This window comes from Arthrobacter globiformis NBRC 12137 (assembly GCF_000238915.1).
Classification (GTDB): domain Bacteria; phylum Actinomycetota; class Actinomycetes; order Actinomycetales; family Micrococcaceae; genus Arthrobacter; species Arthrobacter globiformis.
On the sequence record NZ_BAEG01000092.1, the window covers coordinates 57041 to 101416 of the forward strand.

Below are 44376 nucleotides of genomic sequence, written 5' to 3' on the forward strand. Positions count from 1 at the left end.
CGCCGTGACGAGCGCCCAGGGGCAGGAACTGATCGCGCTCGCGGAGCGGCTGGGGCGGGTGCTGACGGTGTTCCAGAACAGGCGCTGGGACGGGGACTACCTCACGGTCAAAGCCTTGCTGGAGGGCGGCGTGCTGGGCGAGGTGACGCGGTTCGAGTCACGCTTTGAACGGTGGTCGCCCGAAGTTTCCAAGGCCTGGAAGGCGGAGGCCACGGCGGCCGACGGCGGCGGCGTCCTGTTCGACCTCGGCACCCACCTCCTGGACCAGGCGCTCCAGCTTTTCGGGCCGGGCACGGTGGTCCATGCCGAGCTCCAGGCCCGGCGCCCGGGAGAAAAGACGGATGACGATTGCTTCGTGGTCCTGCGGCACGGGAACGGCGTGGTCAGCCACCACTGGATGAACATGCTCTGCGCGCAGCAGGGACCGCGCTACCGGGTCCTCGGCACCGGCGGCGGCTACACCAAGCACGGCGTGGACCCGCAGGAGCCGTACATCGTGGCCGGCGGGAGCCCGCTGGACGCAGAGTACGGTGTGGAGGCCGCCGAATGGGCCGGGCAGCTGGGCCGCGACGGGCACCTGGACCGGCTGCCCACCGAGCGCGGAAACTACCCGGAGTTCTACCGGATCCTCGCCGCAAAGATTTCCGACGGCGGCTCCGCCTCAGCCCTGTCCGTCCCGGTAGATCCTGCCGGCCCCGTGGAAGTCCTCAAGCTGATAGAGCAGGCCCGGGAACTGGCTGGTTAAGCACGTAACCGCTGGGTGAGCTTGTCGAAACCTCGGTTTCGACAAGCTCACCCAGCGGCGGTCACTCGGCTGCTAAGCGGAGACCAGCTCGTGCCAGTCCGCTACCAGGGGCAGGTTGTGCGCCTCGGAGACGGAGAGGTGTGCCACGTGGCCTCCGGCGATGTTCAGGCCGGCGGCGAGTGCCGGGTCCTTCTCGAAGGCGGCCTTCACGCCGAGGTTTGCCAGGGCCACGCCGTAGCGGAGCGTGACATTGGTCAGCGCGTAGGTGGAGGTGTTCGGGACGGCGCCGGGCATGTTGGCGACGCAGTAGAAGATCGTGTTGTGGACCTTGTACGTGGGTTCCTGGTGCGTGGTGGGGCGGGTGTCCTCGAAGCAGCCGCCCTGGTCCACGGCGATGTCCACCAGTACCGAGCCGGGCTTCATGCGGGCGACGAGCTCGTTGGTCACCAGCTTGGGTGCCTTGGCGCCGGGGATCAGGACCGAGCCGATCACGAGGTCCGCGTCCACCACGGACTTCTCGATCTCGTACTTGTTGGATGCCACGGTCTTGAGCCGGCCCTGGTACTGGGCGTCGAGTTCGCGCAGCCGGTTGATGTTGATGTCCAGGATGGTGACGTCGGCGCCGAGTCCCAGCGCCATGGCGGCTGCATTGGTGCCTGCGACGCCTGCACCCAGGACCACGACCTTGGCGGGGCGGACGCCGGGAACGCCGCCGAGGAGCACACCCTTGCCGCCGGCGGGCGCCATCAGGGAAGTCGCGCCGACCTGGACGGACAGCCGGCCGGCCACCTCGGACATGGGGGCGAGCAGGGGCAGGGTGCGGCCTTCCTGAACGGTTTCGTAGGCGATGGCGGTGACGCCGGAGTTGATGAGGGCCCGGGTCAGCTCGGGCTCGGCGGCCAGGTGCAGGTAGGTGAAGAGGATCAGGCCCTTGCGGAAACGGTGGTACTCGGCCTTGATGGGTTCCTTGACCTTCATCACCATGTCCGCGCGGGACCAGACCTCGTCCGCGTCGGCGACGATTTCGGCGCCCGCGATCGCGTATTCCTCGTCGGTGATGCCGGAGCCCAGGCCCGCGCCGCGCTCCACCAGGACCGTGTGGCCGTGGGTGCGGAATTCGTGAACGCCGGCAGCCGTGATGGCGACGCGGAATTCGTTGTTCTTGATCTCTTTGGGGACACCGATGATCATTTTTTGGGCTCCAGATCCGATGGCTTTCAAGGCCGGAATGTGTGGGGAAGTTGTGATTCCAGAATAGATCCGGCTGTGAGGCGCGCTACAGGAATCCGCTGCCCTGCCCGGGGCTAAACCGCGTGTTTCCGCGGATTTTCAGTCCGTCAGCTCGACTAATGTCGACCGCTGGGGCGTCAGGTGTCGCCTGATGTCCGTTCGCCCGGGACCCCCTGCGGGACGTAGTCTGTCACCATGCAGCAGGATGTGGAACAGCTCGTCGAGCGGGTGGCCCTGAAGCTGGGCCGCGGGCTTTCCCTGGAGGACCTCGACGGGCTTTTGCTGGCCTACAGCTCCAACCAGTCGCATGCGGACCGGGTCCGGGTTAACTTCCTGCTCAGCAAACGGGTGCCGCTAGACGTCAAGAACTGGCAGCTCTCGCACGGCATCGCCACCGCCGTACGGCCCGTGGTGGTGCCAGCCAACGAGGAGCTGGGGATGCTTGGGCGCGTCTGCGTCCCGCTGCTGGTCCGTGGGTTCCGGGTAGGTTACCTGTGGGTGCAGCTGGACGTGGAAGACCAAAGCGCGACGGCGATCCTCGCCGAACTGCCCGGCGTCCGGGACGATCTGGACGTGCTGTCCGGGCTCCTGCTGGACTCCAACACCGCGGAATCCGAGTTCAGGCGCAGCCGCGAACGGGAGTTCCTGGCAGCCTGCGCCGGGGAGGCCAATGCGGTGGCTGCCGTGGCGGGCTGGAAGGAAGTGCAGGACCGCGGGCCCTGGCAGCTGGTCACCGTCCTTGACGCCGACGGCTGGATGGCCGGTCCGGATCCGATCGCCTCGACGCTCATCCACCGCGCTGCGGCGTTGCAGGCCACCATCGGCGTGGACGCTGTCCTGTTCAGCGCCGGCGCGGAAACCCATTCGGTGGTCCTTTTCCGGGAGTCCACGGGGCGCGCCAGCCAGGCGCAGGTTCTGGTGCACTACCAGTTGGAGCTTGCCAAGCGTTCCGGCAGGTCCGTGGAGCGGATCATCCTTGGAACCAGTGAGGGATTCAGCCGCATCAAAGACCTAAGCGAGGCGTACCGGCAGTCCAAGGTTGCCGCCCTGGCAGCGGCGGTTGATCCGCGGCTCGGCGAGCTTGTGGATTGCCGGGCCACGGGCGTCTACCAGCTCCTGGCATCGGCCGGCGGCGGGGCCGGCGTCTGGAGCGATGCAAGTTCGGTGAATTTCCGGGCCCTTGAGGACCATGACCGGAACGGGGAACTGCTGCCCGTGTTGGAACTGCTCTACGACAATGACGGTTCCGTCCAGGATGTTGCCGAAAAACTGCATCTGCACCGCAGCAGCATCTACAACCGGCTGGGCCGCATCCGTCAGCTGCTGGGCGTCGATCCGCTCAAGGGGATGGTGCGGCTGGAGCTGCACGCCGCCCTGAAGGCACGGCGCTGGGCATCAAGGCCAAGAATCTAAGGAGCAGCTTATGCGGCGTTGCCTTCGCCGCTGGGCAACTGCTCAGCGCTCCGCTCGGCGGCCCGTTCGGTGGTCCGCTCCGCGGTCAGATCGACGGTCCGTTCCAGCGCGACGCCGTCGGGAAGAGGCTGCGGAAGTCCCTGGAGCCGGGTGCGGAACTTGGCGACGCGGCTCTGGACCCACAGGGAGACTGCCACGAAGACCACGCAGCTGGAGGTAAAAACGGCGGTGTTGTTCAGGCCCATGACGATTCCCAGGGCAGCCGCCAGACCCATTGCGGCGATGCCCGCCACGATGTGCAACCCCCTGAATCTCACCACGAATAAAGAGTAACCCCGTGCGCCAGCCGGAAACCCTGGTTCCGGGGGATCGTTGCTTGATCCTTATCACCGCGTCATTTTTGCGTGCACAGCGGCGATTTACGGCCCATGGAACGAGGCAAGGAGCCTAGTCCCGGAGGGTGACCAGCTTCCAGGGCAGGCGCGCGGGGTTGTCGGGCGAAACGTCCACTGAGATGTCGGCCCGGGCCATGTCCTCTTCCAGGAACAATGTTCCGGTGGCGATGCGTGCGTTGTTGGACGCGATAACGCGGCCGTTGGGACCCACGAGCACCACCACGGGCTCGCGGAGCTGAAGGGCGCGGAGGAAGATGCCCTCAAGGTTCGCGAGGGTCAGGTCGCATCCCAGGATCTGAATTCCCTGCGCGGTGGGCGCCGGAACGCACAGCGTGATGATGTTGACGTTGATGCCGCCGAAATCAACGTAGGGTCCGACGGCCACGGGCTGTCCGCTGGCGGTCGGGATGGTGAACCAGTCGCGGGTTGTGTAGTCGTAGTAGTTCAGCGAGTCCGGGTTGAGGTCATGGGTGACGAAACGGGGTTCGCCTGTCCGCTGCGTCCGCCACCACTCCAGCCAGTGGGTTGCTTCCCTGAGGCTCCCGGGAGCGTAGGCGATGCCGGCGCCGACGATGATGTCCGAGTGCTGCTTGATGAAATTCGCCAGTTCCTGCTTCAGGTACAGGAATTCGCTGCGGCGGGGGACGCCTGATGCCGCTGCCGCCGCGGCCGTGACGGTGTCCGCAATCTTCTCCAGGTCGACGAAAACGCGGCTGATGCTCGAGGAGAGTGCGGTGGCTGTCCGCTCGAGGGCTTCTTCTACGGTCTCCACGTCACGCACCTTCTTCGGGCCGCATCGTCAATCTGAGATGCTGCTCTATCAAGTATTCGGTCTCGTTGCGGCTGTGGCGCTCTGCCGCGCTGGCGGCCACGTCAGCGTCCCGCGCCCTGATCGCATCAACGATGGCGGCGTGTTCCTCCACGGACTTGCCGTCGATGCCGCCCTGGCCGGAGTGCCCCCACCACAGGGTCATGAGTTCGGCTTCAAGCTGAAGGGCCGCCGAGGTCAGCCTGCTGGACTGCGCTGCGATGCTGACGGCAACGTGGAACCGGCTGTCCATGCGGCGGCGCTCCCGGTCATCGGCCGCGTCCCGGTGGCGCCTCGCCAGATCTTCGAGGTGCTCCACATTCTTGGGATCCGCCCGGCCGGCGGCAAGCCGCGCGGACATTGAGGCGATGGCGGCCCCCAGGTCGCCGAGGTCCCTGAGGGCCTCGGTGCTCGTTTCCCGAAGCTTGGCCTGCAACTGTGAATCCGTGAATTCGATCTGCCGGCGAATCACACTGCCGCCGCTGCGTCCCCGGCTGGTTTCGATCAGGCCCTTCGTCCGCAGGGCGGCCAGGGACTGCCGGAGGGTGATCGGGGAGATGCCCAGTTCCCCGGCAAGTACGGACTCCGTGGGCAGCCTGTCACCTTCGGTGAGGATGCCCATCAGAATGGCGGTTTCGATCTGGTAGGAGACCTGGTCGGCCCGGCCCAGCCCCTCTGGCTCGCTTCCGCGGAGGAGCAGCAGCAGGTCAAGCGCGGAAGTGGAAATTGCCGCACTTTCCATTCCCAGGCCTCCTGCAGTCCGTGGCTCCGATGTCACCGGCGTCGATGCCCGGGCTTCGGGCGTCAGCGCTTTTTCGATTACCTTCAATCTTTGCACATTTACTTTTTTCGGCCACTGCCGCGCCGTGCGGGGCGCTACTCTCCGGATTCGCCGGCGGAGGTCCCGCCGTCGGCGGCTTCCCCGGCAGCCTCGGCTGCCGCCCGCTTCTTTTTCTGTCCCTCCAGCCAGCCCATGATGGCGGCCAGCCTGATGCGGCGGTGCGTGCCGCGGTATTCCACGGGTATCTCGCCACGGTCTGTCATGTTCCGCAGGTAGGTGTGGGAGATGCCGGCCAGCTCGGCAGCCTGCGAGGTGGTCAGCATTTCCTCCACGCTGCTCACGGTCACCGCTTCGCCGCGGCTGAACCTTGCCAGGAGGTCGACGACGGTGTCCCTCGCCTGCGGCGGGAGGCGGTGGACGGTGCCGTCCACGAAAACTGTGATGTCAGTGCCGCCGTCGAGCGCGCGCTGCAGCGCCAGCGCGTCTTCGGGCGGAAGGGCGGGCGCCACCCTGGGTGCAATCAGAGCCATGGCAGAAGCCTAGCCGTTGCGGAACGGTGCGTTGTGTATGCTCGGCGGATGAGACTTGCCGGCGGAGCAGCAGTGACGGCGAACGGCCTGACCGGCCGCGTGTACTCGTCCAACGCGCCCTCGGCGGCGGGCGAGCCGGCCTATGTGCTGCTCCACGGCATTGGCGTCTCGCACCGCTACCTCGCCCGGCTGCACGTCGAGCTTGCCCAGGGCGCGGATGGGCAGGGCCAGCAGGCGGAGGGCGCTGACCAGGGTGCCGCCGTCTACTCCTTCGACCTGCCGGGGTTCGGGGGCACGCCCCGGCCCGGGCGTCAGGTGACCGTCGGCGAATATGCGGCCTTCGTCGCGGCGGTCCTGGCGGAGCGTGGAGTCGAATCCTGCATCGCGGTGGGCCACTCCATGGGAGCACAGTTTGCGGTGGAGTTCTCGCTCCAGGCGCCCGGGCTGGTGATCCGGACAGTGCTAATGGGCCCGGTGGTGGATTCGGCGCGCAGGAGTGCCGCCTGGCATGTGCTGGCGCTGACGCGGGATGCCCTGTTCAGCGAGCCGCCATCCACCAACGCCGTGGTTTTCACCGATTACTTCCGGGCGGGGATGCGGTGGTATCTGACCGAACTGCCCGTGATGATGCAGTACCCGCTGGACGTGCGGATTCGCGGTTTAGGGCAGCCGGTGCTCGTGCTCCGCGGCGGAAGGGACCCGATCGCCCGCCGGCCGTGGTGCGAGCACGTGTCCGCGCAGGCACCTGACGGTGCGTTTGCCGAGATGCCCGGACACGGTCACGTTGTTCAGGAGACCGCTGCCGGGGATGTTGCCCGGCTCATCCGGCGCTGGGCCGGCACCGCAGCCGAGGGCTCTGCGGCGGCAGGCGGATCCACCGCCTGAAACCCGAACAGCGGGCAGGCACCAACCCAAGGACCAGGCAGGCGCCCGGAACTCCGTGCGCCTGCCTGCTTCAGACGGTTGCCAGCTGCCGGTGCCTCCTGCCTGCTTCCGGGCCGGCAGGCTTACAGCCCGAGCTCCTCCAGGACGGGCAGCTTCTCCCGGACCCAGGCCCGGGCTTCCACGGCGCTCGGCGCGGACAGGGCCAGCTTGGCCAGCTCCTGGGCCTCCGCCAGCGTGACGGTCTTCAGTACGGCGGCCACAGCGGCCAGCGACCGGGCGGTCATGGACAGGGTGGTGACGCCCAGGCCGGTCAGCACGACGGCGAGGGCCGGGTCCGCAGCGGCCTCGCCGCAGACGCCCACCGGCTTGTTGTGTCCCTCGGCCCTGGAGCCCTCAACCGTCAGGCCGACGAGGCGCAGCACCGCGGGCTGCCACGGCGTGTTCAGCCCTGCGAGCGGACCCAGCTGGCGGTCGGCGGCCATGGCGTACTGGGTGAGGTCGTTGGTTCCCAGGCTGGCGAACCCCACCTCGCGCAGGATGGTGTCGGCCGTGAGGGCGGCGGACGGAACCTCCACCATCACGCCCGGCGTCTTGATGCCGGCCTCGGCGCACATGGTGGCGAAACGGGCAGCCTCCTCCGCCGTCGAAATCATCGGAGCCATGACCCAAACGTCAGCCTCCGACTCCTTTTCGGCCTTCGCGATCGCCTCCAGCTGCCGGTCCAGGACGCCGGGAGTCGTGAAGTCGGTGCGGTAGCCACGAACACCCAGCGCCGGGTTGGGTTCGGTGGAGTCGGTGAGGAACGGGAGCGGTTTGTCCGCGCCGGCATCGAGGGTGCGCAGCACCACCTTTTTGCCGGGGAAGGCGTCGAACACGCCCTTGTACGCGGCGGCCTGTTCCTCGACGGTGGGCTCGGTGTCTCGCTCCAGGAAGCAGAACTCCGTGCGGAACAGGCCCACGCCTTGGGCGCCGAGCTTGGCCGCCGCCTGGGCATCCTTGGCCCCGCCCACGTTGGCGAGGAGGGGCACCAGGTGGCCGTCCGCCGTCGAACCCGTACCGCTGAACTCGGCCAGGAGGGACGCCGTGGCGGCCCAGGCCTCGGCGGCTGCGCGCAGTGAGTCGTCCGGGTTGGCCGTGATGGAACCGGCGGCGCCGTCGACGTAAACCTCGGTGCCGTCCGGGAGTTCGTCCACCCCGACGGCGGCCACGACGGCGGGCAGGCCGAGTGAGCGGGCGATGATCGCCGTGTGGGACTGCGGACCGCCGCCGGCGGTCACGAGTGCAAGGACCTTGTTGGGGTCGAGGGTGGCGGTGTCGGCCGGGGCCAGGTCCTCGGCCACCAGGATGAACGGTTCGTTCGACGTCGGGATGCCCGGGGCGGGCACGCCGCGGAGCTCGGCCACGATGCGGGCGCGGACGTCCAGGACGTCGGTGGCGCGCTCCGCCATGTAGCCGCCGAGGTTGTGCAGCATTTCCGAAACCGAGGAGCCGGATTCCCAGATGGCCCGCTGCGGCGAGGAACCGCGCGCGATCAGCTTCGCGGCGCCCTTGATCAGCATGGTGTCCTTGGCCATCAGGGCCGTGGCTTCCAGGACGGCCTTGCCATCACCGGTGGCATGGTCAGCGCGCGCCTTCAGCTCATCATGGACGGCGCCCGCCGCAGCCTTCAGTGCTGCCGTGGCCTCTTCGGGCGTGGTCCCCGCAGCCAGCTGCTCGCCCGCCGGAGGTTCACTGATGGGCTTGGGCATCTGGCGGATCGTGCCGATGATGCGGCCGGGGCTGACGCCTACTCCTGGGAAGTTCTGCACTGAAGGTCCTCGTTCTCTGCCGGTAGCCAGGCCCGCCGGTATCTGCCCGGGCGGAAGCCCGGAAGGTCGGAACAGCTACGTCCGATGATGCGGTTGCGGTGCCTGAAAAAAATTGTATGTGATTCAGTTCATATAGCGTTGCTATAGGTGCTAGGGTAGCGGTTATGAGTTTCGATGGCCAGCTTCCGCCCAAGATGAGGCTGTTGCGTGCGGCAGCCGAATTGCTGGCCAAATCCGCGGGGGCAGCTGTTTCCACCCGCCAGATCACGCAGCTGGCGGGCGTTACAGCGCCCACCCTCTATCACCACTTCGGTGACAAGGAGGGCCTGTTTGACGCAGTTGTCGCCGCGGGCTTCGAAGAATATGTGGCGGGCGAACGCGATTTCGCCCCGTCCGGCCAGCCGCTGGTGGACATCCGGCGGATGTGGGACAACCACGTGCAGTTCGGGCTAAAACAGCCGGAGCTTTATCTGGTCATGTTCGGTAACATCCGCCCCGAGAGCCGCCCCGCCATCGTTGCCGATGCGGAGGGCCTCCTGGAGGAAATGCTGAACAAAGCCGCTGCGGCGGGGCAGCTGAGCGTCCAGCCACGGGAAGCAGCCAGGAGCATCCTGGCTGCCAACGTGGGCGTCACGCTCATGCTGATCGCGGAACCGGTTGCGGAGCGGAACCTTGAGCTCTCCACCATGACCCGGGACGCCATGATTTTTGCCGTGTCCAGGGACCAGGGGCCGGATGCAGCAGCCGAGGACTCCGGGAAGTCATCGGTAGTCGTGGCTGCCATCGCGCTGAACGCGGCGTTGCAGGCATCGCACTCGGACCAGCTCACCAGTTCGGAACTCAAGCTCTTCCTCGAATGGCTCCACCGGATCTCCACCAGTTCCACCGGCTAGACGAAACTATCGGACCATCCTGCGGTGCAGCAGGGACCACGTTAGGAAATCACATGGCAACAGAGACAGTTGCAAAACCCAAAACCAGTGCGCGGGTGCACGTCCAGAAGTTCGGGACATTCCTGTCCGGCATGATCATGCCCAACATCGGGGCGTTCATCGCCTGGGGCATCATCACCGCGCTCTTCATCGAAAAGGGCTGGATCCCCGTACCGCAGCTTGGCGGCTTTGGCACCAACGCCGCGGGTGCCCCGAACACGGGCCTCGTAGGTCCCATGATCACCTATCTGCTGCCCCTGCTGATTGCCTACACCGGCGGCCGGATGGTTTATGACGTCCGCGGCGGCGTCGTGGGCGCCATCGGCACCATGGGCGTGATCGTCGGTGCCGGTATCCCGATGTTCATCGGCGCCATGATCATGGGCCCGCTGGGCGGCTGGACCATGAAGAAGCTCGACTCGATCTGGGACGGCAAGATCCGGCCCGGCTTCGAGATGCTGGTCAACAACTTCTCCGCCGGCATCTGGGGTGCCCTGCTGGCGATGCTCGGCTTCTACGGCATTTCCCCGCTCGTGACGGCCTTCAGCACGGCTGCCGGCAACGTGGTCCAGTTCCTGGTGAACAACGGACTGCTGCCCCTGACCAGCATCTTCATCGAACCGGCCAAGGTACTTTTCCTCAACAACGCCATCAACCACGGCGTACTGACGCCGCTGGGCATCCAGCAGTCGCTGGAACAGGGCAAGTCCATCCTGTTCCTGCTCGAGGCCAACCCGGGCCCGGGGCTCGGGCTTCTGCTCGCCTACATGTTCTTCGGGCGCGGCGCGGCCAAGGCCTCAGCCCCCGGCGCCGCCCTCATCCACTTCTTCGGCGGCATCCACGAAATCTACTTCCCCTACGTCCTGATGCGCCCGATGCTCATCCTCGCCACGATCGCCGGCGGCATGACGGGCATCGCCACCCTGGCCATCACCAACTCCGGGCTTGTTGCGCCGGCGGCCCCAGGGTCCATCATCGCGGTGATCGCCCAGACCTCCCGGGACAGCTACTTCGGTGTGATTCTGTCCGTCCTCCTTGCTGCGACGGTGTCCTTCCTCGTCGCCTCGCTGATCCTGCGCACCACGCACCACAGCGACGAAGGCGACCTCAACGCGGCCACGTCGAAGATGGAAGCCATGAAGGGCAAGAAGAGCTCCGTCGCCTCCACCCTCACCGGCGCAGGCGCCGGTGGCGGCGTGGGCGTTCTGACCGGCCCCATCAGCAACATCGTGTTCGCGTGCGACGCCGGCATGGGCTCCAGCGCCATGGGCGCCTCGGTGCTGCGCAACAAGATCAAGGCGGCGGGCTTCCCGGACGTCAAGGTCACCAACGCATCCATCGCCAACCTCAGCGACACCTATGACGTGGTGGTCACCCACCAGGACCTCACTGAACGGGCCAAGCCGTCAACGGCCAGCGCCGTGCACGTCTCCGTGGACAACTTTATGAACAGCCCACGCTACGACGAGATCGTGGAAATGGTCCAGCGCAGCAACGCCGAAGGAACGGCGGCGCCCGCCGCCGGGGCTGCAACAGCGGCAGCGCCGGCTGCCGCCACCACCTCCGGAACCGCCGCTGCCCCCGAAGCCGCCGCAGCGCCGTCGGACATCCTGGTGCCGGAGAGCGTGGTCCTGAACGGCTCCGCGGCCACCCGGGATGCCGCCATCGACGAGGCGGGCCAGCTGCTGCTGGCGCGCGGGGCAGTCGACAACGACTACATCCTCGCGATGCATGAACGCGAGGAGTCCGTCTCCACGTACATGGGCAGCTTCCTGGCCATCCCGCACGGCACCAACGCCGCGAAGGACCACATCAAGAAGTCGGCCGTCTCCGTGGTCCGCTACCCCGACGGTATCGACTGGAACGGCAAGCAGGTCAAGTTCGTGGTGGGGGTGGCCGGCGTCAACAACGAGCACCTGCACATCCTGTCCTCGATCGCCAAGGTCTTCACGAACAAGGCGCAGGTGGCGCAGCTTGAGGCGGCGACATCCGTGGACGAAGTCCTGGAACTGTTCGGAAAGGTCAACGCATAGTGAAGGCTGTACATTTTGGGGCCGGGAACATCGGCCGGGGGTTCGTCGGCCTGCTGCTGCACGAGGCCGGGTATGAGGTGGTGTTCGCCGACGTCGCGGACACCCTGATTGCCCAGCTCGCCGCGGCGGACAGCTACAGCGTGCACGAGGTGGGGGAGAACCCCGCTGTGCGCACGGTGGACAACTTTCGGGCGGTGAACTCCGGCACCCAGGAGGCGCAGCTGATCGAGGAAATCGCGACGGCGGACATCGTCACCACCGCGGTGGGTCCGCACATCCTGAAGTTCGTGGCCCCCGCGATTGCCAAGGGAATTGCCTCCCGGGCAGCGGGGCTGCCGCCGCTGCAGGTGATGGCCTGCGAGAACGCCATCAACGCCACGGACATCCTGCGCGAGTCGATCGTCTCGTCCTGGGACGAGGCCGCCGGGTCGCTGGCGGATGCGGCCGTGTTCGCGAACACGGCCGTGGACCGCATCGTGCCCAACCAGGAACCGGGCCAGGGCCTGGACGTGACGGTGGAGACGTTCTATGAGTGGGTTATCGACCGCACGCCGTTCGGCGGTGCCGCCCCGGTGATTCCGGGCGCCACCTTCGTGGACGAGCTCGGCCCCTACATCGAGCGCAAGCTGTTCACGGTGAACACGGGGCACGCGTCCGCGGCGTATTTCGGTTTCGAAGCCGGGCTGGAGAAGATCTCGGATGCCATGGCTGACGAGGACGTTGCCGCCGACGTGCGGGCCGTGCTCGACGAGACCAAGCAGCTGCTCGTGTCCAAGCACGGCTTCAGCTACGACGAGCAGGAGGCCTACGTCCAGAAGATCCTGGCGCGCTTCACCAACCCGCACCTGCCGGATACCGTGCACCGCGTGGGTCGCGCGCCGCTGCGCAAGCTCAGCCGGCATGAGCGCTTCATCGGCCCGGCAGCGGAACTGGCCGAACGCGGGATTGTCCCCGAGGCGCTGCTCGGGGCGATCGCGGCAGCCCTGCGGTTCAACGACCCCGCCGACGCCGAGGCCGTGGAGCTGGGCCAGATCCTGGCGGACTCCGAGCCCGCCGCCGCCACGGAGCGAATCACCGGACTGGCGCAGGACCACCCGCTCTTCGCCGCGGTCTGCGGCCTCGTCGAGGAGCGCAAGGCGGAGGACGTCGCCGCCCCGGCCTAGCCAACCCACAGCCGCGGCCCTGCTGCCCTGCTGCGGGAGGGACCGCGGCCTGACGGAACGTCTGCACCGCGGAGCCGGAAACAGCGGAACTGAATACAGCGCAACGCACGACGCCGGAACTCAACCGAGTTCCGGCGTCGCCCATTTAACGGGCCCCTCAGACGCGTCCTGAAGGGTTGGTTGGCGGGGCGGGGGTTAGTGGCTAGCTCGCCTGGAGGCTCGCGGCGGCAGCTTGGACCGCCTCGCGCAGCGGCGTGGTGGGGCGGCCGAGCAGGGCACTGAGGTCCCCACTGGTGACCAGGAGATCGCCCCGCGCTATGCCGAGGTCGCTGTCCGCCAGGATTGCCGCGTAGGGTTCCGGCAGCCCGGCTTCCACCAGGACCTGGGTGTACTTCTCCGCCGGAAGATCCGTATAAGTCACGGGCTTTCCGGACGCCGCGCTGACTTCCCCGGCCAGCTCACTGAGGGTGAAGGCGTCGTCGCCGCCCAGTTCGTAGACCTTGCCGCCCTGGTCATCACGGAGCAGCACGGCCGCCGCCGCCGCGGCGTAGTCGGCCCGGGCGGCGGCACTTACCCGGCCCTCACCGGCACTGCCGAAAACCGCGCCGTGCTGGACCTGAACCGGGAGCTGGCCGGTGTAGTTCTCCAGGTACCAGCCGTTGCGGAGCAGGACGAACGGGACGCCGGAGTCCCGGAGGATCTCTTCAGTGGCGATGTGCTCGGCAGCCAGCTGCATGGCGGTGGTGTCCGCGTTTGCCACGCTGGTGTAGGCAATCAGGCCGACGCCGGCGTCGCGGGCCGCTTCGATCGCATTCCGGTGCTGCTCGACGCGCTGGCCCACCTCGCTGCCTGAAACCAGCAGGACCTTGTGGGCCCCGGCGAACGCCTGCCGCAGTGACTCGGGCTGGCTGTAGTCGATGGTGCGGACCTGGACGCCGCGCTGGCCGAGGTCAGCGATCCTGTCCACGGTCCGGCCGGCGGCCACAATCTGATCGGCGGGCAGGCCGCTGTCGAGCAGTGCTTCGACGACGAGGCGGCCGAGCTGGCCGGTGGCTCCGGTGATGGCGATGGTCATTGATGGTCCTTTCTGAGGTGACTGTCAATGGTGCCAACCCGGCCCGGTCCCCATTACTTCCCAAAAGATAGTACGCACTTTCAGGTAAGGTACTGTCATGAAGGTAAGTACCTCAGCCAAGGTCCCCGCGTTTCCCTTCGCCGATGGGATTTTTCCCGCGGGTTGCCCCAGCCGGACCGTGCTGGACCACGTCACCAGCAAGTGGGGTGTGCTGCTCCTCGTTGCGCTGTCCGAGGGGCCCCAGCGCTGGAGCGAACTCCGCCGCCGTGCCGAAGGCATCAGCGAGAAGATGCTCGCCCAGACACTGAAGACCCTCGAAGCCGACGGGTTTGTCAGCCGCGACGCCCAGCCGGTCATTCCGCCACGCGTGGACTACAGCCTGACCGGCCGCGGGGAGGAACTGAGCGCCCTGCTGCTGCCCCTGGTCGCCTGGGTGGCCGAGCACGCCGAGGCGATCGTGAGCCGCCCGGCGAGCTAGGCCGCATCCCTAGGCGGTGCGGGCCACGGTGTATTCAAAGGTGCCGGACCCGACGTCGTGCGGTTCATGGCCCGGCAGCTCAACGCGTGCTGTGGCACCGGTGGGGACTTCGACCGTCACGCTGTAGCCGCCGTCGTTGCTTTGCCATTCAATCGACGCCCGGCCATAGGGCGTTTCGTGGCTGGCGGCAGCTGACGTCAGCCCTCCTCCCGGCTGTGGGCGGAACAGGATCCGGCGGTAGCCGGGCTCCAGCGGTGCGAGGCCTGCCACCGTGCGGTGCATCCAGTCCGCCACGGCACCCAGCGCGTAGTGGTTGAAGGAGGTCATCTCGCCGGGGTTGACGGTGCCGTCCGGGAGCATGGAATCCCACCGCTCCCAGATGGTGGTGCCGCCCTGGCTTACGGCATACAGCCACGACGGGCATTCCTTCTCCAGCAGCAGGTCGTAGGCGGCGTCCAGCCCTCCGGAGAACGTGAGCGCGTCGGTGATCACGGGTGTGCCGGCAAACCCGGTGGCGATGCGGTTGCCTGCCGCCCGGACCAGGCCGGCCAGCCGCTGCCCGGCCGCCCGCTGCAGCTCGTCGTCGGGAAACAGCCCGAAGACGATGGCCAGGGCGTAGGCCGTCTGGGCGTCGCTCGCCATCCGGCCGTCGGAGCCGATGTACTCGTTGGCGAAGGCCTCGGCCACGGCACGCGAAAGCTCAAGGTAGCGCAGTTCGTCGTCGGCCTTGCCCAGGACCCCGGCAGCCTTGGCAAGGTGCAGGGCCGACCACGCGAAGTATGCCGTGGCCACGATGTGCGGATCCGTCATCGCCTCGGTGGGATCCTCCGGCGGGGCGCTCGGGTCCAGCCAGTCGCCGAGCTGGAAGCTGGTGTTCCACAGATGCTTGTCCCCGGCCAGGCTGTCAAGGAGGTCCACCCATGCCTTGGCGCTCGGGTACTGGTCGGCGAGGATTTTCGGGTCGTTGAACCGCTCGTACAGGCTCCAGGGAGTGAGGACGGCGACGTCCCCCCACACCGCACCAGGGCGGATTGGGGTCCAGTAATTGCCGCCCGGAATTACGGGAACGTACCAGGGGACGGTGCCGTCGGGCAGCTGCTCGGCCGCCACGTCCTTCAGCCAGGAGGACAGCATGCCGCTGCAGTCATAGAGGAAGGCCGCGGTGGGCGTGAAGACCTGGATGTCGCCGGTCCATCCCAGCCGTTCGTCCCGCTGCGGGCAGTCGGTGGGGATGTCCACGAAGTTGCCCTTCATGCTCCACAGCACGTTTTCGTGGAGCCGGTTCAGCTCCGGGTCCGAGCTCTCAAACCAGCCGGTCCGCTCCATGTCCGTGTGATACACCCTGGCCACGATGTTCTCCGCCGCGTTCCCGCCGGTCCAGCCGCTGACCTCGGCGTAGCGGAAACCGTGCAGCGTGAATCGCGGCTCCCAGGTCTCTTCCTCCGCACCGGCCAAGGTGTACCGGTCGGTGGCGTCGGCAAGGCGCAGCGGGCGGGTGTAGATCTCGCCGTCCTGGAGGACCTCGGCGTGCCGCAGCGTCACTGTTGCGCCGGCCTCGCCGCGCACGGTGATGCGGAGCCGGCCCACCAGGTTCTGGCCGAAGTCCAGCACCAGGTTCCCCGACGGGGATTCGGTGACGCTCACCGGCCGGATTTCGCCGGTGCATCGGACCGGGGGCCCCTCCGGGGCCACGAGCGTCGCGGGATCGCGGGGAACGACGACGACGGGGTGCCAGTGCGCGTCGTCAAACCCCGGGCGGCTCCATCCGTCCGGCAGCTCGCGGGCATCGTACGTTTCGCCCTCGTACAGGCCGGTGAACCGGATGGGGCCAAAGGAGGCCTTCCACTCAGTGTCCGTGCCCAGCACGGTGGTGGTGCCGTCGTCGTGCGTCACATGAAGCTGGGCAAGGACGGCTACTTTGTCCCCGTACAGATTGCGGTAACCGCCGTTGAAGCCGATCCGGCCCCGGTACCAGCCGTCGGCGAGCCATGCACCCAGGGCATTGTCGCCCTGGCGGAGGTGGTCCGTCACATCGTAGGTGTAGTAGCGCAGCCGCTGCCCGTAGACGGTCCAGCCCGGTGAGAAGGCATCCGTGCCAACCCGCGCGCCGTTGATCTCCATTTCATACAGTCCGTGGGCAGTGGCGTAGAGCCGCGCGGAAACCACCGGACGGTGCAGCGCGAAGGACCTGCGCAGCAGCGGCGGCCGGCGGTCCGAATCCGGGTCCTCAGGCCAGGCCGGGGCCACCGGCTTGGCAGTCCAGTCCTGGGGATCCAGCAGTCCGGGCTCGACGGCGGAGGCCGGGCTCCAGTCACTGGGTTCGCCGTCGTCCTCGCCCCAGACGCGCACGCTCACCTCGGCGCGCTCGCCGGATCCCAGCGGAGCTGCAGGCCAGGGAAGCAGCACCGACTCCGCAGAGGCGAGCCGTTCGCTCATCCAGCTGCCCTCGGCAGTGGTGACCGCGAGCTGGTACGCGGCCTGCGTCCAGCCGGGCGCCGCGCTCGTTTTCCACGAAACGCGAGGGGTGCCCGTACCGATCCCGAGGGCTGTTGGAAGGTGTTCGAAGGTCACCGGGCGGACGGTGGTGGACATGCGGATGTTCTCCTTTGGTGGCGAATGCTGGTTGTTTGTTCCGGTGCTGGCCTGGCCGGACCTGGCTCTTGGCCGTGGGGCTAGCCTTTGACGGCACCGGCTGTCATGCCCGCAACGATCTGGCGGTTGAAGAACAGGTACATGATGAACGGGGGGATGGTGATGAGCAGGATGTTCATGAAGAGCAGGTTGTAACTGGTGGCGAACTGGCTCTGGAAATTGAAGAGGGTCAGCTGGACGGTCGCGTTGGCATCGCCGGGGAGGAAGTACAGCGGGTTCTGGAAGTCATTGAAGATGTGGACGGACTGGACCACGATGACGGTGACGATGACCGAGCGCAGCAGCGGGAAGATGACCCGGAAGAAGAGCCGGACCGGGCCGCAGCCGTCGATGACCGCGGCTTCGTCCAGTTCCTTGGGGATGCTGGCGATGAAGGCACGGAACAGCATCACGCAGAAGGAGAGGCCGAAGGCGACTTCGATCAGGATCAGGCCGGGGAGGGTCTTGAACAGCCCCATGCTCTGCAGCACCCAGATGGTGGGGACCACGGCCGGCGGGATGATCAGGCCGGAGAGGATGAGGAAGTTCGCGACGCCGTTCCAGCGTGAGCGGCGGCGCTGCAGGATCCAGGCGACCATGGCGGCGAGGATCACCAGGATGGTGACGCTGGCCACCGTAAGGATGGTGCTGTTGATGAAAGCGGTCACGAGCATGAACTTGCGCGCGGAGAGGACGTCCTGGAAGTTTTCGATGAAGTTGAAGGTGGTGGGCCAGGCGAAGTCCAGCTTGGCCGCCTCCCGGCGGTCCTTCACGGCCGTGAGTGCCATGAACGCGAGCGGGACGATGAAGAGGACGACGGTGACGGCGATGGCCAGGACGCCCAGGCCGTAGCGTTTGAGTGCGGTGGTCACTGTTCTACCTCCTTGCGGTTCAGGAACATGGACAGTGGCAGGATGATCGCGGTGACGATCAGGAACAGCACGACGTTGCCTGCTGTGGAGAGGCCGTAGAAGCCGGCCTGGTACTGCTTGAAGATGACCGAGGCGATCACGTCGGAGGTGAAGCCCGGTCCGCCCTTGGTCATGGCCCAGATGAGGTCGAAGGACCGAAGCCCGCCGATCAGGGACAGGATGATCACGGTGGCTGTGGCCGGGCGGGCCAGGGGAAGCGTGATGTTGAAGAAGCACTTGACGGAGCTGGCGCCGTCCATTTTGGCGGCTTCGAAGTATTCCTGCGGAATGGAGACGATGCCGGCGATGTAGATGACGGTGGCCAGGCCCACGCCCTTCCACACATCAACCATGGCGACGGACAGCAGGGCCCAGGCCGGATCGACCAGCCAGGCCGGCCCCTCGATCCCGACGGCGGCCAGGGCCTCGTTGATCATGCCCTTGGACGGGTCCATCAGCACCGTGAAGACAATGCCGACGCCGATGCTGCTCAGCAGGACGGGGAAGAAGATGACCGACCTGAGGTAGCCGCGGGCGATGATCCGGGAGGTCAGCAGCACGGCCAGGAGCATGCCCAGGGCCACCTTGAGGGTGGAGGTCACCGCACCGTAGATGAACGTGTTGGTCAGGCCCTTAAGGAGCGCCGGCTCCTGGAAGAACTGCACGAAGTTGTCCAGTCCGATGAAGGTGAAGTCGGTGAGGGTCCAGCGGGTAAAGCTGAAGAAGAAGGACGCGAAGGTCGGGACCAGGAACAGGGCGGTGTAGACCACCGCGGCCGGCAGGTAGAACCAGTACGGGTATGGTGATTTGCCTTTGCGGCGGCGGGCCTGGTGCTCTGCTCGCCGCGCGACGGCGGCAGGGGCAGGGGCTGCTGTCTTGAGTGTCATGGTGTCTCCGTCGGTGCCGTCCGGGCCGGTGCGCGGCCCGGACGGCGGAGTAAGGTGTGGGTCAGTTCCAGCCGGGCAGGTTGAGCTGCTTGGCCTGCTTCGTGACGTCCTCGTCGTAGAGGGCGGCGGCGTCCTTGGCGGAGCGGATGCCCGAGCCCACCTCGACCGTGATCTGCTCAAGGGCCGGGCCCTTGACCGGGGAGAGGTACTCGAGGGCGGGGCTGTTCCTGGACTCGTCCTCGAAGTAGGGGAGCATGTCCTTCACTGCCGTGGGCACGTCCGCCGGCAGGTCGCAGCCTTTGACGAGGTAGGGGCCGTTGGCCCCGACAGCCTTGGTCTGCGAGTCGCAGCCGGCCTTGCTGGCGATGAAGGCCTGGAACTTCTTGGCCTCCTCAAGGTTCTTGGTGGACTTGGGGATGTACACCCCGCCCGGAAGCCAGACGGTGAGGGCGTTCTTTGACGCGTCCTCCCCGGGAAGCGGGAAGAGGCCGATGTCGTTGAGCTTGTCCGGGAACGTCACCTTGATCTCCGGCAGGGCGAAGCTCAGGATCGGGTACTGCGCACCCTCGCCGTTGGCCAGCTTTTCCAGGCCCTGGGCGTACGTGGCGGACGCGAAGTCCTCGTTGAAGAGTCCGGCCTTCGCGGCCTCTTCCTGGTGTTCAAAGCCCTTGATGGCTGCGGAATCAGTGGCGTACTTGGCCTTGTTGGCCGTGTAGTCGGTGGCAAATCCTGGGCTGGCAGCAGCCACATTGGCGAAGTCGCCCAGCACGAACAGCTGGGACGTCCAGGTGGTCTGGTACGTCTGGATGATCGGAGCGATGCCGGCGTCCTTGATCTTCCGGCTGTTGGCCATGAACTCGGACCACGTCTTGGGCACTGACAGGCCAAGCTTTTCGTAGACCTTCTTGTTGTAGAGCACGGCGCCGGCGTTGCCGGTGCCCACCGGCACACCGTAGACCTCCTTGCCGGCCGTCACTACGGGCTTGAACGACTCGGAGACGTTGGCCATGTACGGCTCGCTGGTCACGGGCACCAGGTTCTGTTCCGGGCTGATCTGATGGAACAGGGAACCTGAATTGTAGGAGAACAGATCGGCCATGTCGCCGGTGGACAGCCGCGTCTTGACGATGTTGTCGCCTTCTCCGCCCTGGGGACGGGTCTCGACCTCGACTGTGATGTTCGGGTTGGCAGCGTTGAAATCCTTGGCGATTTGCTCCGCGTAGGTGACAGTGTTTTCGGTGTTGTCCACCAGCCACGTGATGGTCTTGGACTCCCCGCCGCCGGCGCTTCCGCCGCTTCCACCCGCGCAACCTGTCAGAGCCACCGCCAGCGCCGTCACGCCTACGGTCAGGGAACCCCAAGGCCGCCTTCTCGATGTGGTCATCTTTACCTCCTCGTAAAGCCCCTGGCCCTGAATCCGTTTATGGAACGTTTCAAGCTGTCTTGGAATGCGCTCCGCCATGGGGGTGTGTATTTGTGTAGATCGGTCTACGTTTTTCCACTGTAAGTCATGTCACAGAAGGTTTCAAGGGATTTGTGTAGATCAGTCTACAATTTTGCTAAGGATGACGGCCAGGCGCCGGAAGGGGAGCGATGTCCGAGCAGGTCAAGCGGGCGACCATCGGCGATGTTGCCCTGCACGCCGGGGTCTCAAAGGCTGCGGTCTCGAAAGTGCTGCGCGGGGCTTACGGCGTCAGTGAAGCCATGAAAGCCCGGGTTGAAGCCTCCATGGCCGCCTTGGGCTACCGCCCGTCCGCTTTGGCGCGCGGCATGCGCGGCAGCAGTTTTACCCTTGGTGTCTTCGTTGTGGACCTGCAGAACACCTTCATGTCGGTGCTCATCGAAGGTATCCGGGCCGAGGCTGAGGTCAGCGGGTACCAGGTGTTCATTGGCGAGGCAAGCCGCGGGCTTAGCCAGCAGCAGCAGATGATTGAGGCGATGCTCGACCGGAAGATGGATGGACTCCTGCTGATCGCGCCCTTCGGTACGGCGGAGGATCTCGAGGAAATAGGCCGGAGCACGCCCACCGTTGTCCTGGGCCGGCACGGTCCAAGCAAGTCCTATGACACCGTGGCCAGTGATGACGTTGCTGGCAGTGGCCTGATCGTGGATCACCTCGCGGCGCTCGGCCACCGCCGCATAGCGCACCTGAAGCACGTCGGCCGGGAGCGCAATGAGGATGGCATGCCCCAGGTGGTACGCGCCCGGGGGTATGTTGAGGCGATGGTCCGGAACGGGCTGGAAAGCGAAATCGACCTCATCGAAGGCCGGTGGCACCAGACCGGCGGCCAGCGCGCCATGGAACTGATGCTCGAGCGGCCGCTCCCGCCGACGGCCGTGCATGCCGGCACTGACATGGCGGCCCTGGGCGCCCTCACGGCGCTTCATGAGGCCGGCATCAGGGTGCCCGAGGAGTTCTCCGTGGTGGGCTATGACAACGTCTTCGCTGCGTCCCTGCCTCAGGTGGCGCTCACCAGCGTGGACCAGTCCGGCGTCGAGATGGGATCGCTGGCGGCCAGGCTGCTGGTGGAGCGCATCCAGGGCCGGCGCGAGGCGGTTTCGACCGTCGTGGCGCCGAGCCTCGTCGTCCGGAGGACCACGGGCCCAGCCCCGGCTGCCATCGCCCCGGCCGGCCGCAGCTAAACACCGGCAGTCCTCCTCACCGGCCTTTCCGCGAACGCTTGATATTAGGTTACCTAACTATTAGGATACCTAAATATGAAATCCCAGAATGCCCCGGCCTTGCAGGAGCTTGCTCAAGACTTTCGGGAGGCCCTGCGGCACAGCGTGTACCTGGTCCGCCGCCTCGACGCGGACGGTGAATTGAGCACCGCCCAGCTGAGCACGCTCAAAATGCTGCTCGACGACGGCGTCCGGGTGGGGGAGATCGCCAAGAACCTGGGCGTCAGGGTGCCCAGTGCCACGGAGCAGATCATCAAGCTCGAGCGGGCAGGACTGGCCCGCCGGGAAGCGGACCCGGACGACTCCCGCGCGGTGCGCGTTGTGCTGACCCCGGAAGGCCGCGACGCCATCGAATCCGCCAACCGGCGCCGGAACGCCGTGATGGCCGGCATTCTCGAATCCCTCACCGATGACGACCGGCGTGCCCTTGCCGCCGCCCTCCCGGTCATCGAAAAGATCAACAGCACCATCCAGAACTGACAAGCGACTCAAACTGACACAGCGACACTTAGGAGTTCCCTCCATGGACGGCCAGCTCGCAGACACCCTGCCGGCACCACAAACCTCCCTCGGGGCTGAGAAAGCCTCATTCCTCAAGCAGCCCAAGGCGGTGTGGGCCACCGCGCTCGCGGCCGTGTTCGCGTTCATGGGCATCGGCCTGGTGGATCCCATCCTGCCGGCCATCGCCAAGAACCTGGACGCCAGCCCCAGCCAGGTCTCTCTGCTCTTCACCAGCTATTTCCTGATCACGGCGGTGGCCATGCTCGTCACCGGTTTCATCTCCTCGCGCATCGGCGGCAAACGGACCCTGCTGGCAGGGCTGGCCGTGATCGTGGTGTTCTCCTCGCTGTCCGGCCTCTCCGGCAGTGTGGGGGAACTGGTCGGATTCCGCGCGGGATGGGGACTCGGCAACGCACTCTTCGTGGCCACCGCGCTCGCCGTCATTGTGGGCGTGGCCAGCGGCGGCGCCGGGACGGCGATCATCCTGTATGAGGCCGCGCTGGGCCTGGGCATTTCGCTGGGCCCGCTCCTCGGCGCCCTCCTCGGGGGATGGCAGTGGCGCGCCCCGTTCTTCGGCACGGCCGCGCTGATGGCTGCGGCGTTCATCGCGCTGACCGCGCTGCTTCCGAAGACCCCGCTGCCTGAGCGCAAGGTGAGCCTGGCCGATCCGCTGCGGGCCCTGGGCAACAAGGGATTAAGGACGACGGCGGCCAGCGGGCTGTTCTACAACTACGGCTTTTTCACCGTGCTCGCCTTCACCCCGTTCATCCTGGGCATGGATGCCTACGGCATCGGCGGGGTGTTCTTCGGCTGGGGCGTCGCCGTCGCCGTCTTTTCGGTCTTCGTGGCTCCGGCGCTACAGAACCGTTTCGGCGCCACGAAGGTGCTCCTGGGCACCCTTGGCCTGCTGATGCTGGACTTGGCAGGCCTTGGCCTGGCTGCGGGCCACTCCGTGCCGGCCGTTGTGGCGCTGGTGGTGGCCTCCGGCGCGCTGCTGGGCATCAACAACACCATCTACACCGAGCTGGCCATGGGCGTCTCGGACTCGCCGCGCCCGGTGGCCTCGGCGGGGTACAACTTCGTCCGCTGGATGGGCGGCGCCCTGGCGCCCTTTGCCGCGGCGCAACTGGGCGAGCACTTCGGGCCGCAGGTGCCGTTCTTCGCCGGCGCCGTAGCCATGATTATCGCCATGGCCATCGTGGCCGGCGGGCGGCGCTACCTCGCGGCCCACGAACCGCACGTGGTCTGAGCCGCGAGCCCCTCAGCCCGAAGGCACGCACAAAACAAAGACGCCCACACTCCCGGGACATGGTCCGCAGGGAGCATGGGCGTCTTCCGTTTCATGCCGGAGGAGCCAAGAGCCGGTCAGACCTTGACGGACCCCTTCGGAACAAACAGGGTCTCAGCCTGTTCCAGCGACATGCCGTTCGTCTCCGGCACCTTGTACATGACGAAGAAGAACGAGGCTGCCGCGAAGAGTGCGTACATGGCGTACGTCAGCGGCAGCGAGCCTGCGGCCATCACGGGGAAGCTCAGCGTGATGGCAAAGTTGGCGATCCACTGGGCGGCCGCGGCCAGGCCCAGGGCGCGGGCACGGATCCGGGCCGGAAAGATCTCGCCCAGCAGCACCCACACCAGCGGTCCCCAGGATGCGCCGAAGCTGATCACGAACACGTTCGCGGCCACCAGGGCTACGGGGCCCCAGGCGCCGGGGAGCGTGATGTCGGAGCCGGTGCCCTTGGCAGAGGCGAAGGCCAGGGCCATGGCGCCGAGGGAAACGGCCATGCCGATGGAGCCGGCCAGAAGGATGGGGCGGCGGCCGATCCTGTCCACGAGGGCGATGGCCACGAGCGTGACCAGGATGTTGGTGATGGAGGTGGCCACCGAGATGGTCAGGGAATCCTTCTCCTGGAAACCCACGGCCTTCCAGAGCGTGGTGGAGTAGTAGAAGATCACGTTGATGCCCACGAACTGCTGCAGGACGGACAGGGTGATGCCGATCCAGACCACGGCCTGCAGTCCGAAGGCCTTGCCGCGCAGGGAGCCCTTCCTGCCGGCCAGCTGGTCCTCCTCGATGGCCTCCCGGATTTCGCGCAGGTGGCGGTCGGTGTCCTCATCGGGGGCGATGGAGTCGAAGACCTTCCGTGCCAGGTCCTCCTTGCCCTGGACCACCAGGAAGCGCGGGGACTCGGGCAGGGTAAACGCGATGACGCCGTAGAGCACGGCCGGAATAGCGGCGGCCAGGAACATCCAGCGCCAGGCCTCGATGCCCAGCCAGAATGCCTGGTGCGCGCCGCCGGCGGAGGTCGCGAACAGGGCGTCGGACAGCAGGGCGGCGAAGATGCCCGTGGTGATGGCCAGCTGCTGCAGCGATGCGAGCCGGCCGCGGACGTGCCGGGGCGAGATTTCGGAGATGTACGCGGGGGCAATAACGGAGGCCAGGCCGATGCCGAGACCGCCCACCAGGCGCCAGAAGATGAGATCCCAGACGCTGAAGCAGAAGCCGGTGCCGATGGCGCTGATGAGGAACAGCAGTGCCCCAAGCTTCATCGCGGGGATGCGGCCGTAGCGGTCCGCGACCTTTCCGGCCAAGTACGCGCCGGCCGCGCAGCCGAGCAATGCCACTGCCACGGCGAAACCGGTGACTGCCTCACTGAGCGCGAATTCGTCCTTCATAGCATCCACGGCGCCGTTGACCACCGAGGAGTCGAAGCCGAAAAGGAAGCCGCCCACGGCGCCGGCAAGCGCCAGCCAGATCACCCGCTTGGGGATCTTGGCGGTTGTCTGCTTGTCGGTGGACATGGTTCTCCCTTGGTTCGGGGGTGGGTGGATGCGGTGCAAACGTCGTCGGCTGCGGAAACCGGCCCTGTCGGCCGGCGCACACGCGCCTAACAGTGTGCCACGTCACCGCCTGCTGATCCACTCCGGGACGGAGGACGACGACGGCGGCCGGTCCCGCCGTCGTCCATCTCCCGGCCTGGCTCCGGGCCGTCACGCAGCGCAGGCTTTTGCTTGCCGAGGCGCCGGTGCGTCCCGGAATTCCGCGGAAACGAAACGGCGGGCAGCCCGAAAGGCTGCCCGCCGTGACGTGCAGGTGCGGCTAGTGCGCCGAAACGGAATCCTTGGCCACGGCCTTGGGGTCCGTCAGTTTCTTCTTCGGCAGCGCGAAGCTGATGAGGAAGGCGATGCCGGTGAGGACGGCGGCGGTGAGCATGACCGCGTCGATCGACTGGGCAAAGCCCTCCGTGATGGGCCGGGTGAGCACCGGGTTCGCGGTGTGCAGCCAGCTGGTGTCGTTGAGGGAGTCGTTGCTGGCGCCGTTCTTGAAGAAGTCGTAGAGCTTGGCGTTGGCGGGGTCGGCGGCGACGGCGGGGTCCTGGAGGACCTTCACGTAGTCGGCGTTCTGCATGGCGTCCTTCATGCCGTTGGCGATCTTGTCCGCGGCCATGCTGAACAGCATGGAAATGAACACGGCTGTGCCCACCGCGCCGCCCATGGAGCGGAAGAACGCGGCGGTGGAGGTGCCCACGCCCATGTCCTTCGCGGGCACCGAGACCTGCATCGCGAGGGTGAGCGGCTGCATGCAGAAGCCCAGGCCCAGCCCGAAGAAGACCGCAACCAGCCCGGGGACCCAGAGTTCGGTGTCAGCGCCAAGCGACAGCCCCATGACGACGGCGGCTGTGGTCAGGATGGCGGTGCCGAGGATCGGAAAAATCCGGAAGGTGCCCGATGACGAGATGGTCCGTCCGGCGGTGATGGAGCCGGTCAGGATGCCGATCGTGAAGGTGATCATCATCAGTCCGGCTTCGGTGGGCGTCAGGCCCTTGACCAGCTGCAGGTACATGGGCAGCATGGCGATGGCACCGAACATGCCGATGCCGATGATGAAGTTCAGCAGCGAGGACAGCCCGAACGTGACATTCCGGAAGAGACGCAGCGGGATCAGGGCGTAGTCCCCGGCACGCCGTTCGGCCAGCAGGAACGCGACGACGCCGACGATGCCCAGGCCGTAGCAGATGAAGGAGCTGGCCGAGGTCCAGCCCCAGGTGCGGCCCTGTTCGGCGACGAGCAGCAGCGGCACGATCGCCAGGGTAATGGCGGCGGCGCCCCAGTAGTCGATCCGCTGCTTGACATGTTTGGCGGGCAGGTGGAGGTAGAGGAACACCACGGCCAGCGCGGCCAGGCCGATGGGCAGGTTGATGAAGAAGACCCAGCGCCACCCGTCGAAGCCGAGGATGCTCTCCGAACCGGCAAAGGCGCCGCCCACCACCGGGCCGAGGACCGAGGAGATGCCGAACACGGACATGAAGTAGCCCTGGAACTTGGCCCGGTCCTTAAGCGGGACGATGTCGCCGATGATGGTCAGCGCCAGTGCCAGCAGGCCGCCGGCGCCCATGCCCTGGATGCCGCGGGCGATGGCCAGTTCGGTCATCGAGTGCACCGATCCCGCATACAGCGAGCCGGCCAGGAAGATGATGATCGCTGCGAGGTAGAGCGGGCGTCGGCCGAAGATGTCGCTGAGCTTGCCGTACAGCGGCGTGGTGACCGTGGACGTGATGAGGTACGCGGTGGTCGCCCACGCCTGGAGTGAGAGCCCGTCCAGGTCGTTGGCGATGGTGTAGATGGACGTGGACACGATGGTCTGGTCCAGCGAGGAAAGGAACATGCCGAGCATCAGCCCCACCATGACGGTGATGGTCTGCCGCTGCGTCAGGGCCTCTCCGGGCGCGGGTCCGGCGGTGGTTTTGGACATGGGTGCTCCAGGGTCAAGAGAAAGGGGGATCGCATTTTATAGTTGCTTTCAGTAACTATGTTACTTCCTGCTTTGTTCCCCGGAGCAACGAAATTTTTTTGGGGTGCGACGGCCGAGGTTCAGCGTTCGACGAGGATGCCGTCGGGATCGCACCAGATCGTGGCCCCGGCGCGGATGGTCACGCCGTCGATCAGCAGGTCCACATCTGTTTCCCCCGCACCGGCCTTGGCGCTCTTGCGCGGGTTGCTGCCGAGTGCCTTGACGCCGAGCGGCAGTTCCGCGATGGCCCCGCGGTCGCGGATGGCACCGTTAATTACGACGCCGGCCCAGCCGTTTGCCACGGCGCTCGCCGCGATCATGTCCCCCATCAGGGCGGTCCGCAGGGAACCGGCGCCGTCGACGACGAGCACGGCTCCGTTGCCGGGGGTGGCAAGGATCGATTTGACCAGGGCGTTGTCCTCCAGGCAGCGCACGGTCCGGACAGGGCCGCTGAAATGCGTACGGCCGCCCAGGGACTGGAACTGCAGGGAGATGGAGTCCAGTTCGTCGCCGCGCTCATCGTAGAGGTCTGCGGTGTTGACGCTGCGGCTGGAGGCCGCGGGAGAGGCGTCCGGGGTTTCTGGCGTGCTTGCCGGGGAATCGGTCATTGGTCCTCCTCGAAATGCGTGTGGACAACCCGCGTGCGGGCCGTGCTGCTCACGATAGTCTGAAACCACACCGACCATCAGTTCATGGGGGAGCCGCAATGAGCCTGTCCGACCTGCCGGGGCACGTCCCAGACCCTTCCGCCGTGGCCGCCTCCCCCGGAAGTGGTTCGACGGCGGCCCTCGCCGAACCGGAGCGGAAGGTCACCGCGCGCTGGGTCACCGGCCTGGTCCTTGTCAACGTCGGCATCAATGCCGCCTTCTTCGGGCCCATCAACATCTTCATTGGCCAACAGGCCATCAGCATCGATGCACCCAGCAAGGAAGCGATCTTTTCGCTCGTCACCGGCTGCGGCGCCGCGGTTTCGCTGGTGGCCAATCCGCTTTTCGGCGCCCTGTCCGACCGCACGGTCTCCGGCTTCGGCCGGCGTGCCCCGTGGATCCTGGCCGGAGCCATCCTCGCGGCGGCGGCACTGCTGGCGATGTCCGGGGCAACGACCGTTGCCATGATGCTGCTGTTCTGGTGCCTGGTCCAGCTCGGTGCGAACGCCGCTTACGCCGCCATCACGGCGGCCGTTCCGGACCGCGTTCCGGTGCCCCAGCGCGCCACCGTTGGCGGGTTGGCCGCCATGGGTCAGACTGTTGGCATCCTTATCGGCGCCGTCTTTGGTGCGGTGGTCTCCGGGAACTATATGGTGGGGTACTGGCTCTGTGCCGCGGCCCTCGTACTGTCAGTTTTGCCGTATCTGTTCCACCGGAACGATCCTGTGCTGCCATTGTCCGCGCGCCCGCCGTTCCGGCTGAAGGCCTTCGCCCGGGGTTTCTGGATCAGCCCGGTACGGCACCCTGACTTTGCCTGGGCCTGGATCACGCGCTTCCTGATGAACGTGGGCAACCAGCTGACCATCGTGTACCTGCTTTTCTTTCTCCGGGACGTCATTGGCCATGAGGACCCGGCCCTGGGTGTGCTGGTCCTTACCGGAATCTACGCGGTCCTGGTGATTATCACCGCGGTGCTGGCCGGACCGTGGAGCGACCGGGTAGGTAAACGGAAGCCATTCGTGATCGGGTCATCCCTTGCCATCGCCATGGCAGGACTCATCCTGGCCTTCTTCCCTGTCTGGCCCGGTGCACTCGCCGGCGCTGCCGTGCTGGGGATCGGCTTCGGCGCCTACCTGGCGGTGGATTTTGCCCTGCTGACGCAAGTCCTGCCGCAGGCGGCGGACCGGGGTAAGGACATGGGGGTCATCAACGTGGCCGCCTCCCTGCCGCAGGTGTTTGCCCCGACGCTCGCCTTCCTGTCCATCCAGTACCTCGGCGGCTATGTCACGCTGTTTTCCGCCGCCGCCGTCATCGGCCTGCTGGGTGCCGTGTTCGTGGTGAAGATCAAGGGCGTCGCCTAGCGCCTCGCCGGTCCAAAACTGCCGGGCACGGGGGCAGGCCCCGCAGCTCCCGGGCGGCACGCCGGGCCTCCGGGGAGCGGGCCAGGCTCCCAGGGAACCCGGAGACCTGTGCCGTATAGTGGAGTGCGAATCGCGGCAGGACCGGGAATGGGGCTCTCCCTGACTGCACCAGGAATCTCAACCTCCGGACTGATGATGCTTGACTCTATGCCTGATCTTCCGCCCATGGCCGCCCCGCCCTCCCTTCCCCGGCAGCAGCGCCGCTATAACCGCATCCTCGAGGTGGCTGCCGGGTTCGCGCGTAAAGGCCTCCAGTCCGTGACACTTTCCGAGGTTGCCGCCCAGGCCAACGTTCCCCTCGGCACCCTGTACCGCTACTTTCCCTCCGCCACCCATCTGATGCTTGCCCTTTACCGGCATCAGCTCGGCGAGCTCAAGACAGGGACCGGGCCGGGCACCGTCCGCATCCATGCACTCTCCGGCGTGGCCATGGAAATCTTCCACATGCGCGTCATGCAGCCTGCCGTGGAGCAGTGCCTCAGCCAGGGCGTGTACCTCAAGGACCGGGACACCACCGGCCTGCTGCGGGAGATCGACTCCTTGGCGGAACGGGCCGTGACCGCCGTGTGCGGCGACGCGGCCGTCGCCCGCGTTCTCTTGCCAACGGTCAGCGGTCTAGTCCAGTCGGTGCGCTGTCGCCGGCTTTCCCTGTTGGAGGCGGAGGAAGACCTGAAGAAGGCATGTACGTTGTTGATGCCGGCACCCCGGCTGGCGCGGAATAGCGCGTAACTGGTCTAGACCGGCAGGTCATAAAAGGCCCAAAAAACTATGAAACAGGCCACAACTTGGCCCAAAATATGCTTTATTCCGTCAAACCGCCCCGATCTGGCACCGGCTGGGCTTTTGTCCTGTCTAACATGGCAGTAGCGGAGTGGCCAGCACCCAGCACCTCCACGGGCTTTCTGACGGAACCCGCCACCCTTGGGCCGTCAGCGGAAGCGCGTTTCTGACCATCTTGAGCCTCGAATGCTTGAGCCATACTGTGCCGTGCGCCCACGGCTAGCAACAGGAGACAACGACGTGTCCACTGAAACTATCGCTCCGAATGACACCAGCGCAGCCGCAGAGCTGACTGACCAGGAAATTTTCGCTGCCCACGAGGGCGGCAAGCTTTCCATCGCCAGCACCGTTCCCCTCAGCAACAAGCGCGACCTCTCCATCGCCTACACGCCGGGCGTTGCCCAGGTCAGCCGGGCCATCCACGCTGACCCGGAACTCGCCAAGAGCCACACCTGGGCCCAGCGCCTCGTGGCCGTCGTCAGCGACGGCACCGCCGTCCTCGGCCTCGGAAACATCGGCCCCAGCGCCTCGCTGCCCGTCATGGAGGGCAAGTCCGCCCTCTTCAAGGCCTTCGGCGAGCTGGACTCCATCCCGCTGGTCCTCAACACCACCGACGTCGATGAGATCGTGGAAACCCTTGTCCGGCTGCGCCCCAGCTTCGGTGCCGTCAACCTTGAGGACATCGCCGCCCCGCGCTGCTTCGAACTGGAAGAAAAGCTCATCGAAGCCCTCGACTGCCCCGTCATGCACGATGACCAGCACGGCACCGCCGTCGTGGTCCTCGCCGCGCTCACCGGCGCCGCCAAGGTCACCGGCCGGGGGCTCGAGGAACTCCGTGTGGTGATCTCCGGCGCCGGCGCCGCAGGCATTGCCATCGCGGAAATCCTCCTCACCGCGGGCATCGATGACGTGGTGCTGCTGGATTCGCGCGGCGTGATCAACTCCGAGCGGGCCGACATCGCCGCCGACCCGGCCAGCAAGAAGGCCCAGATGGCGCAGCGCAGCAACCCGCGCGGCATCTCGGGCGGCCCCGGGGAAGCCCTGCTGGGCGCGGACGTCTTCGTCGGCGTTTCCTCCTCCAAGCTGGATGAGGAGCACCTGAAGCTGATGAACCACAGCTCCATCGTGTTCGCACTGTCCAACCCGGACCCCGAAGTCCTGCCCGAGGTCGCGTCCAAGTACGCCGCGGTTGTGGCCACCGGCCGCAGCGACTTCCCCAACCAGATCAACAACGTCCTGGCGTTCCCCGGCATCTTCCGCGGCGCACTGGACGCCGGTGCGCGCCGCATCACCCCTGCCATGAAGGTTGCCGCGGCCCGCGCCATTGCCGAACTGGCCGATGACAAGCTGTCCGCGTCCTACATTGTGCCCAGCCCGCTGGACCCGCGCGTTGCCCCGGCGGTCACGGCGGCGGTTGCCGCGGCAGTCGAAGCCGAAGCCAACTAAGGCCGACGCCGGCTTGGGCCGGCTGAAGCGTCGGCTTGAACGCTGGCCGGGAACGGCTGACTGAAGGCGCACGGCTGACTGGAGCCCGACGGCGGTGCCTCCCCTGCTGGGGAGGCGCCGCCGTCGTCGTTCCCCGCAAGGTCCGCGCTCCGCGGACTCCCGCCCCGCCCGGACCCTAGACTGGGGGCATGAACGCCCAAACCCTCGTGACCGTCCTCTGCGGCCTGGCCATCCTGGTAGGCGTTGCCGGAACCGTCATTCCCGTCCTGCCCGGCAGCTTCCTGATCGGCCTGAGCCTGTTGGCGTGGGCAATCTGGGGCGGTGAGGGCGCCACCGGCTGGGTGGTATTCGCCGTGGGCATGGTGTTTGTGCTGGCAGGCATGGCGGCCAGCGCCGTCCTCGCCGGCCGCAAACTGAAGGAACACCGTATTCCCAACCGGAGCGTCGCCGTCGGGGTTGTACTGGGCATTGCCGGCATGTTCGTCATTCCTGTGGTGGGCCTGTTCGTGGCCTTCGCCGCCGGGCTGCTGCTCAGCGAAGTCCAGCGCACGCGAAACTTCCGGGCGGCGCTCACTTCGAGCTGGGCGGCCCTGAAGGCCACCGGGCTGGGAATGCTCATGGAGTTCGGCCTGGCCTGCCTGGCGGCCAGCACCTGGGTGGTCGGCGTCTGGGTGGGCGCCGCTTCGGCTTAGTTCCGGCCCGCCATTAGCATGGAGGAATGAGCGCGGGGCAGTTTCCAGGACCGATCTACCGCGACACGCGCGACCTCACCCCCTTCGGCGGCGGCAAGGTCCGCACCCCGGTGCACGAAATAGCCGAGGGCGTGGGCGGGCTGATCCACGGCGTGCTCGGGGGAGGGGACTCCCGGATCAGCGTGGACGGAAGCGTTCCGCGGCTCAAGCTGCTGCCCGGCAAGGCTGCCAGGACCGTGTACGACGCCATCTTCTCCAGCGCCGATCCCAACCGGCTCATCGCCGCCGGCCGCGCCTATCCCGGCTGGGCCGGGCTCTGCTGCGTGATGGCCGGGCTCCTCGCCTACAAGCAGGGCGGTTACCTGCGGGCCGCGGAGCTGCTGCAGCGTGGGCTCTCCATCAGGAACGACGACGAGGCCAACCAGTTCGCCGCCAGTTACCTGACGCGGGTGGTCACCCGGGTCGAGGTGGCCGAACGCATCGTGGTGCCGGTGCTGTTCAGCGAGGAGTCGGTCTTCCTTGCGCTCTCCCATTGCCTCCGGGAAACGGGCCAAACCGAGGCGGCTTTTGAAACCCTGGTCAGGCTGCCGCCGTCGCTGCCCACCGCACTGGCGAGGTGTGCACTGGCTGCCGCCCTGGGCAGGGACCAGGAGGTGGTGGTCTGGACGGAGGGCCTGCTGAACGCGGACGACCTCTCCGCGGCGCTGCTTCTGGTGCGGGCGCGCTCCCTCCGCCGGCTCGGCGCGTACGGGCAGGCCCAGCAGGCACTCAAGGAAGTCCTGCGGCGGCAGAAGACCAGCATGTCCCTGCGCAACGACGCCCTGACCGACCGTGCCCTGATGCTCCTGGACAACGGCCGGAAGTCCCTCAATCCGCGGGACTGGCAGCGCGGCAAGCAGGGGGAGCTCGAAACGTTCGAGGTCATCCGCAAGGACATCGAGGCCCGCCGGGCGTGGGAACAGAAATGGAAGCAGTTCGGCGGCGACTGAGGCGCTGCTTGTGGGCGGCAGGCTCTTGTGGCTGGTACAGGGCCGCGATACAACGGACCCATGACTGACGCAATCAGGCAGTGGATGGACAAGTACATCGCGGCGTGGACCACGAACGACCCCGAGGATATCGGGGCGCTCTTCACGGAGGAGGCCGTGTACGCCACGCGGCCCTACGATCCCGACCCCTGGCGCGGCCGCGAACAGATCGTGGAGCGGTGGATCGGCTCTGCGGACCAGCCCGGCGACTGGAGATTCGAATGGTCCCCGCTCGGGTCCGACGGGGACCTCGCGTTCGTGCAGGGCCGCACCACGTACCTGGATGACCGACCGAGCTACGAGAACCTGTGGGTGATCCGGCTCGATTCCGACGGGCGCGCGTCGAGCTTCACCGAGTGGTTCATGGAGCGCGAAGTCTGAGCCCGCTAGGCCGGTTCCTAGGCGGCGCCTATGCGAACCGGGCCAGGGCTGGAAGCAGCTGCTCCGAGAGCAAAGCGGCGCCAAGGACCACCATGATGATGCCGCTGGTCAGCGTGACCCTGCGGGCTGCGTTCGGCCGGGACTGCAGCAGTTTCCGCGACAGCAGTGCCACGCATGTGTAGACGAGGGCCGCGAGCAGCACGAAGGTCAAGCCCAGCAGTCCCGACTGCACCGGCACGGGCAGCGGGGCGTCGGCGCTGACGAACTGCGGCACGAGGGCCAGGAAGAACAGCAGCCCCTTGGGATTGATGCCGCTGGTCCCCATGCCCTGAAGGAAGGACCGGAGCTGGTTCTGCCCCGGATGTCCGACGGCGGTCGCTGCGGAAAAGGTCGCGCCCCGCCACGACCTGATGGTGATGGTGCCGAGCCACAGCAGATAGACGGCCCCGGCCACCGTGATCCAGCCCAGCAGGCCCGGCATGCTTGCCAGGACGGCGGCGAGCCCGGCCACCATGAGGAGGGTGTGCAGGACGTATCCGCTGCACAGCCCCGCGACGGCGGGGACAAAGCTGCGGCGGCCGAGTCCGGCCGTGATGGAGTAGGCCCAGTCCACTCCCGGGGTGCAGGCGAGGGCGGCCGCGACCACGATAAAGGCGAGGAAAAGCTGGGGATTCATGGCGGCCTCCTGCGTGTTTGACTGTAAGAAAAGCCTAGGCAAAACAGCCCCAGATGTGCTCTCAAATTTCGCGCGGATCGCTGTCGTCAGAGTAAGATTCTTGCGTGATTGACCATATCGACAGAAGTATTTTGCGCCATCTCAAAGAGGACGGCAGAATAACTGCCACGGCCCTCGCCGCCAAGGTGGGGCTGACCGTGGCGCCCTGCCACCGCCGGCTCCGGGACCTCGAGCAGTCCGGCGTGATCCGCGGCTATAAAGCGGACATTGACCCGGCCGCCGTCGGGCTTGGCTTTGAGGCGATTGTGTTTGTCACCCTCCGGCAGGTGGACCGCCCGACCATGGAGATCTTCGAGAACCGGGTGGCGGAGAACCCGAACATCGTGGAGGCGCAGCGGCTGTTCGGTTCCCCGGACTACCTGCTCAAGGTGATCGCGGCGGACCTGCCGTCCTACCAGCGGTTCTACGACAGCGAGCTGACAGTGCTGCCGGGGGTGGAACGGCTGACCTCAACGCTGGTGATGAAGAACCTGAAATCCAACGCTGGTCCGCCCGTCTGACGTTCCTTCCAACCGCGCAGGCCTGCGAAAAGCGCGAACGCACACTTGGGGCCCCCGATCCGGGTGGATCAGGGGCCCCAAGTGTTCGCTCGCGCTGGACTGTCTCCCTGCTCAGCGGGGGTTCAGCACGACGTTCTGGAAGATGCCCTTCCCGGTGCCGGTATGGAGCCAGAGTGACCCATCGGCCGACACGGAAACGACGTTCGGGTTGCCCGTGCCCGCAAAGCGGCCCACGCTGGCGAGGGTGGTGAAGGCGTTCCAGCCGGTGCCGAGCTGCGTGCGGGCCAGGAAGCCGGAGGCGCCGCTGCCGGGATAGAGCCAGAGCGTGCCGTCCGACGCGCGGGCCATCAGGTCAGCCTTACCGTCGCCGTTGAAGTCGTTGCCCGCAACAACCTGGCTGAAGCCCGCCCAGCCGGAGCCGATCTGCTTCCGGGCAAGGAAGGCGCCCGCCCCGTTGCCGGGGTAGAGCCACAGCTTGCCGTCAGGCTCCTGCGCGATGATGTCCGTCCTTCCGTCGCCGGAGAAGTCGCCGGGGGCGATGATCCGCGCGAAGGCATGCCAGCCGGTGCCGATCTTCTTCGCTGTCTGGAAGAGTCCCGTTCCGTTCGTGGGGTAGAGCCAGAGCGAGCCGTCGGGCTTCCGGGCCAGGAGATCAGGGCCGCCGGCGCCGTTGAAGTTCCCGGCGGACACCACCTGGTCGAAGGCCTGCCAGCCGGTACCGAGCTGACGGGACGTGCGGAACCCGCCCGAGCCGTTGCCGGAGTAGAGCCGCAGGACGCCCTGGGCCGTCCGGGCCAGGATGTCGGGCTTGCCGTCGCCGTCGTAATCGCCGGCTTCCCAGACCTGGCTGAAGCCGGCCCAGCCGGTGCCGATCTTCAGCTTGGTTGCGAAACCGCCGACGCCGTTGCCCGCGTACGCGGTGATGGCCCCGCTGGTGCTGGCCGAGAGGATGTCCGTGTGCCCGTCGGAGGTGAAGTCCTGGCCGGCGATCAGTTCCGTGCTGGCCCATCCGGTGGCCAGCGTGCGGCGGGCCAGGAAGCCTCCGGTTCCGCTGCCCGGGTACAGGTAAACGGTCCCGGTGCTGGAGCGGGCGAGCAGGCCGGGGCCCGTGGCGAGCCCTCCCGCTGCGGTGACGGCGGTGAAGCCCTGCCAGCCGGAGCCCACCTGTTTGGCCGCCAGGAAGCCTCCGGTTCCGTTGCCGGGGTACAGCCACAGGGTTCCGTCGGCGCGCATAGCCAGCAGGTCGGCCCGCTTGTCGCCGTTGAAATCGCCGGGTGCGATGATGCGTTTGAAGCCCTCCCAGCCGGAGCCGATCTGCTTGCGTGCCAGGAAGCCGCCGGTTCCGCTGCCGGGGTACAGCCACAGGGCTCCGTTGGACGTCCGGGCAATGAGGTCCGTCTTCCCGTCCCCGTTGAAGTCGCCGTTGCCGAGGACCATGTTGAATATGTTCCAGCCCGTCCCGATCTTCACGGCCGTTCCGAGCTTGTTTCCGCCCATGCCCGCGAACAGCAGGAGCGAACCGTCGGCTTCGCGGGAGACCATGTCCGGGCGTCCGTCGCCGTTGAAGTCGCCGGCCGAGAACTGGATCTTGGTGCGCAGGGCGAGGTCGGCGTCGATGGTGACAGTGGCCGAAGTGGCGGTCACGGTGTTGACCGTGACCCGGGTTCCCGCGTGGGTGATGAAGGTGCGGCCGGCCTGCCAGGTGTGGTTGGTGGCGTAGTACCCGCTGAACGGAACCGTGGACGGCATCAGCGCGAGCGAGGACCACGGGGTGGCGCCGCCCCGCTGGACAACTTTCACGCCCCGGTTGCCCGCGGCCCCGCTGGCCAGGTAGGCGTCGTAGCCGGCAGGCTGCCGGAGCTCCAGATAGTAGACCTCCCTGCTGACCGGATCGGTGAACTTCACCGCGCGGTAGGCCAGCTTCGTGTCGCCCCAGGGCCTCAGCGTGTAGCTCTTCACGCCGGATGCCACGCCGAGGTCGCGGATGTCGGTAGCCGAGCCCAGGCCCTTGGCGTCCCAGAACGGCGAGCTGATCACCGGCATGTTGTAGCTGGACAGCCCCATCAGGTCGGTGCTGTCGCCGTATTCGCGGATGTAGCAGGAGGAGTCGGTGAACTGGCCGGTGCTCGTGGTGCCCACATCGGATGCGCCGCTGCTGCACTGCAGGGCATCGGCGTGCATGGACCCCAGCACGTGGCCGAACTCGTGGGCGATCACGCTGTTGGTGAAGCCGCTGATCTGCGGCATCAGAACCCGTCCGCTGTTGCCGGTGCTGCTGTAGCCGGCACCGAGGGCGCCGCCGGAGAGCGTGGCGCTGGGAACGAAGACCACCAGCGCCTTGTTGGTGCCGTAGGTCCACTTCAGCTCGGTGGTGATCTTGTTGATCATGTCGTAGTAGGAGTCCGTCGACCTGGCTGTCTTGGACGCCAACGTGGCGCGTTCTGTCACGGTCATGGAAATGCGGCCGCCGGACATGGCTTTCCAGTAGTTGCTGGAGGCCGCCACGGCCGCTTCAGCCTGGGCCATCGGAACGGTGGCCTTGTTGTCCACCAGCGTGGCGACGACGACCTTGACTGTGAGGGCAGCGGCGGCCGTTCCTCCCGCCTCGGTCTGGAGGGCCAGGCCTGCAGGCGGCCCGTCCGCCGGAACGCCGGGCGCGGATTCGTAGCCGTGGTGCGCCTGTTCCGAACCGGACTCGACCGGCAGTGACGTGCCGTTGCCGGCAGGATCCGTGGCTGCCATTGCGGTGGCGGGAAGCGAGACGAGGCCAGCGGCCAAAACCAGCAAACCTGTGGCCGACGCGATTGAACGGGAAAAAGAGCGCATTGAGTTCCTTATTGAGACCGACCCCCCGGCGGAGACCCTGAGTGAACAATGCACCCGCTGCGTGCCCAGCGCTGCGGCAGATGCTGAATCAGGTTACAGTTGCCACCGCAGGACAGCCGCCGGAATATCCGCAGTTTTCCCCAATGATTTGCGCAATATCGGAGCGCCGCTCTGCAGGGCCGGAATCAGTGCTCTAGCAGGCCCGTGGTCCGGTAGGGAATCACCTCGCGCAGGAACATGCTCGTGGACGTCCGCACGATTCCCGGGCACAGCCGGATCTCCTCCGAAACCCGGTACAGGTCGTCGGGGCTGGTGGCCACCACCCGGATCAGCAGGTCCGTGTCGCCGGCCGGGGCGTGGCACTCCAGCACCTCGGGGATCTCGCGCAGCGCCGCGATGGCCTCGTTGAGATGGCTCTGGTCCAGTTCGGCGCTGACAGCGGCGGCAACGCCCCGACCCAGGGCCGCGGGCAGCACGCGGCTGCTGTTGGGCCGGAGCGCGCCCGACGCCGTCATCCGCTCCAGGCGCGATTGAACGGTGCCGCGCGCCAGGCCCAGCCGCTGGGCCAGGACCATGATCGGCAGCCGGGGATCCTCATCCAGGGCGGCAAGGATGCGCCGGTCCGTGGCGTCGAGCAGCTGCAATATGATCACTTCCTGTCCGGTTTCCGGGTGCAGGACCGATCAGATTGACCAGTCCATGCCATGCCCATTGCGCCTACTGTAGGTCTTCTGCTCAGATAGTGGCAACGCAGGCGACGGTTACCCCCACCGCCGGCAGGCTACAGGCTCACGGCACATCACCCGGCCCCCTGGACCACGCTTCCCGCAAGGAGGCAGCCGCTGATTGACACTTGTTCACGCATTCGTCTTTCCGCAAGAAGTGCCTCGATTTCCGGACGGAGTTCCGTCCGGGGCAGGCACGGCAAGAGCCCCTGAGCCACCGATTCCCGGCCAACGCCCGGAGTGCGCGGTAGCTGAGGGGCTCTTGTGGTGTTCGGCATAGGCTGGAGGGCATGACTCACGCTGGCCGCTTCGCCCCCAGCCCGTCCGGTGAGCTGCACGTGGGAAACCTCCGGACGGCAATCCTGGCCTGGCTCTTTGCCCGTTCCACCGGGCGCCGGTTCCTGCTGCGGGTCGAGGACCTCGACCGGGCACGGGCCGGGGCCGAAGCCGCGCAGCTGCGGGACCTGGCCGCCGTCGGAGTGACCTGGGACGGTGGGGTCGTGCGGCAGACGGACCGCGAACCGCTGTATACGGCGGCCATCGGAGAGCTGGCCGCGGCCGGGCTGACGTACGAATGCTTCTGCACCCGCCGTGAGATCCAGGAGGCACCCTCCGCGCCGCACGCGCCCCAAGGCGCCTACCCCGGAACGTGCAGGGGGCTGTCGGCGGCGGAGCTCGAGTTCAAGCGATCCACCCGCCCGGCGGCCATCCGGCTACGTTCCTCCGTGGCCGAGTGGACTGTCGAGGACATGCTGCATGGGTCGTTCACCGGAGTAGTGGACGACTTCGTCCTGCGCCGGAACGACGGTGTGACGGCGTACAACCTGGCCGTCGTCGTCGATGATGCCGAGCAGGGCATAGACCAGGTTGTCCGGGGGGACGACCTCCTGCCCTCGACGCCCCGGCAGGCATATCTCGCCTCGCTCCTGAATATGCCAGTTCCGGAATATGCTCACGTGCCGCTGGTGGTGAACGCCGACGGCGCCAGGCTTGCCAAGCGCGACGGCGCGGTCACCCTGGGTGACCTGGCCGCCGTCGGACATCCAGCCGAAGCCGTGCAGAGGACGATTCTTCAGTCGCTGGGCCTGCCCGGCGACTCTCTGGAGGCCGCCCTCGAAGGGTTTTCGCCCGCCCGCCTGCCGCGCGAGCCATGGGTGTGGCCCGGGGCATAGCGGCCGGCGTCACGCATTCCTGGCCCGCTGTTCCAGCTTCTCCAGCGACGCGTGGAGCAGGTCCGTGCTCCGGCGTTCATCAATAACGATCGAGGCCCCCAGTGCGGCAACAATGATGAGCAGGCAGGCGGGAACCGAAACGCCCGCCGCCGCCAGGGCCACGGTTCCGGCTAGGACGCACACCACTCCCGTGGTGACGGCGATGAGGGTGCGGTCGACGCACGTCATGACGCTGAAGAGCGCCGTGAGCGAGACCTTGAACAGCGCCACGGGAACGGCGATGCTGGCCACCGCCACGGCGGCGCTGATGTGTGCGGCATGGTCGATGTAGTACGCGGCGACGTGCAGGCCCGCCCCGGTGGCGGCGATCGCGGCGAAGACGGGGATGTGGCCGTAGCCGAAGAAGTAGGAACGGTGACGCTGCAGGTGCAGGGCCCGGCCGGCCGGCAGGATGAAGTAGATCCACCACATGCCGAAGGCCAACGCGGTGCCGCCGAAACCCACCAGAGCAGCATCAAGCGACCATCCATGGTTGGCCACGATGGCGCGGAGTGTCTCGACGGCGCCGATCAGGCATTCACCCAGGGCGATGATGGCCAGCAGTCCGTAGCGTTCGGCGATGTGGTGGGCATGCCAGGGAGTGGTTGCATTCCGCTCGGCCGCATACGGGGTGGCGAGTTCCAGGACATACAGCGGTGCAATCATCAGGAACGTGGTGGGCACGTCCGCCTGGATGAACAGCACCGCGATCCACCCCAGCTGGACAACCGCCAGGTATCCCGCGTAGCGCAGGCACGTCTTCCGGCGGGCAGGGTCCTGCCGGGCGGCCCGCAGCCACTGGGAGACCAGGGCCAGGCGCATGATGATGTAGCCGCCCACGATGACGGTGTTGTCCACGTGCTTTCCCTCCACGAGGGAGTGGAACATGGGCTCGATCCCCATCGCCAGGATCAGGACGCCCACCAGTTGGACCATGGTGACCACCCGGAACACCCAGTCGTCGGTATCGTAGGCGCTGGCGAACCAGGTGAAGTTGATCCAGGCCCAGATCACGGCAAACATCGCGAAGGAAAAGCCGAGCAGCCCGGCGCCGAAGTGTCCCTCCGCGATCTCGTGCGCAAACTGGCTGCCGGCCACCCCGAACGCGATCACGAAGGTGAGGTCGAAGAAGAGCTCCAGCGGGGTGGCTGTCCGGTGCGGCTGGTGCGGATCCCGGCCGCCCATGCGTGCCACGGCGTGCCGGAGGGGATTAGAAGGCATGGGTCAAACAGTAGCGCGTCTGCGCGCCCGCCAGAGCAGGGCAATGTAGGCCAGGTCGAACACACTGCACAGGGCTCCGAGCCCAAGGATCAGGGCCGAACTTCCGTACCCGCCGTAGACAATGGTGGGGGCAAGGGTGCCGACCCACTTGGCCACCGCGATGACGGGCGACTGGCCCCGGCCGCTTCCGCGCGAACAGCAACTGCCCAATGGCGCCGCCCAGTTCGCCGGAACGGTGCGGGGTCGCCGTAAACTTCCGGCGAACCCGCACCGGCTCCGGCGAGTTCGGCCAGCGAACGGCGGAACCGGCCGGCTACACCCGGCCCAGGGCGTCGATGTCCTCCAGGAACTCCTGGTGCACCTCGTCGCTGACGGTGGTGCGGGTGTCCGCAATGGCGTCGAGGTAGTCCTGGGTGGCGGGCCCCTTCCGGACCGCCTCGCGGACGGACACGCCGCCACCGGACGCCAGCCCGCCGTCGTCGTACACGGCCTTTTCCAGCGCCCGCTGGGAGGCGCTCCGCGCGGCAAACTCGATGTCCGCGGGGGAGAAGCCCGCGGTGCGGTCCACCAGCTGCTCCACGTCCACATCGTCCACCACGGCGGCGGGGATGAAGCGCTGCCACATGGCCTCGCGGGCCTGCCGGTCGGGGAGGCCGATGGGGATGACGTAGTCGAACCGGCCGTGCCGCAGGAAGGCGGAGTCGAGGGCGCGGATGAAGTTGGTGGCGCAGACCAGGAGGCGGCCGGGCTGTTCGCGGAAGGCCGGGATGATTTTGAGCAGCTCGTTGGTGACGCCCTGCAGCGGCGACGGCGGGTCCCCGGCACGCTGGGAGGCGATCTCCTCCACTTCATCGATGAAGACGACGGCGTGCTCGAGTTCCGAGATCTCCAGGAAGGTCTCCCGCAGCGCGCCAGCCAGGCCCTTGGGATCGGCGGCAAGACGGGAGGGGAAGACTTCCACGAACGGCCACTCCAGCCGGGAGGCGATGGCCTTGGCGAAGGTGGTCTTGCCGGTGCCGGGCGGCCCGAACAGCACCACGGCACGCGGCGGCACGACGCCGAACTCGTCGGCGAGGTCGGCCTCGGCCAGGGGCAGGACCAGGCGGCGCTCCAGCAACTCCTTCTCCCGGCGCATGCCGGCCACGTTCTCCCACAGGTCCCGGGCCAGGATTCGGCCGCCCAGCAGGCCCAGGGGCTCGAGCTCCTGGCGCTGCACGGGGATGGTGCGCTCGAAGTAGCGCAGGTTCTTCTTGAGCACGAAGCCGCGGCTCAGGAAGGCCTCCACCCGGGTCTCCGACTCCGGCATCAGGGCGGAAAGCTTGTTCAGCCCGTGCGGCGCCATCCGGTTTTCGACGGCGGCCAGCAGGGAGGTGCCGATTCCCCGGCCGCGGAATTCGGGAAGCGTGGCCAGGAAGACGATCCAGCCCTGGTCATGCGCTGCGCGTCCGACGGCGGCGCCCACCACCTGGTCGCCGAGGACGGCCACCACGGCATGGTCCTTTTCGCAGGAGGCCAGCACTTCGGAGAGCGCATAGACCGGCTCGACATTGGTGGCCTTCAGCGATTCCCAGAGGTGCAGGATGCCGTCAAGGTCCGCGGAGTGGAAGTCCCGGATCCGCCAGTTGGTCATGAGGTTGTCTCCCGTGGTTCGACGTTGAGCCAGTTCTGAGCTGCTCAGCCGAGCATAGGCGATGGCGCACCGGCACGGGGTTGCAGGTGCGTTGCGTTACGCTCGGCGGTCAGCCCTTGGCCGCGTCTTTGGCCGCTGCGCCCCTGCGGAAGTGGTGGTTGCTGTGGTGGTCCTCCTTGGTGTGCACCACGAGGACCGGGCATTCGGCATGCGCGACGCAGGCGGTGCTGACGGAGCCGAGGTGCAGGCCCATGAAGCCGCCGTGGCCTCTTCGCCCCACCACCAGCATCGCCGCTCCGGCGGCGGCCTCCACCAGCGTGGCCGGGGCCGGGCCCCGCACGAGCTCACTGGTCAGGGTCTCCGGGACGTCCGGCCCGAACGCCTTCTCGACGGACTGGGCCAGGACCTTGGCAGCCGAGGTCTCGAACGCCTCGAAATCCGGGGGGATGTACCCGGCATACATTTCCGGGAAATGCCAGCACGCCACCGCATGGACGCGGGCGCCCAGACCCGGTGCCAGCCGCGCCGCCAGGCGGAGGGCCTCCACCGAGGAGTCGGAGCCGTCCACGCCCACAACCACTTTGCCTTCTCCATCCATCGTTGTTCTCCTTTGCAACCTAGACTTTGCGACTTTCGACAGGATTGTCGGTCACTGATAGGACGGTCACCGCCGCGGCAGCGGCTGTATCTGCAAGGTGACGCCGGCGGCCGCGGCGTCGCGGAAGCGCGCATCGATCTGGACCACGTCCCGCCCGGCCCGCTGCAGCAGGCTGGCCGCGACGCCGGCGCGGTAGCCGGTGGCGCAATGGACCCAGAGGCACCCCGCGGGCAGTTCGCCCAGACGGTCCAGCAGTTCGTGCAGCGGCACGTTGATGGCGCCGGCGACGTGGGAGGCGGCAAACTCGTCCGGGCGCCGAACGTCCACTACGGGGTCGCCGTCGGGCTTCTCATGAACGACGGCGGGCCAGCCCGCCCGGGGGAAGGAGGCGACGGCGGCTCCCGGCGCGAGTTCGCCGGGTTCCGTTCCCACCGCGGCATCGGGGCGGTCGATGCCGATGCGGGAAAGGTCCCGGATGGCGTTTTGCACATCCTCGCGGGCGCCGACGAGCGTCAGCTTCTCGCCCCAGGGCAGGACCCAGCCCAAGTAGGAACTGAAGCTTCGCCCCGAGCCGTATTCGAAACTGACGGTGCCCTGCAGGTGGTTGCTGGCGAACAGCACGCGGTGGCGCAGGTCTACCACCCACTCGCCGCCCGCCAGCCGCTCCGTCAGTTCACCGGCGCCGAGGGACTCCGGCAGGCTCAGATCCGCAGGCTCGGGGCCGGTCATGTTGAGAGGGGCAATGTGGGCGTAATAAGAAGGATAGGCGGACAGATTGGCCATGAGTTCGGCCGCGAAGTGCTCGGGATCCGGATCCATGAGCGCGTGGTTGGCTTCGAGCTGCTCCGCGATGGTCGACGCCTCCGCACGCGTGGCGGGCCCGATCGAGCAGAACGAGCCGAACCCGTGGGTGGGATAGAGGGCAGCATCCGGGCCTGCTTCATCGGCGAGCCGGTGGACGGACGCGTACTGGTCCCGCGTCAGTCCGGCGGTGTCTCCGGGGCCGAGGAGGTCGGTGCGGCCCACGGAGCCGAAGAGCAGGCTGCCCCCGGAAAACACGGCCCGCACCCGTCCGTCCGTGACGATGTAGGACAGGTGCGTGCGGGTGTGCCCTGGAGTGGCCACCGCGTGGAGCGTGAGCGCGCCGATCTGCATGGTTTGGCCGTCCTTGACCGGCTCGCACTCGTAGGCCACCTGGTCCGCGGCGTTTATCAGGTATTTGGCGCTGTGCGCGCGGGCGAGGATCAGGCCGCCGGTGAGGTAGTCGTTGTGGACGTGGGTTTCTGCCACGTGGGTGATCCGCACTCCGGCTTTCCGGGCAGCCTCCTCGATGCGGTCCGTGTCCCGCTGGGCATCAACCACCAGCGCCACGCGGCCGTCATGGACCAGGTAGCTGCGGTCCCCGAGCTGCGGGGTTTCGATGACAACGACGTCCACTGGCCCGGCCCCTTCGACGCGCCGGAGAGGCGCCGCTCATCGCGGGCCTCGCCCCGGATGCCTCCATGGTAGGCCGATTGAGTTCAGATGTGGCCTGCTGAACTTGACTTCTGCGCAGTTCTGCACACTTTCCCGGGGCGCTCAGCTGCTGGCGCCCCGATTATCGCGGCGGCGACGTCCGCCGGGAGGCAAAGCGGTGCAGAAATGCGCGACCAGGGCTACAGATGCGCCGGGAATAACGCTCAGACCCTGAGCGGGACGGCGTGCACCTCGTCCGCCGGGTGCCCGGCCCGCACGTGAAAACGCGAACGGACACTTGGGGCCCGGGGAGTGGGGCCCAAGTGTCCGTTCGCGCTGTGTTGCGGGGGTGAAGCGCGGGCTGGCTAGATCCGGTCCGCGGCACCCGGCCCGGGGCGG

Annotated in this window: 39 protein-coding genes (1 of these 39 running past the window's edge); 18 read left to right on the plus strand and 21 right to left on the minus strand. The window is 67.1% G+C overall.

The genetic code is table 11. From position 1 onward, the window contains the following. Positions 1-745, plus strand: the 3' portion of a protein-coding gene (locus ARGLB_RS19115) for a Gfo/Idh/MocA family protein (RefSeq protein WP_003805674.1). The gene continues 323 nt to the left of window position 1, outside the view; 745 of the gene's 1068 nt are visible here — the last part of the coding sequence; the start codon falls outside the window, past its left edge; it ends in the stop codon at positions 743-745. Between the two features lie 72 nt (positions 746-817). On the opposite strand, the gene ald is transcribed toward ARGLB_RS19115, so the two are convergent. Then, positions 818-1936 (minus strand): alanine dehydrogenase, encoded by a 1119-nt coding sequence (gene ald / locus ARGLB_RS19120; protein ID WP_003805676.1) that lies wholly within the window; start codon positions 1934-1936, stop codon positions 818-820. A 234-nt stretch (positions 1937-2170) separates the two neighbouring features. On the opposite strand from ald, the gene ARGLB_RS19125 reads away from it, so the two are divergent. Beyond that, a complete protein-coding gene (locus tag ARGLB_RS19125; RefSeq protein ID WP_003805678.1) occupies positions 2171-3388 on the plus strand; it encodes a PucR family transcriptional regulator in 1218 nt (405 codons plus the stop codon). Positions 3389-3396: 8 nt separating this feature from the next. On the opposite strand, the gene ARGLB_RS19130 is transcribed toward ARGLB_RS19125, so the two are convergent. The 4 genes from ARGLB_RS19130 to ARGLB_RS19145 all read right to left on the minus strand — a co-directional run bounded on the left by ARGLB_RS19130 (position 3397) and on the right by ARGLB_RS19145 (position 5902). Further along, positions 3397-3708 carry a hypothetical protein gene (locus ARGLB_RS19130; protein WP_003805679.1) on the minus strand — a complete coding sequence of 104 codons (312 nt, stop codon included), beginning with the start codon at positions 3706-3708 and terminating at the stop codon, positions 3397-3399. Positions 3709-3835: 127 nt separating this feature from the next. Further along, on the minus strand, positions 3836-4555 hold the full coding sequence (locus ARGLB_RS19135) for a cache domain-containing protein (RefSeq protein ID WP_003805680.1): 720 nt from the start codon (positions 4553-4555) through the stop codon (positions 3836-3838). A 1-nt stretch (position 4556) separates the two neighbouring features. After that, positions 4557-5333 (minus strand): FadR/GntR family transcriptional regulator, encoded by a 777-nt coding sequence (locus tag ARGLB_RS19140; protein WP_003805682.1) that lies wholly within the window; start codon positions 5331-5333, stop codon positions 4557-4559. 134 nt (positions 5334-5467) lie between these two features. Beyond that, entirely contained in the window at positions 5468-5902 is a 435-nt protein-coding gene (locus ARGLB_RS19145; RefSeq protein WP_003805683.1) for a helix-turn-helix domain-containing protein, read from the minus strand. Between the two features lie 48 nt (positions 5903-5950). Here ARGLB_RS19145 and ARGLB_RS19150 point away from each other — a divergent pair, with 48 nt between their 5' ends. Beyond that, positions 5951-6787 carry an alpha/beta fold hydrolase gene (locus ARGLB_RS19150; RefSeq protein WP_083839704.1) on the plus strand — a complete coding sequence of 279 codons (837 nt, stop codon included), beginning with the start codon at positions 5951-5953 and terminating at the stop codon, positions 6785-6787. A gap of 122 nt (positions 6788-6909) precedes the next feature. On the opposite strand, the gene ptsP is transcribed toward ARGLB_RS19150, so the two are convergent. Beyond that, positions 6910-8595: a phosphoenolpyruvate--protein phosphotransferase gene (gene ptsP / locus ARGLB_RS19155; RefSeq protein ID WP_003805685.1), complete on the minus strand. Its 1686-nt coding sequence runs from the start codon at positions 8593-8595 to the stop codon at positions 6910-6912. A 164-nt stretch (positions 8596-8759) separates the two neighbouring features. Between ptsP and ARGLB_RS19160 the strand changes: the two genes are divergently transcribed. From ARGLB_RS19160 to ARGLB_RS19170, 3 genes are read left to right on the plus strand one after another with little or no spacing between them, the layout of a single operon-like run. Next, positions 8760-9488 carry a TetR/AcrR family transcriptional regulator gene (locus ARGLB_RS19160; RefSeq protein ID WP_043419838.1) on the plus strand — a complete coding sequence of 243 codons (729 nt, stop codon included), beginning with the start codon at positions 8760-8762 and terminating at the stop codon, positions 9486-9488. Between the two features lie 53 nt (positions 9489-9541). Then, positions 9542-11560 (plus strand): PTS mannitol transporter subunit IICBA, encoded by a 2019-nt coding sequence (locus ARGLB_RS19165; RefSeq protein ID WP_003805687.1) that lies wholly within the window; start codon positions 9542-9544, stop codon positions 11558-11560. Next, positions 11560-12723, plus strand: a complete 1164-nt coding sequence (locus ARGLB_RS19170; RefSeq protein WP_003805688.1) for a mannitol-1-phosphate 5-dehydrogenase — start codon at positions 11560-11562, stop codon at positions 12721-12723. Before ARGLB_RS19165 ends, ARGLB_RS19170 begins: the two co-directional genes overlap by 1 nt. A gap of 202 nt (positions 12724-12925) precedes the next feature. Here the strand turns inward: ARGLB_RS19170 and ARGLB_RS19175 are convergent, their stop codons facing one another. Next, a complete protein-coding gene (locus ARGLB_RS19175; RefSeq protein WP_003805689.1) occupies positions 12926-13798 on the minus strand; it encodes an SDR family oxidoreductase in 873 nt (290 codons plus the stop codon). 97 nt (positions 13799-13895) lie between these two features. On the opposite strand from ARGLB_RS19175, the gene ARGLB_RS19180 reads away from it, so the two are divergent. Then, positions 13896-14276, plus strand: coding sequence for a winged helix-turn-helix transcriptional regulator (locus ARGLB_RS19180; protein WP_003805690.1), 381 nt, complete (start codon positions 13896-13898; stop codon positions 14274-14276). A 9-nt stretch (positions 14277-14285) separates the two neighbouring features. Here the strand turns inward: ARGLB_RS19180 and ARGLB_RS19185 are convergent, their stop codons facing one another. The 4 genes from ARGLB_RS19185 to ARGLB_RS19200 all read right to left on the minus strand — a co-directional run bounded on the left by ARGLB_RS19185 (position 14286) and on the right by ARGLB_RS19200 (position 20089). Then, positions 14286-16868 carry a family 78 glycoside hydrolase catalytic domain gene (locus ARGLB_RS19185; protein WP_003805691.1) on the minus strand — a complete coding sequence of 861 codons (2583 nt, stop codon included), beginning with the start codon at positions 16866-16868 and terminating at the stop codon, positions 14286-14288. A gap of 80 nt (positions 16869-16948) precedes the next feature. Next, positions 16949-17779, minus strand: coding sequence for a carbohydrate ABC transporter permease (locus tag ARGLB_RS19190; protein WP_003805695.1), 831 nt, complete (start codon positions 17777-17779; stop codon positions 16949-16951). Next, positions 17776-18705: a carbohydrate ABC transporter permease gene (locus ARGLB_RS19195; RefSeq protein WP_003805697.1), complete on the minus strand. Its 930-nt coding sequence runs from the start codon at positions 18703-18705 to the stop codon at positions 17776-17778. Before ARGLB_RS19195 ends, ARGLB_RS19190 begins: the two co-directional genes overlap by 4 nt. A gap of 61 nt (positions 18706-18766) precedes the next feature. After that, positions 18767-20089 (minus strand): ABC transporter substrate-binding protein, encoded by a 1323-nt coding sequence (locus ARGLB_RS19200; protein ID WP_003805699.1) that lies wholly within the window; start codon positions 20087-20089, stop codon positions 18767-18769. 209 nt (positions 20090-20298) lie between these two features. On the opposite strand from ARGLB_RS19200, the gene ARGLB_RS19205 reads away from it, so the two are divergent. The 3 genes from ARGLB_RS19205 to ARGLB_RS19215 all read left to right on the plus strand — a co-directional run bounded on the left by ARGLB_RS19205 (position 20299) and on the right by ARGLB_RS19215 (position 23137). Continuing rightward, positions 20299-21348 carry a LacI family DNA-binding transcriptional regulator gene (locus tag ARGLB_RS19205; protein ID WP_003805700.1) on the plus strand — a complete coding sequence of 350 codons (1050 nt, stop codon included), beginning with the start codon at positions 20299-20301 and terminating at the stop codon, positions 21346-21348. A gap of 75 nt (positions 21349-21423) precedes the next feature. Then, complete coding sequence (locus tag ARGLB_RS19210; protein WP_003805701.1) at positions 21424-21867, plus strand: MarR family winged helix-turn-helix transcriptional regulator; 444 nt, start codon at positions 21424-21426, stop codon at positions 21865-21867. A 43-nt stretch (positions 21868-21910) separates the two neighbouring features. Continuing rightward, the gene (locus tag ARGLB_RS19215) at positions 21911-23137 is read left to right on the plus strand and encodes an MFS transporter (RefSeq protein ID WP_003805702.1); all 1227 of its coding nucleotides are present in this window, start codon (positions 21911-21913) and stop codon (positions 23135-23137) included. A 116-nt stretch (positions 23138-23253) separates the two neighbouring features. Here ARGLB_RS19215 and ARGLB_RS19220 read toward each other — a convergent pair whose 3' ends face one another. The 3 genes from ARGLB_RS19220 to rraA form a co-directional block, all read right to left on the minus strand. Then, positions 23254-24690 carry a sugar porter family MFS transporter gene (locus ARGLB_RS19220; RefSeq protein ID WP_003805703.1) on the minus strand — a complete coding sequence of 479 codons (1437 nt, stop codon included), beginning with the start codon at positions 24688-24690 and terminating at the stop codon, positions 23254-23256. 298 nt (positions 24691-24988) lie between these two features. Then, positions 24989-26641 (minus strand): MDR family MFS transporter, encoded by a 1653-nt coding sequence (locus ARGLB_RS19225; protein ID WP_003805704.1) that lies wholly within the window; start codon positions 26639-26641, stop codon positions 24989-24991. Positions 26642-26760: 119 nt separating this feature from the next. Further along, the gene (gene rraA, locus ARGLB_RS19230; RefSeq protein ID WP_003805705.1) at positions 26761-27288 is read right to left on the minus strand and encodes a ribonuclease E activity regulator RraA; all 528 of its coding nucleotides are present in this window, start codon (positions 27286-27288) and stop codon (positions 26761-26763) included. Positions 27289-27386: 98 nt separating this feature from the next. On the opposite strand from rraA, the gene ARGLB_RS19235 reads away from it, so the two are divergent. From ARGLB_RS19235 to ARGLB_RS19260, 6 genes are all read left to right on the plus strand, one after another. Beyond that, positions 27387-28688, plus strand: coding sequence for an MFS transporter (locus ARGLB_RS19235; RefSeq protein WP_003805706.1), 1302 nt, complete (start codon positions 27387-27389; stop codon positions 28686-28688). Positions 28689-28895: 207 nt separating this feature from the next. Beyond that, a complete protein-coding gene (locus ARGLB_RS19240; RefSeq protein WP_003805707.1) occupies positions 28896-29477 on the plus strand; it encodes a TetR/AcrR family transcriptional regulator in 582 nt (193 codons plus the stop codon). 291 nt (positions 29478-29768) lie between these two features. Further along, positions 29769-30974 carry an NAD(P)-dependent malic enzyme gene (locus ARGLB_RS19245; protein WP_003805708.1) on the plus strand — a complete coding sequence of 402 codons (1206 nt, stop codon included), beginning with the start codon at positions 29769-29771 and terminating at the stop codon, positions 30972-30974. A gap of 188 nt (positions 30975-31162) precedes the next feature. After that, the gene (locus ARGLB_RS19250) at positions 31163-31666 is read left to right on the plus strand and encodes a DUF456 domain-containing protein (RefSeq protein WP_003805710.1); all 504 of its coding nucleotides are present in this window, start codon (positions 31163-31165) and stop codon (positions 31664-31666) included. 26 nt (positions 31667-31692) lie between these two features. Continuing rightward, on the plus strand, positions 31693-32655 hold the full coding sequence (locus ARGLB_RS19255; protein WP_003805712.1) for a tetratricopeptide repeat protein: 963 nt from the start codon (positions 31693-31695) through the stop codon (positions 32653-32655). A gap of 60 nt (positions 32656-32715) precedes the next feature. Beyond that, a complete protein-coding gene (locus ARGLB_RS19260) occupies positions 32716-33075 on the plus strand; it encodes a nuclear transport factor 2 family protein (RefSeq protein WP_003805714.1) in 360 nt (119 codons plus the stop codon). Between the two features lie 28 nt (positions 33076-33103). On the opposite strand, the gene ARGLB_RS19265 is transcribed toward ARGLB_RS19260, so the two are convergent. After that, positions 33104-33751 (minus strand): LysE family translocator, encoded by a 648-nt coding sequence (locus ARGLB_RS19265; RefSeq protein WP_003805715.1) that lies wholly within the window; start codon positions 33749-33751, stop codon positions 33104-33106. A 104-nt stretch (positions 33752-33855) separates the two neighbouring features. Here ARGLB_RS19265 and ARGLB_RS19270 point away from each other — a divergent pair, with 104 nt between their 5' ends. After that, the gene (locus ARGLB_RS19270; protein ID WP_050934420.1) at positions 33856-34311 is read left to right on the plus strand and encodes an Lrp/AsnC family transcriptional regulator; all 456 of its coding nucleotides are present in this window, start codon (positions 33856-33858) and stop codon (positions 34309-34311) included. Positions 34312-34422: 111 nt separating this feature from the next. On the opposite strand, the gene ARGLB_RS19275 is transcribed toward ARGLB_RS19270, so the two are convergent. Beyond that, the gene (locus ARGLB_RS19275; RefSeq protein ID WP_003805717.1) at positions 34423-37137 is read right to left on the minus strand and encodes an FG-GAP-like repeat-containing protein; all 2715 of its coding nucleotides are present in this window, start codon (positions 37135-37137) and stop codon (positions 34423-34425) included. 185 nt (positions 37138-37322) lie between these two features. After that, positions 37323-37781 carry an Lrp/AsnC family transcriptional regulator gene (locus ARGLB_RS19280; protein WP_003805718.1) on the minus strand — a complete coding sequence of 153 codons (459 nt, stop codon included), beginning with the start codon at positions 37779-37781 and terminating at the stop codon, positions 37323-37325. Between the two features lie 371 nt (positions 37782-38152). On the opposite strand from ARGLB_RS19280, the gene gluQRS reads away from it, so the two are divergent. Beyond that, entirely contained in the window at positions 38153-39034 is an 882-nt protein-coding gene (gluQRS, locus tag ARGLB_RS19285) for a tRNA glutamyl-Q(34) synthetase GluQRS (protein WP_003805719.1), read from the plus strand. A gap of 9 nt (positions 39035-39043) precedes the next feature. On the opposite strand, the gene ARGLB_RS19290 is transcribed toward gluQRS, so the two are convergent. The 4 genes from ARGLB_RS19290 to ARGLB_RS19305 all read right to left on the minus strand — a co-directional run bounded on the left by ARGLB_RS19290 (position 39044) and on the right by ARGLB_RS19305 (position 43959). Beyond that, positions 39044-40294: a low temperature requirement protein A gene (locus ARGLB_RS19290; protein WP_003805720.1), complete on the minus strand. Its 1251-nt coding sequence runs from the start codon at positions 40292-40294 to the stop codon at positions 39044-39046. A 313-nt stretch (positions 40295-40607) separates the two neighbouring features. Further along, positions 40608-41924, minus strand: coding sequence for an ATP-binding protein (locus tag ARGLB_RS19295; protein ID WP_003805722.1), 1317 nt, complete (start codon positions 41922-41924; stop codon positions 40608-40610). Between the two features lie 109 nt (positions 41925-42033). Beyond that, entirely contained in the window at positions 42034-42522 is a 489-nt protein-coding gene (locus tag ARGLB_RS19300) for a universal stress protein (RefSeq protein ID WP_003805725.1), read from the minus strand. A 66-nt stretch (positions 42523-42588) separates the two neighbouring features. After that, positions 42589-43959, minus strand: coding sequence for an MBL fold metallo-hydrolase (locus ARGLB_RS19305; RefSeq protein WP_003805726.1), 1371 nt, complete (start codon positions 43957-43959; stop codon positions 42589-42591). Positions 43960-44376: the final 417 nt, after the last annotated feature.

Coding starts and splice junctions, on each gene's coding strand:
- ald (WP_003805676.1), bottom strand. CDS start 1,936: ATGATCATCGGTGTCCCCAAAGAGATCAAGAACAACGAATTCCGCGTC.
- ARGLB_RS19125 (WP_003805678.1), top strand. CDS start 2,171: ATGCAGCAGGATGTGGAACAGCTCGTCGAGCGGGTGGCCCTGAAGCTG.
- ARGLB_RS19140 (WP_003805682.1), bottom strand. CDS start 5,333: ATGGAAAGTGCGGCAATTTCCACTTCCGCGCTTGACCTGCTGCTGCTC.
- ARGLB_RS19145 (WP_003805683.1), bottom strand. CDS start 5,902: ATGGCTCTGATTGCACCCAGGGTGGCGCCCGCCCTTCCGCCCGAAGAC.
- ARGLB_RS19150 (WP_083839704.1), top strand. CDS start 5,951: ATGAGACTTGCCGGCGGAGCAGCAGTGACGGCGAACGGCCTGACCGGC.
- ARGLB_RS19160 (WP_043419838.1), top strand. CDS start 8,760: ATGAGTTTCGATGGCCAGCTTCCGCCCAAGATGAGGCTGTTGCGTGCG.
- ARGLB_RS19165 (WP_003805687.1), top strand. CDS start 9,542: ATGGCAACAGAGACAGTTGCAAAACCCAAAACCAGTGCGCGGGTGCAC.
- ARGLB_RS19175 (WP_003805689.1), bottom strand. CDS start 13,798: ATGACCATCGCCATCACCGGAGCCACCGGCCAGCTCGGCCGCCTCGTC.
- ARGLB_RS19180 (WP_003805690.1), top strand. CDS start 13,896: ATGAAGGTAAGTACCTCAGCCAAGGTCCCCGCGTTTCCCTTCGCCGAT.
- ARGLB_RS19185 (WP_003805691.1), bottom strand. CDS start 16,868: ATGTCCACCACCGTCCGCCCGGTGACCTTCGAACACCTTCCAACAGCC.
- ARGLB_RS19195 (WP_003805697.1), bottom strand. CDS start 18,705: ATGACACTCAAGACAGCAGCCCCTGCCCCTGCCGCCGTCGCGCGGCGA.
- ARGLB_RS19200 (WP_003805699.1), bottom strand. CDS start 20,089: ATGACCACATCGAGAAGGCGGCCTTGGGGTTCCCTGACCGTAGGCGTG.
- ARGLB_RS19205 (WP_003805700.1), top strand. CDS start 20,299: ATGTCCGAGCAGGTCAAGCGGGCGACCATCGGCGATGTTGCCCTGCAC.
- ARGLB_RS19210 (WP_003805701.1), top strand. CDS start 21,424: ATGAAATCCCAGAATGCCCCGGCCTTGCAGGAGCTTGCTCAAGACTTT.
- ARGLB_RS19215 (WP_003805702.1), top strand. CDS start 21,911: ATGGACGGCCAGCTCGCAGACACCCTGCCGGCACCACAAACCTCCCTC.
- ARGLB_RS19220 (WP_003805703.1), bottom strand. CDS start 24,690: ATGTCCACCGACAAGCAGACAACCGCCAAGATCCCCAAGCGGGTGATC.
- ARGLB_RS19225 (WP_003805704.1), bottom strand. CDS start 26,641: ATGTCCAAAACCACCGCCGGACCCGCGCCCGGAGAGGCCCTGACGCAG.
- rraA (WP_003805705.1), bottom strand. CDS start 27,288: ATGACCGATTCCCCGGCAAGCACGCCAGAAACCCCGGACGCCTCTCCC.
- ARGLB_RS19235 (WP_003805706.1), top strand. CDS start 27,387: ATGAGCCTGTCCGACCTGCCGGGGCACGTCCCAGACCCTTCCGCCGTG.
- ARGLB_RS19240 (WP_003805707.1), top strand. CDS start 28,896: ATGCCTGATCTTCCGCCCATGGCCGCCCCGCCCTCCCTTCCCCGGCAG.
- ARGLB_RS19250 (WP_003805710.1), top strand. CDS start 31,163: ATGAACGCCCAAACCCTCGTGACCGTCCTCTGCGGCCTGGCCATCCTG.
- ARGLB_RS19255 (WP_003805712.1), top strand. CDS start 31,693: ATGAGCGCGGGGCAGTTTCCAGGACCGATCTACCGCGACACGCGCGAC.
- ARGLB_RS19260 (WP_003805714.1), top strand. CDS start 32,716: ATGACTGACGCAATCAGGCAGTGGATGGACAAGTACATCGCGGCGTGG.
- ARGLB_RS19265 (WP_003805715.1), bottom strand. CDS start 33,751: ATGAATCCCCAGCTTTTCCTCGCCTTTATCGTGGTCGCGGCCGCCCTC.
- ARGLB_RS19275 (WP_003805717.1), bottom strand. CDS start 37,137: ATGCGCTCTTTTTCCCGTTCAATCGCGTCGGCCACAGGTTTGCTGGTT.
- gluQRS (WP_003805719.1), top strand. CDS start 38,153: ATGACTCACGCTGGCCGCTTCGCCCCCAGCCCGTCCGGTGAGCTGCAC.
- ARGLB_RS19290 (WP_003805720.1), bottom strand. CDS start 40,294: ATGCCTTCTAATCCCCTCCGGCACGCCGTGGCACGCATGGGCGGCCGG.
- ARGLB_RS19295 (WP_003805722.1), bottom strand. CDS start 41,924: ATGACCAACTGGCGGATCCGGGACTTCCACTCCGCGGACCTTGACGGC.
- ARGLB_RS19300 (WP_003805725.1), bottom strand. CDS start 42,522: ATGGATGGAGAAGGCAAAGTGGTTGTGGGCGTGGACGGCTCCGACTCC.